At 49.3% G+C, this 48,314-nt stretch carries 47 protein-coding genes, 1 tRNA gene, 1 other RNA gene and 1 riboswitch; of the genes, 13 read left to right on the forward strand and 36 right to left on the reverse strand.

Annotated elements, in window-relative coordinates; translation table 11 throughout:
- Positions 1 to 187, forward strand: a 187-nt coding sequence (locus tag AC1VOR_RS22700) for a hypothetical protein (protein ID WP_482621250.1), incomplete at its 5' end; no start/stop codon positions are given.
- Here the strand turns inward: AC1VOR_RS22700 and AC1VOR_RS22705 are convergent.
- From AC1VOR_RS22705 to ffs, 6 genes are all read right to left on the reverse strand, one after another.
- Positions 173 to 436 carry a pro-sigmaK processing inhibitor BofA family protein gene (locus AC1VOR_RS22705; protein WP_482621252.1) on the reverse strand — a complete coding sequence of 88 codons (264 nt, stop codon included), beginning with the start codon at positions 434 to 436 and terminating at the stop codon, positions 173 to 175. The genes AC1VOR_RS22700 and AC1VOR_RS22705 overlap by 15 nt on opposite strands.
- Before the next feature lie 24 nt (positions 437 to 460).
- Positions 461 to 691 carry a DUF2508 domain-containing protein gene (locus tag AC1VOR_RS22710; RefSeq protein ID WP_482621319.1) on the reverse strand — a complete coding sequence of 77 codons (231 nt, stop codon included), beginning with the start codon at positions 689 to 691 and terminating at the stop codon, positions 461 to 463.
- Between the two features lie 198 nt (positions 692 to 889).
- A complete protein-coding gene (gene recR / locus AC1VOR_RS22715; RefSeq protein ID WP_059048659.1) occupies positions 890 to 1,489 on the reverse strand; it encodes a recombination mediator RecR in 600 nt (199 codons plus the stop codon).
- 26 nt (positions 1,490 to 1,515) lie between these two features.
- Complete coding sequence (locus AC1VOR_RS22720) at positions 1,516 to 1,827, reverse strand: YbaB/EbfC family nucleoid-associated protein (protein WP_482621254.1); 312 nt, start codon at positions 1,825 to 1,827, stop codon at positions 1,516 to 1,518.
- A gap of 56 nt (positions 1,828 to 1,883) precedes the next feature.
- Entirely contained in the window at positions 1,884 to 3,626 is a 1,743-nt protein-coding gene (gene dnaX / locus AC1VOR_RS22725) for a DNA polymerase III subunit gamma/tau (RefSeq protein ID WP_482621255.1), read from the reverse strand.
- A gap of 129 nt (positions 3,627 to 3,755) precedes the next feature.
- Positions 3,756 to 4,023: signal recognition particle sRNA large type (gene ffs, locus AC1VOR_RS22730), an RNA gene on the reverse strand.
- A 158-nt stretch (positions 4,024 to 4,181) separates the two neighbouring features.
- On the opposite strand from ffs, the gene AC1VOR_RS22735 reads away from it, so the two are divergent.
- Positions 4,182 to 5,438, forward strand: a complete 1,257-nt coding sequence (locus AC1VOR_RS22735; RefSeq protein WP_482621256.1) for a stalk domain-containing protein — start codon at positions 4,182 to 4,184, stop codon at positions 5,436 to 5,438.
- An 84-nt stretch (positions 5,439 to 5,522) separates the two neighbouring features.
- Here AC1VOR_RS22735 and rpmE read toward each other — a convergent pair whose 3' ends face one another.
- From rpmE to rpoE, 12 genes are all read right to left on the reverse strand, one after another.
- Entirely contained in the window at positions 5,523 to 5,720 is a 198-nt protein-coding gene (rpmE, locus tag AC1VOR_RS22740; RefSeq protein WP_482621258.1) for a 50S ribosomal protein L31, read from the reverse strand.
- A gap of 101 nt (positions 5,721 to 5,821) precedes the next feature.
- Positions 5,822 to 7,090, reverse strand: a complete 1,269-nt coding sequence (locus tag AC1VOR_RS22745) for a radical SAM protein (RefSeq protein ID WP_482621260.1) — start codon at positions 7,088 to 7,090, stop codon at positions 5,822 to 5,824.
- Between the two features lie 56 nt (positions 7,091 to 7,146).
- Positions 7,147 to 8,505, reverse strand: a complete 1,359-nt coding sequence (rho, locus tag AC1VOR_RS22750) for a transcription termination factor Rho (RefSeq protein ID WP_482621261.1) — start codon at positions 8,503 to 8,505, stop codon at positions 7,147 to 7,149.
- A gap of 111 nt (positions 8,506 to 8,616) precedes the next feature.
- A complete protein-coding gene (locus tag AC1VOR_RS22755) occupies positions 8,617 to 9,870 on the reverse strand; it encodes a UDP-N-acetylglucosamine 1-carboxyvinyltransferase (RefSeq protein ID WP_482621263.1) in 1,254 nt (417 codons plus the stop codon).
- 134 nt (positions 9,871 to 10,004) lie between these two features.
- Positions 10,005 to 10,859: a class II fructose-1,6-bisphosphate aldolase gene (gene fba / locus AC1VOR_RS22760; protein WP_482621264.1), complete on the reverse strand. Its 855-nt coding sequence runs from the start codon at positions 10,857 to 10,859 to the stop codon at positions 10,005 to 10,007.
- Between the two features lie 220 nt (positions 10,860 to 11,079).
- Positions 11,080 to 11,457 (reverse strand): response regulator, encoded by a 378-nt coding sequence (locus AC1VOR_RS22765; RefSeq protein ID WP_059048666.1) that lies wholly within the window; start codon positions 11,455 to 11,457, stop codon positions 11,080 to 11,082.
- A gap of 166 nt (positions 11,458 to 11,623) precedes the next feature.
- On the reverse strand, positions 11,624 to 13,225 hold the full coding sequence (locus tag AC1VOR_RS22770; RefSeq protein ID WP_482621265.1) for a CTP synthase: 1,602 nt from the start codon (positions 13,223 to 13,225) through the stop codon (positions 11,624 to 11,626).
- 371 nt (positions 13,226 to 13,596) lie between these two features.
- Positions 13,597 to 14,412 (reverse strand): ABC transporter ATP-binding protein, encoded by an 816-nt coding sequence (locus AC1VOR_RS22775; protein WP_482621321.1) that lies wholly within the window; start codon positions 14,410 to 14,412, stop codon positions 13,597 to 13,599.
- Positions 14,412 to 15,443, reverse strand: a complete 1,032-nt coding sequence (locus AC1VOR_RS22780; protein ID WP_482621267.1) for a FecCD family ABC transporter permease — start codon at positions 15,441 to 15,443, stop codon at positions 14,412 to 14,414. Before AC1VOR_RS22780 ends, AC1VOR_RS22775 begins: the two co-directional genes overlap by 1 nt.
- Complete coding sequence (locus AC1VOR_RS22785; RefSeq protein ID WP_482621269.1) at positions 15,440 to 16,480, reverse strand: FecCD family ABC transporter permease; 1,041 nt, start codon at positions 16,478 to 16,480, stop codon at positions 15,440 to 15,442. Before AC1VOR_RS22785 ends, AC1VOR_RS22780 begins: the two co-directional genes overlap by 4 nt.
- Positions 16,473 to 17,561 (reverse strand): iron-siderophore ABC transporter substrate-binding protein, encoded by a 1,089-nt coding sequence (locus AC1VOR_RS22790; RefSeq protein ID WP_482621271.1) that lies wholly within the window; start codon positions 17,559 to 17,561, stop codon positions 16,473 to 16,475. The genes AC1VOR_RS22785 and AC1VOR_RS22790 overlap by 8 nt, the downstream gene beginning before the upstream one ends.
- A gap of 190 nt (positions 17,562 to 17,751) precedes the next feature.
- On the reverse strand, positions 17,752 to 18,303 hold the full coding sequence (gene rpoE, locus AC1VOR_RS22795; RefSeq protein ID WP_482621273.1) for a DNA-directed RNA polymerase subunit delta: 552 nt from the start codon (positions 18,301 to 18,303) through the stop codon (positions 17,752 to 17,754).
- 454 nt (positions 18,304 to 18,757) lie between these two features.
- Between rpoE and AC1VOR_RS22800 the strand changes: the two genes are divergently transcribed.
- Positions 18,758 to 19,906, forward strand: a complete 1,149-nt coding sequence (locus AC1VOR_RS22800) for a S8 family peptidase (protein WP_482621275.1) — start codon at positions 18,758 to 18,760, stop codon at positions 19,904 to 19,906.
- 119 nt (positions 19,907 to 20,025) lie between these two features.
- Here AC1VOR_RS22800 and argS read toward each other — a convergent pair whose 3' ends face one another.
- From argS to AC1VOR_RS22815, 3 genes are all read right to left on the reverse strand, one after another.
- The gene (gene argS / locus AC1VOR_RS22805) at positions 20,026 to 21,705 is read right to left on the reverse strand and encodes an arginine--tRNA ligase (RefSeq protein WP_482621277.1); all 1,680 of its coding nucleotides are present in this window, start codon (positions 21,703 to 21,705) and stop codon (positions 20,026 to 20,028) included.
- Position 21,706: 1 nt separating this feature from the next.
- Positions 21,707 to 22,126: a YwiB family protein gene (locus tag AC1VOR_RS22810; protein ID WP_482621279.1), complete on the reverse strand. Its 420-nt coding sequence runs from the start codon at positions 22,124 to 22,126 to the stop codon at positions 21,707 to 21,709.
- 207 nt (positions 22,127 to 22,333) lie between these two features.
- A complete protein-coding gene (locus tag AC1VOR_RS22815; RefSeq protein WP_482621281.1) occupies positions 22,334 to 23,305 on the reverse strand; it encodes a hypothetical protein in 972 nt (323 codons plus the stop codon).
- A 185-nt stretch (positions 23,306 to 23,490) separates the two neighbouring features.
- Here AC1VOR_RS22815 and AC1VOR_RS22820 point away from each other — a divergent pair, with 185 nt between their 5' ends.
- Positions 23,491 to 25,563, forward strand: coding sequence for a transglycosylase domain-containing protein (locus tag AC1VOR_RS22820; protein ID WP_482621283.1), 2,073 nt, complete (start codon positions 23,491 to 23,493; stop codon positions 25,561 to 25,563).
- A 107-nt stretch (positions 25,564 to 25,670) separates the two neighbouring features.
- Complete coding sequence (locus AC1VOR_RS22825; RefSeq protein WP_482621285.1) at positions 25,671 to 26,345, forward strand: DNA-3-methyladenine glycosylase; 675 nt, start codon at positions 25,671 to 25,673, stop codon at positions 26,343 to 26,345.
- A 54-nt stretch (positions 26,346 to 26,399) separates the two neighbouring features.
- Here the strand turns inward: AC1VOR_RS22825 and AC1VOR_RS22830 are convergent, their stop codons facing one another.
- A complete protein-coding gene (locus AC1VOR_RS22830; RefSeq protein ID WP_482621287.1) occupies positions 26,400 to 26,912 on the reverse strand; it encodes a YwhD family protein in 513 nt (170 codons plus the stop codon).
- 155 nt (positions 26,913 to 27,067) lie between these two features.
- Here AC1VOR_RS22830 and AC1VOR_RS22835 point away from each other — a divergent pair, with 155 nt between their 5' ends.
- The 5 genes from AC1VOR_RS22835 (at position 27,068) to AC1VOR_RS22855 (ending at position 32,001) form a co-directional block, all read left to right on the forward strand.
- Positions 27,068 to 29,068, forward strand: coding sequence for a M1 family metallopeptidase (locus AC1VOR_RS22835; protein ID WP_482621288.1), 2,001 nt, complete (start codon positions 27,068 to 27,070; stop codon positions 29,066 to 29,068).
- Positions 29,069 to 29,090: 22 nt separating this feature from the next.
- Entirely contained in the window at positions 29,091 to 29,921 is an 831-nt protein-coding gene (locus tag AC1VOR_RS22840) for a hypothetical protein (protein ID WP_482621289.1), read from the forward strand.
- A gap of 221 nt (positions 29,922 to 30,142) precedes the next feature.
- Positions 30,143 to 30,279: riboswitch (cyclic di-AMP (ydaO/yuaA leader) on the forward strand.
- Positions 30,280 to 30,283: 4 nt separating this feature from the next.
- Positions 30,284 to 30,775 (forward strand): C40 family peptidase, encoded by a 492-nt coding sequence (locus AC1VOR_RS22845; RefSeq protein ID WP_482621290.1) that lies wholly within the window; start codon positions 30,284 to 30,286, stop codon positions 30,773 to 30,775.
- A 194-nt stretch (positions 30,776 to 30,969) separates the two neighbouring features.
- Entirely contained in the window at positions 30,970 to 31,476 is a 507-nt protein-coding gene (locus AC1VOR_RS22850) for a GNAT family N-acetyltransferase (protein ID WP_482621292.1), read from the forward strand.
- Between the two features lie 162 nt (positions 31,477 to 31,638).
- The gene (locus AC1VOR_RS22855) at positions 31,639 to 32,001 is read left to right on the forward strand and encodes a c-type cytochrome (protein ID WP_482621294.1); all 363 of its coding nucleotides are present in this window, start codon (positions 31,639 to 31,641) and stop codon (positions 31,999 to 32,001) included.
- Between the two features lie 94 nt (positions 32,002 to 32,095).
- Here AC1VOR_RS22855 and AC1VOR_RS22860 read toward each other — a convergent pair whose 3' ends face one another.
- The gene (locus AC1VOR_RS22860; protein ID WP_059048685.1) at positions 32,096 to 32,386 is read right to left on the reverse strand and encodes a 4a-hydroxytetrahydrobiopterin dehydratase; all 291 of its coding nucleotides are present in this window, start codon (positions 32,384 to 32,386) and stop codon (positions 32,096 to 32,098) included.
- A 178-nt stretch (positions 32,387 to 32,564) separates the two neighbouring features.
- Complete coding sequence (locus AC1VOR_RS22865; RefSeq protein ID WP_482621296.1) at positions 32,565 to 32,858, reverse strand: hypothetical protein; 294 nt, start codon at positions 32,856 to 32,858, stop codon at positions 32,565 to 32,567.
- Between the two features lie 190 nt (positions 32,859 to 33,048).
- On the opposite strand from AC1VOR_RS22865, the gene motA reads away from it, so the two are divergent.
- Together motA and motB are read left to right on the forward strand one after the other, a co-directional pair.
- Entirely contained in the window at positions 33,049 to 33,852 is an 804-nt protein-coding gene (gene motA / locus AC1VOR_RS22870; protein ID WP_059048687.1) for a flagellar motor stator protein MotA, read from the forward strand.
- Positions 33,836 to 34,636 (forward strand): flagellar motor protein MotB, encoded by an 801-nt coding sequence (gene motB / locus AC1VOR_RS22875; RefSeq protein ID WP_482621298.1) that lies wholly within the window; start codon positions 33,836 to 33,838, stop codon positions 34,634 to 34,636. Before motA ends, motB begins: the two co-directional genes overlap by 17 nt.
- Before the next feature lie 73 nt (positions 34,637 to 34,709).
- Here motB and rluF read toward each other — a convergent pair whose 3' ends face one another.
- Together rluF and AC1VOR_RS22885 are read right to left on the reverse strand one after the other, a co-directional pair.
- Positions 34,710 to 35,417 (reverse strand): 23S rRNA pseudouridine(2604) synthase RluF, encoded by a 708-nt coding sequence (gene rluF / locus AC1VOR_RS22880; RefSeq protein WP_482621299.1) that lies wholly within the window; start codon positions 35,415 to 35,417, stop codon positions 34,710 to 34,712.
- A gap of 43 nt (positions 35,418 to 35,460) precedes the next feature.
- A complete protein-coding gene (locus AC1VOR_RS22885) occupies positions 35,461 to 37,356 on the reverse strand; it encodes an ATP-binding protein (protein ID WP_482621301.1) in 1,896 nt (631 codons plus the stop codon).
- A gap of 332 nt (positions 37,357 to 37,688) precedes the next feature.
- On the opposite strand from AC1VOR_RS22885, the gene tadA reads away from it, so the two are divergent.
- Positions 37,689 to 38,186, forward strand: a complete 498-nt coding sequence (gene tadA / locus AC1VOR_RS22890; protein ID WP_482621302.1) for a tRNA adenosine(34) deaminase TadA — start codon at positions 37,689 to 37,691, stop codon at positions 38,184 to 38,186.
- Positions 38,187 to 38,303: 117 nt separating this feature from the next.
- Here the strand turns inward: tadA and AC1VOR_RS22895 are convergent, their stop codons facing one another.
- The 10 genes from AC1VOR_RS22895 to guaB form a co-directional block, all read right to left on the reverse strand.
- Positions 38,304 to 39,338 carry a hypothetical protein gene (locus AC1VOR_RS22895; RefSeq protein WP_482621304.1) on the reverse strand — a complete coding sequence of 345 codons (1,035 nt, stop codon included), beginning with the start codon at positions 39,336 to 39,338 and terminating at the stop codon, positions 38,304 to 38,306.
- A 68-nt stretch (positions 39,339 to 39,406) separates the two neighbouring features.
- The gene (locus AC1VOR_RS22900) at positions 39,407 to 40,321 is read right to left on the reverse strand and encodes a YitT family protein (RefSeq protein ID WP_482621306.1); all 915 of its coding nucleotides are present in this window, start codon (positions 40,319 to 40,321) and stop codon (positions 39,407 to 39,409) included.
- A gap of 225 nt (positions 40,322 to 40,546) precedes the next feature.
- A complete protein-coding gene (locus tag AC1VOR_RS22905; protein ID WP_482621308.1) occupies positions 40,547 to 40,702 on the reverse strand; it encodes a small acid-soluble spore protein P in 156 nt (51 codons plus the stop codon).
- A 118-nt stretch (positions 40,703 to 40,820) separates the two neighbouring features.
- Positions 40,821 to 41,300 carry a hypothetical protein gene (locus AC1VOR_RS22910; protein WP_482621310.1) on the reverse strand — a complete coding sequence of 160 codons (480 nt, stop codon included), beginning with the start codon at positions 41,298 to 41,300 and terminating at the stop codon, positions 40,821 to 40,823.
- A gap of 187 nt (positions 41,301 to 41,487) precedes the next feature.
- Positions 41,488 to 41,576, reverse strand: a tRNA-Ser gene (locus tag AC1VOR_RS22915).
- Positions 41,577 to 41,638: 62 nt separating this feature from the next.
- The gene (gene serS / locus AC1VOR_RS22920; protein WP_482621311.1) at positions 41,639 to 42,925 is read right to left on the reverse strand and encodes a serine--tRNA ligase; all 1,287 of its coding nucleotides are present in this window, start codon (positions 42,923 to 42,925) and stop codon (positions 41,639 to 41,641) included.
- A gap of 143 nt (positions 42,926 to 43,068) precedes the next feature.
- A complete protein-coding gene (gene pdxT / locus AC1VOR_RS22925) occupies positions 43,069 to 43,647 on the reverse strand; it encodes a pyridoxal 5'-phosphate synthase glutaminase subunit PdxT (protein WP_482621313.1) in 579 nt (192 codons plus the stop codon).
- Between the two features lie 114 nt (positions 43,648 to 43,761).
- The gene (pdxS, locus tag AC1VOR_RS22930) at positions 43,762 to 44,643 is read right to left on the reverse strand and encodes a pyridoxal 5'-phosphate synthase lyase subunit PdxS (RefSeq protein WP_482621315.1); all 882 of its coding nucleotides are present in this window, start codon (positions 44,641 to 44,643) and stop codon (positions 43,762 to 43,764) included.
- Positions 44,644 to 44,881: 238 nt separating this feature from the next.
- Positions 44,882 to 46,294, reverse strand: coding sequence for a D-alanyl-D-alanine carboxypeptidase family protein (locus tag AC1VOR_RS22935; protein ID WP_482621317.1), 1,413 nt, complete (start codon positions 46,292 to 46,294; stop codon positions 44,882 to 44,884).
- Positions 46,295 to 46,420: 126 nt separating this feature from the next.
- Positions 46,421 to 47,878 (reverse strand): IMP dehydrogenase, encoded by a 1,458-nt coding sequence (gene guaB / locus AC1VOR_RS22940; protein WP_482621318.1) that lies wholly within the window; start codon positions 47,876 to 47,878, stop codon positions 46,421 to 46,423.
- Positions 47,879 to 48,314 lie beyond the last annotated feature (436 nt).

The following is a 48,314-nucleotide window of genomic DNA, read 5'->3' on the forward strand; positions in this document are numbered from 1 at the left end:
ACCTTCACTTTTATCATCGCTTCGTTTCAGCAGCGACCTTTATAAGGTATCATATCGAGCTACCGTTAGTCAAGCTTTTTTTCTCGCAAGCCTTGTGCAGCTTCGCGTGCAAGCTTGTCCCAGCGGAGAAGCGATTTATAATGTACCACAGATCACAAACGCCAGTCAACCATTAAATCATGATTAATTTTAAGCCCAGTAACAATGCTACACCTGGCAACCCAAGCACAAGCACTGTACTTACCGTCACCAGGTTTAGGGGAATATAAACTTCGGTGATAAGTCCCGAGAAATTTATGACGTAGATACCTAGAGCAGCAAGTACAAAATGCAGACCCAGTCGTGTAATCCAGGCAAACCCCAGCCTGCGCGAGAACAGAACATACAGTAATAAGATCAACGATACAATAAGAACCCCTGCCAGCACCAGCTTCACCTTTGTTTCCTCCCTTTATTAGGATTACGAACTCTCTCCAAAAAACGAGCCGTACTGAAAAGCATCCCAATCCAGCTTGGCCTGCTTGGCCGCCTTCAAATGAATTTGATATCTTCGCTCTGCCGCCTCCAGAGTATAAATAGCTACATCAACCTCGTCCGGTCCTATTGCCTGCTGAAAAGCAGTGTGGGCTCGTTCCCACTCCTTAAGCGCCTTAATCACCTCGCCGTAAAGCTCACGCTTATGCTCCAGCATTTCTCCCTTGTACAGCATGTCCGTTCGGTTAGCAGCCCACCATTTCCACCTTTTCATCGTTCGTCCCCTCCCTACGGTTTATTCCATATGTATCAAGATGGGGACAAACTTAGAACCTTGTCATCGCAAAAAAAGAACCTCAAACCCCGGCTTGCACCAAAGGTTCAAAGTTCATTTTACAGGCTCTGACTATTCTATTTAATTAATCTCCCGGCGCCCTTCCAGCGCCTTAGACAAGGTCACTTCATCCGCATACTCCAGATCGCCGCCAACAGGCAGACCATGAGCAATACGGGTGACGCGGATATCAAACGGCCTCACCAGCCGGGAAATATACATCGCTGTCGCTTCCCCTTCAATATTGGGATTGGTGGCCAGGATGAGCTCCTTGACCCGCTCATCGCTCAAGCGGTTGAGCAGTTCCTTAAGCCGGATATCCTCCGGACCCAGGCCCTCCATCGGGGAGATGGCTCCCTGCAGCACATGATAATAGCCATTAAATTCTTTCGTTCGCTCCATGGCCACCAGATCTCTGGATTCCTGCACAACACAAATCACCGACGCATCGCGAGTCTTATCCTGGCAAATACGGCAAGGGTCCGTGTCCGTAATGTTGCAGCACACAGAGCAATAATGCAGATTACGCTTAACGCTAACGAGCGCTTTGGCGAAATCAATGACATCATCCTCCTTCATGCGCAGCACATGGAAGGCCAATCTGGCGGCCGTCTTGGGACCAACTCCGGGCAAGTGGGTAAACGCATCGATCAGCTTCGCGATCGGTTCGGGATAATACAATGGGGCCTCTCCTTCAGCTTATAAAATTAGAACAGGCCTGGAATTTTCATTCCGCCCGTAAATTTGCCCATATCTTGGTTAGCCAGTTCTTCGGCCTTAGTCAAAGCATCATTCACAGCAGTAAGCACCAAATCCTGCAGCATTTCCACATCGTCCGGATCCACAGCCTCCGGCTTAATTGTTAAGGCGAGCAGCTTCTTATGACCATTGACTTCTGCAGTCACCACGCCACCTCCGGCAGTGCCCTCCACAGTTTTGGTAGCCAGCTCTTCTTGCGCCTTCAGCATTTGCTCTTGCATTTTCTTTACTTGCTTCATCATTTGGTTCATATTGTTCACGTTGTTCACATCTCCTTTTGAATGATCTGAATAATTCGTACTACTTCTTGTAATGGTTATTCCTTGATGACAACCAGGTCATCACCAAAGATGTTCAGGGCTTCATCAACCCAAGGTTCCTTGCTATCTCCGCCATCTTCAGGGGGAGGCTCCAAGGCAAATGGTTCACCAGGCTGCTCTGTAGTACCCTGAATGGCATCGTTCCAATCCTTGATCATCATCGTGACCAGACGGTACGGGGCTCCAAGCTTGCGCTCCAACACACTCTCGATGAGTTGCTTGTTCGCCGCTTTCTCAGTGGTCTCGCGATGAATATCATTCTTGAAGGCAACCAGCACCGTGTCCTCGGATAACGAAACGGGCTCTCCATTCATGAACCAGGCATGGATGGTTACCCGCTCCTCCTTAACCGCCTGCAATACCTGATTCCACTTGTTCTGAATTTCCATAAATTCAGGACTGTTACGGGCCGCAAGATATTGCTCCATCCCTGAAGGAATTTTGGCCTTGGAAGCCACTCTCGGAGCCGGGCTTCGTGAAGGCCGCTGGGTGGATGCCGAGGTACTCCCTCCTGCTGAGGCGGAGAGTCCCCCTTGAACCGCCCGTTCCAGCTTGGCTTCGAGTTCAGCGAGTTGGCGCTTTAGCTGGTTCATCTCAGACGCATCGACCGACTGAGCGGCGCGGACCTGTGCCGGCTGTTCCGCAACCTCTTCACCATTCAACGTACAGATTTTCAACAACGCCACCTCAAACAACGTTTGCGGCTGAACAGCGTATTTCATTTCTGTCTGGTAATGATTCAAGGTATCAATGATGCGAAATAGCTGAGGTTTGGAGAAGGACTGGGCAATTTCAGCGAAGTCCTTAGGGTCTAATACCCGTTCCGTTAACTTGTCCGCCTTGGGCACCAGCTTGACCATCAACACATCGCGGAAATAGTAGAGGAGGTTCTCCATGCACTTATCTGCGCTTTTGCCCTCCTGCATAAATCCCTCAATCATTTGTAGCATGCCACCAACATCTTCGGCAAGCAAGGTCTTCGCGAGCTCGGCAAATTGTTGCGAAGCAATTCCACCGGTCATATCCAATACTTGCTGATAGGAGACCTGCCGACCGGAGAAGGAAGCAATCTGATCCAGGATGCTTAACGCGTCACGCATCCCCCCATCCGACAGGCGAGCAATGTATTCAATGGCTTCCTCTTCGGCTTCTATGCCTTCTTGCTCACAAATCACCCGTAGCCGAGCACTTTGCTCCTCCAATGAAACCCGGCGAAAGTCAAAGCGTTGACAGCGCGAAATTACTGTAGCCGGAAGCCGGTGAGGTTCCGTTGTCGCCAAGATGAACATCACATGTGGTGGAGGTTCCTCCAGCGTCTTCAGCAACGCATTGAATGCTTCCGTAGTCAGCATATGAACTTCATCGATAATATAAACCTTCTGTCGCACTTCCGTAGGGGCGTATTTCACCTTCTCGCGCAGATCGCGAATCTCTTCCACCCCGCGGTTGGATGCAGCATCGATCTCTAGCACATCCATCACGGCACCAGTAGTAATTCTTCGGCACGCATCGCATTCATTACAAGGCTCCGCCGCCGGTCCCTTCTCACAGTTCACGGCCTTGGCCAAAATTTTGGCTGTTGAGGTCTTACCCGTTCCTCGCGGTCCGCTAAATAAATACGCATGTGACAACCGCTGCTCGCGGATGGCGTTCTGTAGCGTGCGAACGATATGCTGCTGCCCCACCATGTCTTGGAACGACTGTGGCCGCCAAGCACGGTACAGCGCAATATGCTCCATAATGCGGCACCTCTTCCTTTCCTTAAACGACGGATGTCGTTTCCTTATTATACTATAGCCTCTTGGTCTATGTACAAAAAAAACACCCTTGTCCTCAGACAAAGATGTATGCTTATGATCCTAATATTACCGTGCACCCATTATTGATCGTTGCGATCCGAGCGGCACCTTCATGCCATGGCTCAGGACAGGTAACCCTCCGGCACAGGGACAACACTGCTTATGGCTGCTTCCTTCCGGACCTGACCAGGTTCACAGGCGTTCCTTGCGGAGGACCCGTCCATCAACGCCAGTCATAAAGACCAAACCTCACATCGACAAGACCTCTAACAGGAATTCAACCTCGCTATAGCGGATTGCGAGTTACAGGGCACCGCTACCTCCCCGTCTAGCACGGTGAAAATAAGTATATCTCATGCCTGTTTAAATTGCAACCGCCGCTAGGCAGGGTCAGAATCTTCCGATTTCTTACAACTCTACTTAGATTTCGACACCTTATTTTGATATATTAGTAGAATAGGAAACAGATGTCATACCATGAGAGAGGAGAACATCATGAAGAAGATTGGAAAATTATTGTTGGCTGCCACGCTCTTAACTGGAGGCATTGCCGGCATTCAACCATCTTATTCCAGTGCCGCCGCTCCTGTCCAAATCTTACTGGACGGCTATCCGTTGGCCTTTTCCGGAGATCCGTTCATCGTGAATGGCACTACCCTCGTGCCGTTCCGATCTATATCTGAAGCTCTAGGTATTTCCGTAACCTGGAATCAATCGACGAAATCCATCTCAGCCGTCAAGGGAGAAGGGGCCAAGGCGCTACGGGTCGAGTTAACATTAGATAGTAGTACCGCCAAAGTGAACAATAACTCCGTTACACTAGCTGTTGCCCCACGTTCTGTTAACGGAAACACACTGATTCCGCTGAGTTTCTTCAGTCAACAATTTGGAGCCGGGGTTGCCTGGGAGCAAGCTACCCGCACCGTCTCCATTACGTCGCCACAAAAGCGTATGTATACTCTTGGCTTCTATGCTATTTCTTCCTACTCGGAGGTTGCTGTTATTCCAAGCCTGGATGCAGTCGCTTTCGGCTGGAGTCGCATTGACAAGAACGGCCAGTTCACACAAACGGGGGACGATTACAAACTTCCTCAGGCCGCCGGCGATGTTACCCCTGACTCGCTCGTTAAAGAGGCCGCCAATGATCGCACCTTGCCTTATCTGATGGTCTATGCCGGAGATGCCCAAGGTGAATTGACCAAAATCATCGAGGATGCTGCCCTCCGCGAACAAGCCATTAAGGATATGATTAATGCGGCTAAAGACAAATCCTTCCAAGGTATTCTGCTAGACTTTGAAGGTCTGGGGTTAACCACAGACAAAGCAACTACACGGCAAGCCTTCACCTATTTTGTTAAAGACCTTGCCCGGCAAGCCGGGAATTCGGGCCTAAAGCTGGCTTTGGCACTGCATCCACTGAACTCATCATATCAAGGTTATGATTATAAGGCTCTGGGCGTGCTTGCGGATGAATTGGTCATCATGGCCTACGATTATTTGCCAGGCGACAACAGCAACAAGCCACAGCCTGCGGACAAGGTTGACGAAGCGATTCGGCTCGCACTCAAGGAAACCTCCAAGAACAAGCTGATCCTCGGGATGAATTTGAACAGCGAGGATCAGACCTCTGTCAAAACGCTCGTGGGATTGGCCAAACGGCATGATCTTAAGGGAGTCGCCTTATGGCGCCTGGGTATCATCAAGAATGAAGAATGGACCAGCCTCAAGCAAAGCGTGGAGTTCAAGAAATAAATGAAGAGCTATGATTACAAAAAAACGTCCCTTGCCATTTGATGGCAAGGGACGTTCTCGTCCAATAGTTGTTCAACGTAAGTCTTAGATGCCGTATTTCTTTTTGAATCTATCCACACGTCCACCAGCATCCAGGAATTTCTGTTTACCTGTGAAGAATGGATGGCAGTTGGAGCAAATTTCAACGCGCAGGTCTTGCTTCACGGAACCTGTTTCAAAGGTATTTCCGCAAGCACATGTGATCGTAGTTACGTGGTATTTCGGTTGAATTGCTTCGTTCATCACTTTCACCTCTTTCCGCCCTGAGCCTCAATCGTGCACAGAGTTATAATGACACACAAACGAATTATAGCACGGCCTATCTCTTGGCGCAATTGCTTGTTTTACCCACGAATCTTGACCCGAGCTAGTTCAGCCGGAGGAACATGGGTGTAGGAGCCAATTACGACTTCAGGCAATTCATGCTGGAAAATTTCGATAGCTTGTTTCATACCTAATATTTCGCCCTCTGCCTTAGGAATCAGTTCCAGGTAGCTCTCGGGGTCAATGTTAAGGTTGCGAAGCTGGATGAGCTTCACATCTGCGCGTCGAACAAATTCGACCATGGCTTCGACTTCTTCCTCCCGATCAGTAACACCAGGAAAGATTAGATAATTAATAGAAGTATATACACCTTGCTGCGCAGCATAACGCAGTGATTTCTCCACATTAGCAAGCGTATAACCACGTGGCTTGTAGTACGCATTATAATGGCCATCCAGCGCGCTGATGGTACTTACACGCATGAGGTCCAGACCTGCGTCCACGATACCACGGATATGGTCGCTTAAACCCGCATTCGTATTAATGTTGATGTAGCCCATTTCTGTCTGGCGCCGAACCTCCCGAATCGATTCAATAATCAGCTTGGCCTGCGTAGAGGGCTCCCCCTCACAGCCTTGCCCAAAGCTGATAATCGACTCCGGAGTTGTCAGATGTTCCATCATGATCTCCACCAGTTCCTCCACACGCGGACGAAAATTCATGCGCGTCTGCGGCGATACAAAACCGCTATCATCAGGTTGTTCCGAAATACAGCCAAAACAACCTGCATTACAGGAATAGGAGACAGGAACTGCCCCCTCCCAGCGGTTCAAGAACGTATTGGAGGCGGTCAAGCACTCATACCCCAGCGCACAATTGGACAAATGCTCATACAGACGATTCTCCGGGTAACGAGAGATATAAGATTTAACCTGACTTTTGAGTTCAAGTGGATCACAGTTGAGTGGATTCCACTTCTCGGGATCATCCGACATCCGGGCGGTAACGTAAAACTGTCCTTCCTTCCAGACAACCGCGGAATAGCCAAACAAAGGAAGCTTATAGTCCTTATCTGTCTTCACGTACCCCGGCAGGCAAAGACGGGTATAGCCTTGCGGAAGCAGAGCGCCTACTGCCTGCATATTGCCAGGGAGGGGCTTCATCTCACCGGTGCTCGGGTCCATACCAATCGGCCGAGTAGATGGCAACCCCACCAGGGTTGCGCCCTCTGGTAGCGGGATTAATTCGTCCTCCATGATCTCCACAATCATATCCGCACTGCGGGCAAGCCCGTACAGTGAGGGATGATCGTAGACCTGTCCTTGCTCATCTGCATATACTAAGTACATGTTGTTCTCCTCTTGCTTCTATTTGCTAATCAATAAAGGTAGTTTTTGAACTCGCACTATTGGGTGTTATTACCATTTGCGCTGCCCGCACCCGAGGATGTGGAATTCGTTCGTGCGGACACGCCTCCTGTGCGTACCGGACGCCGTGCTCCGCTATTGGAAGACGTATTTCCGGAAGCATCAAACGAAGCAAGAAATTCTGCGTTCGTCTTGCTGTCCCGCAGCTTCTTCAAGAATCCTTCGACAAAATCGTAGGAATCGTTCATATTTTTGCGAATAGCCCAAATGGTATCCAGTTCTTCCTTGTTCAACAGCACTTCTTCGCGGCGTGTACCAGAACGGCGAATATCGATAGCCGGGAATATGCGGCGTTCCGCCAGCTTCCGATCCAGATGCAGCTCCATGTTGCCTGTGCCCTTAAACTCTTCATATATAATGTCATCCATACGCGAACCTGTATCTACCAAAGCAGTAGCCAGAATCGTCAGGCTTCCGCCTTCCTCCACATTCCGCGCAGACCCGAAGAAACGCTTGGGACGATGGAATGCTGCCGGGTCAATCCCCCCGCTCAACGTACGTCCTGAAGGAGGAACAACCAGGTTATATGCCCGTGCCAGACGTGTAATACTGTCGAGCAAAATAACGACATCCTTCTTGTGCTCCACAAGCCGCAATGCACGTTGCAATACCAATTCCGCTACCTTGATGTGATTCTCCGGAAGCTCATCAAACGTAGAGGCAATAACCTCTCCCTTCACTGAACGTTGCATGTCGGTAACTTCCTCAGGCCGCTCATCAATCAACAACACAAACAGTTCAATTTCGGGATTATTGGTAGAAATGCTGTTAGCAATTTCTTTAAGTAGCAAGGTCTTCCCTGCCTTAGGCGGAGCAACAATCAAACCGCGTTGTCCTAACCCAACCGGAGCAAGTACATCCATAATACGGGTAGATAAGTGATTTGGGGAAGTTTCGAGCACCAGCTTAGTCTGTGGGTAAAGTGGAGTTAGTGCCGGGAAATGAAGGCGTTCCGCCGCGACTGCAGGATTCTCTCCGTTCACCGCATTGACCTGAAGCAGGCCGAAGTAACGTTCATTTTCCTTGGGAGTTCTACACTTCCCGGAGACGAGATCTCCGGTACGCAAATCAAATTTACGAATTTGTGAAGCAGATATATAGATGTCTTCGGTGCTTGGCAAGTAATTGATGGGTCTTAGGAAGCCGTAACCTTCAGGCAAAATTTCGAGTACGCCTTCCATAAACATCAATCCGCTTTGTTCAGCCTGCGCCCTAAGAATCGAAAAAATCAATTCCTTCTTCTTCAACTGACCGTAATAAGGAATTTGATATTGCTTGGCGAGCTTGTACAGCTCCGTCAGCTTCATCCCTTCCAAATCGGCAATTTGCAGATCCATAATAAAATACCACCTATTCAATTTTTTTGGAATCTATGAAATACAGCAATATGATAGACTTACTGACACAGTATTCCCTGTTGTGCCAGGCTTATGCGGGAAAGCAGAAAGTTATTCTGCTTCCCGCCAAATATCAGCACCCAGCGCACGCAGGTTAGGAACTAGCTGATCATATCCCCGGTCAATCAACTCTACACCGGTCACTTCAGTAATTCCCTCAGCGACGGTCAGGCCCGCCACAACTAGCGCAGCACCTGCACGCAGATCGGCCGCCTTCACCTTGGCAGCATTCAGCACGCCCCCGTCAATAATCGCCGAACGACCTTCAACACGAATCTTCGCTCCCATACGGATAAGCTCAGGTACATGCTTGAATCGGTTGCTATACACAAAATCGCTGAAAACGCTCACGCCGTCAGCCTGCGTTAACAAGCTGGTCATCGGAGATCCAATATCCGTAGGGAATCCTGGATACACCAAGGCCTTAACATCAACATGCTCATAGGATGGCCGCCCGATTACACGGATGCTCTCATCCAATTCTTCAACGCTGGCACCCATTTCAATCAACTTGGCAGTTAATGCCTCCAAGTGCTTGGGTATAACACCATCGATGATGACATCACCGCGTGTAGCTGCGGCAGCAATCATATATGTACCGGCTTGAATCCGGTCTGGGATAATGGAATGGCGGCATCCCTTCAGTTCGGCAACGCCCTCGATACGAATCGTTTCCGTGCCGGCTCCTTTGATGACCGCACCCATGGAGTTCAACAAAGTAGCTACATCTATAATTTCAGGCTCTTTGGCCGCATTTTCGATAATTGTGGAGCCGTTGGCTCGGGTAGCCGCCAGCATAATGTTAATCGTTGCTCCTACGCTGCTGACATCGAGATAAATCTTTGCGCCGCGCAGTTCCTTGGCATGCAAATGAATCGCCCCATGCTCATTCGTCACGGTGGCTCCTAAAGCTTCAAAACCTTTGATATGCTGATCAATCGGACGGGGTTCAAAATTGCACCCTCCAGGCAAGCCAATCGTAGCTTCCTTAAATCTCCCTAACATGGCTCCCATCATATAATAGGAAGCCCGTAATTTCTTCACCGGTCCATTAGGCATCGGTATTGAGCGAATATCCGCAGGATTGATACGCATTTGGTTACCTTCCCAAAACACCTGCGCACCCAACTCTTCCAAGATTTCCGAGTATACCGCTACATCGCTGAGCACCGGCAAGTTATCCAGTACAACCTCGGATTCTGCCAGGATGGCAGCAGGAATCAGCGCGATCGCGCTATTCTTGGCGCCGCTGATTGAGACGCTGCCGCGTAGCGGACGCCCGCCACGGATCATTAATTTCTCCATAAGTCCAGAATCCCCCTACTTATTTGCATCGGTACACAAGCTCACCCTAATTTAGCGGTAGAAATGGAAAGACACCGTCTAGGCGGTGTGCTCTCCATGTCACCCTATTTAAGTGAAAAAAATCATATCCAAACTTAAGCTTTGTTGTTCGAACCGAATTCGCGGATCTTGCCAACAACGGTAGCTTTGATTGCATCACGGCCAGGAACGATGAACTTACGTGGATCATAAGCATCTGGCTTGGCAGCCAACACTTCACGTACCGCTTTGCTGAAGGAGATTTGGTTCTCGGTGTTCACGTTGATTTTGGAAGTACCCAGCGAGATTGCTTTGGCAATGTCGTGAGTTGGGATGCCTGTCCCGCCATGAAGAACCAATGGCAGTTGAACCGCATCACGAATTTCTTCCATTTCTTTGAAGCCGAGGTTTGGTTCGCCAAGGTAAGGACCATGTACGGAACCCAAAGCTGGAGCCAATGTATCGATACCCGTTTCTCTAACGATACGTACGCACTCAGCAAGGTCAGCATATTGAATGCCGCCGATAACATCGTCTTCTTGACCGCCAACCGTACCAACTTCTGCTTCTACTGATACGCCTTTGGCATGGGCATACTCAACCACTTTTTTCGTCATGGCGATGTTCTCGTCAATCGGATGGTGAGAGCCGTCGATCATTACGGAAGTGAAGCCCGCGTCAATCGCTTCTTTACATTTATCAAAGCTGGAACCATGGTCGAGATGAATCGCAACAGGAACCGTAATTTTCATATCATGCAACAGGCCTTCTACCATTTTAACAACGGTGTAGAAACCGCTCATATGGCGAGCTGCGCCTTCGGAAACACCCAGAATTACTGGGGATTTCTCTTCTTCTGCTGCGGCAAGAATGGCTTGTGTCCATTCCAGGTTATTAATGTTGTATTGACCCACAGCATATTTACCGGCGAGGGCTTTGTTCAACATGTCTGTCATCGATACTAATGGCATTGGTTTCAATCCTCCTAAGGATATGGGATTTATCTTATTTAGCCGACATTCACACACTTTTTTATTATAACACAACCTGTCAAAATTACTATTCAACGTTTATCGGGGATGTGTGAACGGGCTGTGTTTCTTTTCTCTCCAAAAAGACCCCTATGAGAAGGGCGGACGAAGTGCTACGCCTGCTCCTCATAGAGGTCTCTTTTCTGTTGCCGATTATGCCTTAAAGGCGCGCGCCGCCCTTGAGATGCATATTGACTGCTGCGCGCATTTCATCAATGTCAAAGGGTTTCGTAAAGTGCATCAAGGCTCCAAGATCCGTCGCTTCCTTGATCATATCGAGTTCTCCGTAGGCCGTCATCATAATGACCTTGATGTCCGGATTCACCTCTTTGATATGCTTGAGGATTTCCAAACCATCCATTCCCGGAATTTTCATGTCAAGAAGCACCAAGTCAGGCGAGTCGCTCCGGACAATTTCCAACGCCATCTTCCCGTTAGCTGCCTGAAATGTGGTATACCCTTCACTGCTGAACACTTCCATTAACAAAATGCGGATACCGTTCTGATCATCGACAACTAATACCTTCTTCTCCTCCACCGTGATACCCTCCTACAAGACCGCCAGCAATCTCTGGTCATACATACAATTATTCGCTTTCGATTTGTAAATCCCTTCTCTAATGGAAAAAAGAACCTTAATAAATCGTCAGCTCATCTTGCTGAGGAAATCTTGCATAGGTGCGGTCAGACGAGCTTGTCACACCTTAGGACAGATGGGTGAGCGAAGCCTTCACAAACTCACGGAACAACGGTTGTGGACGGTTCGGACGAGAAGTGAATTCCGGATGGAATTGCACTGCCAGGAACCATGGATGATCGGGAAGTTCCACGATTTCCACAAGCCGACCATCGGGGGATGTCCCGGAGATACGCAAACCTTCGCGTTCCAACGTCTCACGATAGGCATTATTGAATTCATACCGATGGCGATGACGCTCATAAACCAACTCATCATCGTAGCATTGCATAGCCAGCGAATCTGGCGTCAGCTTGCATGGATAAAGGCCCAAACGCATCGTTCCACCAAGATCTTCGATATCCTTCTGCTCTGGCAACAAGTCGATAACCGGATACTCCGTACCAGGATTGATCTCCGAGCTATTAGCACCATCAAGTCCTGCCAACGAACGAGCATATTCAATAACAGCCACCTGCATCCCCAGGCAGATACCGAAGAACGGAATTTTCTTCTCCCGAGCATAACGGATCGTCGTGATTTTCCCTTCAATTCCCCGATCACCAAAGCCGCCCGGCACAAGAATTCCGCCGATACCACCAAGGAGTTCATCTACATTCTCATCGGTAACATCCTCGGCATTGACCCAACGAATTTTCACATCCGCATTCGCAGCAAATCCGGCATGTGACAAGGATTCAACCACACTTAAATAAGCATCGTGCAGTGCAACGTATTTACCAACAATGGCAATCTCCACCGTCTTCTCCAGCTTGTTAATGCGCTCTACAAGGCTTTCCCACTCACCCATGTCCGGAGCTGGCGTTGTCAACTTCAGATGATTGACCACAATCTCATCCAAGCCTTCATTGCGAAGATTCAATGGTACTTCATACAAGGTTGCGGCATCCCGGCATTCCACGACAGCATTGGGATCAATGTCGCAGAACAGGGCGATCTTGGCCTTCATATCATCTGACAGTTCATATTCGGTCCGGCAGACGATCACATTCGGCTGAATACCAATACTGCGAAGTTCCTTGACGCTATGCTGAGTCGGCTTGGTCTTCACTTCGCCGGCTGCCTTGATATAAGGAATAAGCGTTACATGAATGTACATCACGTTCTCGCGTCCGATATCACTCTTGATTTGGCGGATGGCCTCTAGGAAAGGCAAGCTCTCGATATCCCCGACCGTACCCCCGATTTCGGTAATAACAACGTCAGAACCCGCTTCCCGGCCTGCGCGGAATACCCGTTCCTTGATCTCGTTGGTGATATGAGGAATAACCTGAACGGTTCCGCCCAGATATTCACCACGGCGTTCTTTGCCGATAACCGAGGAGTAAATTTTGCCCGTCGTCACATTGCTGTTCTTGGAAAGGTTAATATCGATGAAACGCTCATAGTGACCCAGGTCAAGGTCCGTCTCGGCTCCGTCATCCGTCACAAATACCTCGCCATGCTGATAAGGACTCATCGTCCCCGGATCGACATTAATATATGGATCGAATTTCTGGATCGTTACTTTCAAGCCTCTGTTCTTCAGCAATCTCCCGAGCGAAGCCGCTGTAATGCCCTTGCCCAGCGAGGATACAACCCCGCCTGTCACGAAAATATATTTTGCCACAACCAAAAACCCCCTAAAGTAGTACGTGTCGATAAAAACAGCCAACATCCAGAAATTCAGGAAACTTATAGATCATTAGCGTAACCCAATGTTCGTTAAAGCATAGCCAAAAAGGCTATAAAAACAAAAAAAGTGACACCCGAATAGGTCGGGGCACTTTTTCAAAAATTCATATTTTATAGGTTTAAATCATAAGCCCATGCAATAGTTTACCCGTTACCCCTGCCCGTGTCAAGTCAAGTGAAGGCCCATTTGCCGTTCCTTCAAAATACGGTCACATGTCGGATTGTACGAGAAACCAGGCAAACGATAGAAACCAGACTAACCCAGCTCCCGGAGCGGCCCGACACCGCTGTCCAAGAGTCTGTTATTTAAGAGGTTGCATCTTGCTGAACATGGTACCTTCCTCTCGGTACAACGAAAGGCGAGCCTGATACCGGGTCCTTGATGACTGTACAGTTCAGGCCAAAGATCTGATTGACCCTTTCACTGGTGATAACCTCGGACGGCTCACCTTCGACAATCAGCTTGCCCTCATGAAGGGCAAAGATATGGTCTGCATAACGCGCTGACAGGTTAATATCGTGGAGCACCATAACAATAGTAGTTCCGCGCTTGCGATTAAGATCCGTGAGTAGATCGAGAATTTCGACCTGGTAGGTAATATCGAGAAAGGTTGTCGGCTCATCCAGCAATAAAATATCCGTCTGTTGCGCAAGAGCCATAGCGATCCATACACGTTGCCGTTGTCCGCCCGATAGCTCATCGATATGGTGGTTGGCTAGCTCCGTAATGTCCATAATTTCCATCGCCTCGGCGACGGCCTCATAATCCTGTTTTCGCCAGCCGCTAAGCCAGGATTGATGGGGGAATCTCCCCCGTCCAACCAGGTCTGCTACCGAGATTCCTTCAGGAACGATAGGAGATTGCGGAAGCAGGCCCAGTACCCGGGCTAATTGCTTGGGCGGAATCTTATTGACCGGCTTGCCATCCAACGTAATTTCACCTGAGGTAGGCTTGATGAGTCTGGCCATAGCCTTTAACAGGGTTGATTTGCCGCAGCCGTTAGCCCCAATGATAACACTGATCTTATTGTTGGGAATCACCAGGCTGACGCCTTGAATGACCGTCTTATGATCGTACCCCGCTACAGCGGCTTCGGTCTTAAAGGTATGTGTTGGTTTCATCATAAACTTCCCCTTCGATTCATTCGGATAAGCAAGAAGACCAGATAAGGAGCTCCGAGAATTCCGGTAATCACGCCGACGGGAAATCTTGTCTCAAAAGCAAATTGTCCGATGAGATCTGCTCCCAGAACAAGGTTAACCCCAACCAGGCCGGCAGGAATAGCATTCGAGAAGCCTGCTCCAACCAACCGCTTGGCAATAGGTCCCGACAGGAAAGCCACAAAGGCTATGGGTCCCGTGGTAGCCGTAGCCATGGCAATCATGCCCACGGAACTAAGAATAAGCGCCACCCTCGTCTTGTCTGTGTGAACTCCCAGCGAAGACGCTGCCTGCTCTCCCAGTTCAAGAAGATCCAGATGCTTGCCAAGCAGAACTACAACAGGTGTAAGAACCAGAACCGCTATAATCAGTGGTGGCAACTCGTCGAGTTGAGAACCGTTGAGGCTGCCTGTCAGCCATCTGATGGCGGCTGGGATGTCCTGCTGTGCACCCACGAGTAGAAGATAGGAGATGACGGCATCCAGCATGGCCTGAAGGCCAATACCGATCAGAATTAACCGTCCGATCGAGAACGCCCGCCCTCTGGACAGGAAGTAAATTACCGTGACCGTAGCCAACCCCGCTAACACCGAGGCTGCAGACACAACCGCTCCGTTAGCATGAAGGACAGTAATGCAGAAGACAGCCGCAGCACTTGAACCGGAAGTAATTCCAATGACATTCGGGTTCGCCAGGGGGTTACGCAGCATTGTCTGGAAGGTGTGACCTGCGATGCCGAAGGCAAACCCGGCAAATAAGCCAGCCAGCATTCTTGGCAAACGAATCGTATTGACTGCAAAGGACACTCCTTTGATAGATTCCCCGGAAAGTGCTCGAACGACATCTTGAATCGGATAAATGGTGTTGCCCAATAACAACATGGCACAACAAAGGACCACCAATAGCATGACCAGCAGACCCGTCACAAGGCCCCAGCGGCGGCGACGCTTACGTCTACCCGCCATAATAAATTCAATGGATTGATTTCTCATAATGAACGCACTTTCGCTCTCATGGCTAGTATGATTAAGATTGGGGCGCCAACGAATGCGGTGACCACACCGACTTCCAGCTCTCCCGGGTTGCCAAGTAATCGCCCGCATACATCTGATATCGTTAGAATAATCGCCCCGGAAATGGCTGACATCGGAATAACCAACCGTAAATCAGGTCCAAGCATAAGACGCACAACATGGGTCGACAGCAGCCCTATGAAGCCGATGGGTCCTGCGAGTGCCGTAGTGGCACCACACAAAAAAATGCCCCCTGCCGCAGCAACTAGCCTGAGCACTCCGGTTCGCACACCCAGTCCAGTAGCCGCTTCATCTCCCAGCGCCAGCGCATTTAATGCCGGAGCCGTGATTAACGCAATCAGGATACCAACCGCAAGGAATGGAATAAACGTAACGATCGCATTCCAATTTGCCGAGCCAACGCTCCCAACCTGCCAGAACCTGAACTGATCCATCGCGTATGAGCGTGGAATCATAATTGCCGTTACCAGCGAGGACAAGGCCGCGCTGGTGGCTGCCCCCGCGAGAACAAGCTTAATGGGCGTGGCACCGCCACGCCCCATGGAACCTATGCCGAATACGAAGACCGCCGTGATAGCGGCTCCAGCGAGAGCCAGCCAGATATATTGCCCTGCCGTGCTAATGTTGAAGAATGCGATGCCGCAAACCACAAACAAGGATGCCCCTGTGTTCACGCCAAGGATGCTTGGATCAGCAATGGGATTGCGAGTGACCGCTTGCATCAGCGATCCCGCAACCCCAAGTGCCGCCCCGCAAAACAAGGTGAATACGGTTCGGGATATCCTCTTGCGCACGATATTCGCTCCATAGGAGTCAATATCCGAATGGAATAATCCATCCATCAATTCCTGGAACCTCACTAGCCTGGAACCCAGGACTAGCGAGGCAATCACACATACACCAAGCAGTACGATACAAATTATCAGCACCGTCGTAAAATGCTTTGGCAGGTGCATGCGCAGTTCTTTATGCTTGGAGAGGGACGAACTATTCATTGACCTTGTCGGCAGCCTCTCCAATTAATTTCAAGTATTCGTCAATCGTAAATGCGATGGAAAGCGGATTTGGCGTACCAGCCGCCACCAGCGGTGTATCGCTATCGATAAATGCTACCGAACCACGCTCAATCGCAGGAATCTTACCCAAGAGCGGATCTGCTTTGATCGCTTGATACAATTCATCATTACCATAGCCCACCAACAGATCAGCATCGTTCAGCGCTTCAGCATTCTCGGCGCTCAGCTTCAGAGAGTAGCTCGAAGGGTCTGTGATTTGGCTTGTGATGCTCTCAGGGTAAACCATGCCCAGTTCATACAAGAAAGAAACACGAGAATCTACAGGCGTATAGATGTGCAGTTGGGACATGTCCTTAGCGGAGAAGTTAACCCATACGACTTTCTTGCCTTCGATTTGTGGATATTGGCTCAGCTTCTCCTTGACCATATCCTCAGTATCCTTAATCAGTTGCTCACCTTCTGCTGCCATACCCATCCCAGTAGCATTAAGTGTAACTTGCTCGCGCCATGTGGTTGCCCAAGGAGCATTTGGATAAGCTACAACCGGAGCAATCTCGCTCAGCAGATCATAATCTTCTTGCGTAATGCCCGAGTAGGCGGCGAGGATAACGTCTGGATCAGCATCAGAGATCGCTTCAAAATCAAGTCCATCCGTATCTTGGAAGACATTCGGGTCTTTCACACCGAGTTCATCCAGCTTCTGAGCGGTCCAAGGCAACAAACCGCTATCATCCTGTACGCCAAAGTTCGCTGCCGAGAAGCCGACAGGGACAACGCCAAGAGCAAGCACAACGTCATGGTTGGCCCATTGTACGGTAACTACGCGTTCCGGCTTACTTTCAATCACCGTTTCACCAAGCGCATGCTTGATTGTAATTGGATATTGCGACGCTTCACCGGCTGAATCCGTGTTGTCTGTGACCGGAGTTTCTGTATTGGCTGAATTGCCGGCATTAGCAGCAGGAGCATTCGAAGGCTTGCTACCACAACCTACGACAGCCACCATAAGAACTACTAAAATAATGAGAGCGGTAAATGAAAATCTTTTTGTTGCGAACATTTGCATACCTTCCTTATCTTGAATGTATTTTATGTATCAAGTCGCGTTGTCTACTTGATAATGATTATCAGTTTCATCATTATATAATGCTCTTAAGCAAGCTGTCAACGATCTGAACCAAAGGATAATAAAGGCTAAACGCAAAAAGAGACGGCCCGGGGGCCGCCTCTTCATAAACTGCTACTTCGGATTAATCTTCTTCGTTCTCCTCGAAGTTATCCTCATCTTCCTCGTCTTTCTCTTCGTCCTCTTCGTCGATCTCCTCGTCACCGAGCAGTTCTTCGTCTTCTTCTACCTCTTCCTCGTCTTCCTCAGAGAATAATTCGTCTTCGGAATCATCTTCCAAAGCATCATAATCTTCTTCTTCGCCGGAGGTGTAACTATCTTCTTCTTCCACGAAATCGTCGTCTTCGAGATCATCATCTTCATCGTTGATGATACGCGGACGCTTGGAATTCCCGACAGGGTCTTCCGAACGCTCAATCGGATACCAACGCTTCAAGCCCCACAGGTTGGTGCCAACGCAGGCAAACCGACCATCAATATTTATTTCTGTATAAAGCTGTGCAATCGCTTCGTCGATTTCTGCTTCATTCATGCCGCGCAGCTTGGCGACCTCATTCATCAGATCACGATAATAGTGCGGCGTATTGGCCGCCTTCAAGATCATAAAGGCCAGATCCACCATTGGGATTTCCTGAACCTTCTCCGGGTCAATTTTCAAATTAAGCGGGGTACTCACGTTACGGACACTTCCTCTCACGCAAAGTTCACTATTTCATCAGGGAGTAAAGGAGTTTTCCATCCAAAAACGGGTGATTTCCTTCACTAACCTATTCATATCACAACTTAGTAAAACCTATTTGGCACTAAATTGCAAGTTTTAAAAATTCGTCCGGCCCCCACCCTTACTTCCAGCACGTTTTAGAACATGAAAAAGGGACGAAGAACTTGGGTTCTTCGCCCCTCGACTGTATCCTTCACCGAGAAAAGTTACGCTACCCTCCCGGATCTGGTGAAAGCCGAATTGGCCTTCCCTTCATTTTATGTCTGAGCCGCCGCTTTGACACGCTACTTTTGCGCCTAAACTTTGGTTATGGCCCATTTCCTGAAGAACAGGGCCGCTTTCCCATTCAAGGAAAATCGGATCGTCATAATATACTTCAACACGCTTCGTCAGGAGGGGCTACTTATCGATGAACTACTCCGGATTCCTTCGTTATTTGAACGATCAAGTCGACACCTCCGGAAAGAGCGGACGGTCCATTATCCGCTTCGCACATCCGGCCGCCTATGCTGAATGCGCACGACAAATATCCAAGCAGAAGCAGCGGCACCCGGTATTACGGTATGTGCGCACTTCACCGCTGCTGCAAGCGCTAATCTGCCCCCTTGGTACAGGAGGGGACTTTGCCCGTTCTCGGTTCGGCCTACAGGTCGAAGAAGATAGTAAGCTCAGTGTGCATAGTCCGGCCCCCGCAAGTAAGGGGAAGACGCCTACCATTCCGTGGGGCGTCCGGCGAATCGGCGCCCCGGAAACCTGGTCTGCATCTACGGGCTATCGCATCCGAATCGGGGTCATTGACACGGGAGCAGACTTCAATCACCCGGATCTACGCCATTCCCTGGCCCGAGGCATCAACCTGCTCAACCGGGTCAACCTGCCTTTTGATGATAACGGTCACGGCACTCATATTGCCGGAACCATCTCCGCCGCTGGCGGATCGCAAGGGATGATGGGGGTTGCTCCCCGTTCCTTGGTGTTCCCTGTCAAGGCCTTCGACCATAACGGCTCGGCCTATGTCTCTGATATTATTCTGGGCATTGACTGGTGCGTTCGAAATCGAATGCACATCGTAAATATGAGCTTTGGCATGAAGAGCAATAGCCAGGCGCTGCAAAATATTATTCGCAAAGCTTATAATGCAGGTATTATCGTCGTCGCATCCTCCGGTAATGACAAGAAGGGTCGCGGCGCGGATTACCCTGCCCGCTACGCCCAGACCATCTCTGTTGGTGCCACCAACAAGGACGGCAAAATAGCCTCCTTCAGCAACTATGGCCCCTGCATTGATATTTACGCCCCCGGCGAGAAGATTACCTCCGCTTGGCTGGGGGGCGGCTACAAAGAAATGAGTGGCACCTCCATGGCCACTTCACATGTCAGTGGCTCCATCGCCCTGTTGCTCGCGCTTAAGCCTGATCTCAAGCCAGGCGAGATCAAGCGGCGGCTCTGCCGCACCGCCAGGTCGCTACCGGGCGCAACGAGTGCCAGAGCCAAGGGGGCGGCAGGAGAGCTGAGCGCTGCCCGCCTGCTCCGGGCCAGGCCAGCCCGCCGAAGCTAGTTCAGCCTCACGCTTTACAAGATAATAACCCTAGAAACTTGAAAATGGCGAGGCTCAGGATTGCTCCTTTGGCCCCGCCATTTTCTATAAGCTGACTTAGATTCAGTTCAAGCCGCAAGTTACATTTTCTCTGGCGCCGATACTCCAATCAAGGTAAGCACGTTCACCAACGCCACGCGTACGCCTCCTAGCAATACCAGACGCGCTGCCGTTTGTTCGGCATCCTCCGTAATAACCCGCTCGGCGCGGTAATAACTGTGGAGCTGGGCGGCCAATTCATACACATAACGCACCAAACGATGCGGTGCATAGTTGTCGGCGGCCAGACTAATCTCTTCAGGCAACTCGCCAATTTTGAGCAACAGGTCATATTCATGCTCTGCCGTCAGCTTCGTCAAATCCACGTCCTCGGCGGACGGAATCACGATGCCCTGTTCCTCAGCCTGACGGAAGATGCTGCAAATCCGTGCATGTGCATACTGCACATAAAAGACCGGGTTCTCATTGGACGTCGAGATGGCCAGGTCCATGTCGAAATCCAGATGTGAGTCCATACTACGCATCGTGAAGAAATAGCGAATCGGGTCGACGCCCACCTCATCCATCAAATCAACCATCGTAACTGCCTTACCGGTCCGTTTGGACATTTTGACTTTCTCACCATCCTGGAACAGGCTGACCATTTGTGCAATCAATACGGTCAGCTTCTCCGGGTCCTTGCCAATCGCAGTCATCGCTGCCTTCACACGAGGAATATAGCCATGGTGATCCGCACCCCAAATGTTAATCAACCGATCAAATCCACGATCATACTTATTGCGGTGGTAGGCGATATCGGGAGTCAAGTACGTGTAGGTTCCGTCATTCTTCACCAATACCCGATCCTTGTCATCCCCGTATTCTGTCGTCTTCAGCCAGGTCGCTCCATCCAGCTCATAGGTTTGCCCTTTATCCCGCAGCTCGGCAAGTGAAGCCTCTACTTGGCCATCCGCATATAATGAGCTCTCACTGAACCACACGTCAAACCCTACCCGGAAGCGTCCAAGGTCCCGCTTGATCTTATTGAGCTCCTTCTCGAGACCGAACTGGCTAAGAAATGCTGTGCGTTCCGCTTCATTCATGTGCAGCAGCTTGTCCCCCTGCTCTGCTACAAGCTCCTTGGCAAACCCCCTGATGTCCTCACCATGGTAGCCATCCTCCGGCATAGGCACATCTTGGCCAAGCTCCTGCAAATAACGAGCCTCAATGGATTTACCCATATTGTTAATCTGATTCCCGCCATCATTAATATAGTATTCGCGCGTAACCTCATATCCGGCAAAATCGAGCACATTACATAGCGCGTCGCCTACGGCTGCACCGCGGGCATGCCCCAAATGAAGGCTCCCAGTAGGATTCGCGCTGACAAACTCGACCTGCACCTTCTGCCCTTTCCCTTGGTTGGTGCGTCCGTAGTTCTCTCCCTCGCGGTAGACTTGCAACAAGATCGGATAGAGATAACTCTTACCCAGCGTAAAGTTGATAAACCCAGGTCCAGCAATCTCCGCCTTCTCAATTCCAGCGTTCTCATGATTCAAATGGGCCAAAATATCCTCGGCAATTTGACGCGGGTTCTTCTTGGCGATCCGGGATAGCTGCATCGCTGCGTTCGTCGCAAAATCACCGTGAGCCTTATCCTTCGGCACCTCCAGCACGATAGCCGGAATCTCTTCTGGCTGCGCCAGTCCTGCGGCAACAATGGCCTCAATGACCGCTTCCTTTAGCGACTGGTTCATTTGTTCCAACGGATTGTGTGGCATATTAAACGTCCTCCTGTATATGTAAACTGATATCAAAACGTCCTGAACATTCCTCATACACGTACAAATCATACTCCCAATTGACAACGCCAGTTACGCGGGTCAGATGTGAATCTAATTTGACGGTATCTGTAGATAATGGAAAGCGGGTCAAGGCAGAGTGGTAAAATCCCGGCAACCGCCGGCCACTTCGGAAAGTTTGCTCCGATTCGACGCCTCCATGCCGCATAATTTTTAATTCTTCGCCAGTAATCTTAAGCATTGTGCGCGTCTGGGCGCCCTCATGACCAGGCTCGGGCTCGTTATAACGAATATATACGGCTCCACCACGCAAGAGGGCGTTTCCTCGCAGTCGTTGAACCTTCTCATCCTCACCTTGGCGACTGGTCAACAACAATTTCACCGGAATCGTCTCAGACATACGCCATTCTCCATTCCCTCTATTTATTACATGATCCGATTGTCGCAACCTGCCGTAAACCGTGATCCTTACTGTACTACTATATCCAGTTCCTTACTTCAATTCAATACGCCCGGCACACAAAGCCGGAGGATATCTCTTATTGCCATATTAAAAAGCCGCCGAATCGGCGGCTTCGTTCTATTATAATGCAAGATCAAAAAATGCTTAGAGCGGTTGGCTCAGCACTACATACTGTACTTGCCCCTTCTGGAAATATACGTGGAATCGAAAATAGTCTCCGAGCTTATAGCTCCATCGGCTCGTAAGCTTTGAGGCCTCAGAGCCCAGCTTCTGTTCCACCTCGCCAGCGCTGATGCCCGGCTTGATTCCGTCCTTCGTTGCATAATTGGTCTGCGTAAACACGACCATTCGGTTCAGCAACAGCACTCCGTCTTGATATAGCCGTGCCTGCTTCACTTCTCCCGTATTATCATCATAAAATGGCTTCGTCCACTCGACTTCGTCCGTTCCCGCCTGTTCCAGCCGTTGCTCCCAGCCCAGGTAGTCCAACCCTGCCACTTCAGCCCGTTCCGGCGCAAGCGCCTCTGGATCTGCCGGCTCCGCCTGCTCTTGCTCCACTCTGGCCTGCTCCAGCAGCGCATCCAGCGAAGCCAGTTCCTCTCGCTCTCGCAGCAGCCCTTGCAGCAACAGTAATACCTGGTCGTCAGCATAATAATATTGCCCTTCATGTTCAAACGCATTGGCTGTCAGGTCATAAGTGAGGTCAAATGACTTGTCCGGCAAGGCAAATTGCAGCACCACCGGCTGGCGTGAGGCTGCCGGAAGCGGCTCGGCCAGAGCGCTGTCCATATCCGTAAAACGCAAAGAATTCAGCAGTACGGCGCGGCGTTCCTCGGGCACATCATAACTGCTCCCGTTGCCTCCCACCGTAATCGCAGTAACCTCTTCTGCCGCAAAGGGAAGCCGATCTAATAAATACGGCGACTCCTGGCTAGTATGTATATTCGCATCATTTGAAGCTTCATTCTCGGCCTCCGCCTGGCCCGGCAAATCTTCTGCATTGATGCTTCCTGCGGAGTTGCTAGCGTCCTCCAGCCCCTTCCCTTCAGGATTGCTGAAAGGAAGAGCCGATGGTCCATAGAACATCCACCCTACCGCTAGCGCTACCAATATCATCGTTAAACCCGCAAGCAAGCTTCGGGTCGGATTATTTGTTTTAATAAGAATCCCGCCTTATTCCTATAAAATCGTGACATTAATCATACTATCATACTTTCCAACTCAATATGAATGACTCGGCCTAAAAATTCCCATACTAGAAGCTATCATTGGTCCGTCATCTAAAGAAAGGAGTAACCTTCGTGCATAGACTCGTACGCAGCGATCGGCATCACCCTCGTAAATTCCGCTTTCGTTGGCGGTTCTTGTTCAAGTTAATCTTCATCACGGGCTTGTCAGGCTTATGTGCCGCTGGCCTATTGCTACTATATCTATATCAAGCCGAACTGCCACTGGCAGGCTCGGATCGGGATTCACAGCTAATGAATAGCCGTGGTGATACCATTGCCGTCTTCTCCGATGGCGGACGGAACCGGGAGAGCGCCCAGCTTAGTGAAATCTCCCCTTGGCTCATTCAAGCCACTCTCGCTACCGAGGACCGGCATTTTTACGAGCATGTTGGCTTTGACCTGAAAGGCATGGCCCGGGCCGTTCTCGTCAATATCAAAGAGATGGATATGGTCCAGGGTGCAAGCACGCTAACGCAGCAGTTGGCGAGAAATTTGTATCTATCCCATGAACGCACCTGGTCGCGTAAGCTGAAAGAAGCGATGTACACGGCTCAACTGGAAATGAAATATAGCAAAGACGATATTTTAGAAATGTATCTTAATGAAATTTACTATGGTCACGGTGCTTATGGTATCGAGGCAGCCGCACAAATGTACTTTGGCAAATCCGCCAAGGAGCTTGATTTGGCCGAGAGCGCTATGCTGGCCGGGGTACCCAAGGGGCCTACCTACTATTCGCCGTTCAATCATATGAAGAATGCCAAGGATCGTCAGCGTACGGTATTGTCTGCACTGACTGCCACGGGCGGCATCACACAGCAAGAAGCGGAGGATGCCTATGAGGTTATGCTCAGTTTCCAGTCGCCCAAGCAGCCAAGTCCCGTGAACAAAGCTCCTTATTTCCGCGATTACATCCGTAATGTGGTGGTCACCGAACTAGGCTTCGATGAAGCGCTGTTGGAGCACGGAGGCCTTCAGATATACACCACCCTTGATCCAGAAGCCCAGCAAGCAGCCGAAGCAGCGGTAACCGCCGAATTAAGCGGCAGTCCGGAGCTGGAGGTGGCTTTGATCTCGATCGATCCACGAAACGGTCACGTTAAAGCCATGGTTGGTGGGGCTAATTATAAGCAAAGCCAATATAATCACGTATTTGCATCAACCCGGCAGCCCGGCTCCAGCTTCAAGCCCATTATGTACCTAGCCGCACTATCCAGTGGGAAAATGACCAGTGCCAGCAAATTCAGCAGCCAGCCCACCCTGTTCCATTACGATGACAATCGCAAGACGTATAGCCCGAAAAATTTTGGCGACAAGTATTTGGGTGAAATCGACATGAGACAAGCCATTGCGGCCTCAGACAATATCTATGCAGTCAACACGATCTTAACGGTAGGGGCCGAGCAAGTCGTAGAAATGAGCCGGAAAATGGGGATTACCAGCCCGATGCAAGCCGTACCTTCCTTGGCACTCGGGACATCTCCGGTCAGTCCGTTTGAGATGGCTGCCGCCTTTGCAGTGATCAGCAATCAGGGACGCAGTGTCGACCCGATAGCGGTGCTGAAGATTACCGATAGTCAGGGACGTATATTATATGAGGCGAAACCTCCCGTAACTCAGCAAGTTGTGGAACCCGCCGCCGCTTACGTACTTACCCATCTGATGGAGAGTGTCTTTGAGAGCGGGGGTACAGGCAGCCGTGTGTCCGGCGAGATCAAGCGTCCTGTTGCAGGCAAGACGGGAACGACAGGGACCGATGCCTGGCTCGTAGGCTTTACGCCAGAGCTATCGACCGCCGTTTGGGTCGGTTACGACAAGGGCAAGCATCTGGGTACGGCCGAATCACGGAAAGCCGCTCCCATCTTCGCCAAATACACTAGTGAGGCTTTGAAAAAAGTGCCCCCGAAAATTTTCCCCATCCCCGATGGGGTTGTCAGCGTGTATATTGACCCGGACACAGGCCTTCTGGCCACGCAGGATTGCCCGGAACGCAAGCTAGAAGTGTTCATTCAGGGCAGTGAGCCCACCGAATTCTGTATGGAGCATGGCGAAGCCGAACCCCAGCCGCTGCCTCCACCGACGGAGAAGGAGCGGCCGGAAAGCCACTCATGGTGGAGCGATTTGAAGCGCTGGTGGATGGACTAACCGAGACAGAAGGGTGCAGGCAAGCTGAAATCTAAACCACGAAATTGGACAAAGGGCAGCGGGACCCTTTACGATAGGTTATAAAAACGAAAAGGAGATGGCTCTATATGGACGCTGTTCGTGGCAGCTTCCTTCCGGGTTGCCCCCTTCCTGCGGAATTTTATCAGCTTTCAGCACTAGAGGCCGCACCGCTGCTGGTAGGCCAGATTCTTATCCGCCAGACCCCCGAAGGAAATATCCGTTGTCGCATTGTCGAGACGGAAAGCTATGGCGGTGTTGAGGACAAGGGCAGTCATGCTTATGGCGGACGCCGTACGGCGAGAACCGAAATTATGTTCGGTGAGGGTGGCACCGCATATATTTATTTAATCTATGGCATGTACCACTGCCTGAATGTTGTTACCGGCCCTGCCGGGAACCCGCAAGCGGTGCTCATCCGGGCCGTAGAGCCATTGACCACAGCAGACGAGACGTTGATGCGCCGCTATCGCGGTACGGTAGCCAAGCGGCCGGTCGACTTGTCCGGTGGCCCCGGCAAGTTGTGCCGGGCGCTGCAAATCGACAAGACGTTGAACGGACTGCCGCTGACACAGCCCGCAGGGCTGCTCTGGCTGGAAGGCGGGGCACCCGTAGCAGAAGACTTGGTACAAGCCCCGCGAATTAATATTGCTTATGCTGAGGAGTACGCCGCGAAGCCATGGCGCTTTTACCTTCAAGGCAACCCGTACGTGTCTGTGGCAGACCCGAGGGGCAATATATGGCCCGGGGTAGCCGAGAAATAACAAAAACAGCGATCATGTCGGGGGAGATCCCCTTGAATGATCGCTGTTTCTATTTTACCCTTCCAAAGCCGCTCGCAGTTCGTCTGGTGTACGTTCCCACCATTCCGCATTAGTGTCAATCAACAGCTTCTTAAGCGCGGCCTTGTGCTCCGCGGTCAAGCCGTCCAGAATCACTCTGCGCTTCAGGGCGTAATCCATCTTGTTGACATGCTCGGCTAATAATTTCCAACCCCGGCGCGCCTCGGTATCAATCCACATCTCACAGGCTGTCATCCCGCCGTAAAATTGTCCTTCAGGACCGCGGTCCACAGCGACCCAGACAATCCATACCTGACGTCCCGCCGGTACGGTCTCCCGTTCCGCCGAGAATTTGATACCCTTCTCGACCTTGCTCTTGGCATGCATCGCGCCGATATCAATGTAGACCTCATCGCCGTCAATAATGACCGGGGACAAGCTGTTCAAGTCAATGGAACCGGCACCGAAACCTTTATGCTTGCTTTTCTCTTCATTACTAATAATATTCAGGGCGAAGATTTTCTTGCCCGCCTTAGGTGACTGCTCCATAGTTCTCCTCCATTTTCCACATTACCGACCGTGAATCACGATCTGCCTCGTACTCGACTTTTTGAACACACACATTAATTCAATTTTAGCTAATAATCTTCCAAAAGCAAACATATACATGCTGTAGATGCTTGTCAACGGGAGGTATCCATTGTATGACCCGACGTACTATAATCTATAGCCTATCCATGATCGCCTTGCTTTTGACCCTCGGGGTCGGCCTGCTGGCTTTCCCCGGCTTCAGAGAGGGACTAGCTTCACTTGCGCTTAAGTCGGGCAAGCCTCAGGCTGTCCTGACGGCCCCGCAACCTCCTGCCCCGACCCAGGCTGAGACCATTCAGCAGCCTACCGCTGAAGTACTGAGCCACCGAGTGGTCGAGTACCACATCAATACCACGCTCAATGAACAAGAGGGGACGCTATCCGGATCACAGACGGTGACTTGGACGCATCCCGGTAAGAAGACTATTAATGAAATTTATCTACATCTATATCCCAATGCCTTTGCTTCGGAGAATTCTACCTTTATGAAGGAATCCGGTGGTAAGCTGCGCAACGATACGATGCCGAAGGATGGCTGGGGCTCCATGGAGATTACTGAACTACGAACTACAGACGGTATCTCGCTGTTGCATCGAATCCAGTATGTACAACCTGATGATGGCAATGCCGAAGATCAGACTTTGGCCAAGGTGCGCTTGCCTGTGTCCGTGCAAGGAGGAGAAAGCTTGACGCTTCGCCTCAAATTTACCGTCAAGCTGCCAAAAATCTTTGCCCGCATGGGCGTTTCCGATGACTTTGTCATGGCTGGCCAGTGGTTCCCCAAGATTAGCGTATATGAACCCGTAGGAACAAGGGGGCGAGACAGCGAAGGCTGGAACCTTCATCAGTATCATGGCAACTCCGAGTTCTATTCCGATTTCGGGATTTATAGTGTGAAAATTAATGTGCCTGAGCATTACACTGTAGCCGCTACCGGATTTCAGACGAAGAAAGCCACTGTCAAAGAGGGACGGAAGACCGTACAGTTCTATGCCGACGATGTCCATGATTTCGCTTGGTCGGCGTCGCCTGACTTTATTTATGCGGAAGAGCCCTTCTCTTCTACCGAAGTGCCAGGTGTTCGGGTCAAGCTCTATCTGGATCCAGCGCATGAGGACCTGAAAGAACGCTACTTCTACGCCGCCAAGGTGGCTCTGGCTAATTTCAGTGAGTGGTACGGGCGTTATCCGTACTCCACCTTGTCGATCGTGGTTCCCCCGGCGGGGGGCAATGGTGCCGGCGGTATGGAATACCCCACCTTGGTCACAGCCTTCGGCGCTCGCGGCGATTCCCCGGATTATGATGAGCTTGAACGCACCGTCATTCATGAAATTGCTCACCAGTTTTTTTACGGAATGATCGCTAGCAACGAATTTGAAGAAGCTTGGCTGGACGAAGCCTTCGCTTCCTATGCCGAAGATAAATTAATGGAACAAGAATTTGGCATTGCCCCGAACCTGCCTATACAATCAACGTTGATCTCTGCTCCCGAGTCCCTGACGCAGCCTGCTTGGGAGTATGCACCAGGAGATGGTTACGCCCGCAATGTCTACTACCGGGGCAAATTGATTCTGCTGGATATTGAACGCCAGGTGGGTAGCAAGACCATGAAGCGTATTCTCAATACCTACAGCTACAAGTACCGATTCAAGCACCCGACCACAGCCGATTTCCAGCGGATTGTCGAACAAGTAACGGGACGAAGCTGGAAGACTTATTTTAACCAATATGTATTTGATGATAAAATGGCCGACTTCTCCGTGGACGACATTCGCGTAACATCGATCCAGCAAGACAAGGGTACTTTGTATGAGTCAGCCGTAACGTTCTCACGCAAAGGAGCCACACATCCGAAGGTGCCCTTATTATTCACCTTCACGGATGGTCATACCGTACGCAAAGAGTGGAATGGTGAAGATCATCGACTAGAGCTTAAGCTCCAGTATAAGGCTCCCATCGACTGGGTCCAAATTGACCCCGAATATACGCTGGTAGTAGAGAATAAGCGAATTAACAACTACCTGAAAGCAGACATTCCGAAGCCGCTTCTCTCCCGCTCCAATATGAGCGTCACCAAGTTGCTGGAGGCAGTCCTAGGTCTATTCATTTGGTAGGCATCTATAAAGGAGGGATGAAATGAGTTATGTCCGTCAGGGTTTTACCGCTCTCAAGAGTCAATTCCTCTCAGTGATTGTTCTATTTCTCTACCAGTTGCTATGGGGACTGCTTATATATCGGCTTGCTGATACCGCCATTACCTCTCTGTTACAGAGGTACCCTAATCCGCCACCCACACCTCTTGCGAAAATATTGTTCCTGCTGGAGGGGCAAGTCAATCTGTGGAGTCATCCCGATGTACAACGGTACCTCTGGCTGCTGGCCGGCATGATTGTACTACGACTTCTTCTCACCCCTTTTATTCAAGCCGGTATCCTGTATGGGCTTACCCCGTCTGAGGAGCGCGCATCTGGCTTCCCGTTGTTTCGGGGAATGAAAGAGTTTGGTAAGCCGGTCTTGCTATTCTATATCTTGGAGCTGACTCTGGTTCTGCTGCCGGCCTTGTGGATCATCCCCAAGTTATGGTCCCTATGGCCAGGTCTGCTGAGTGCCGCAGATCATTTGCCTATTTGGCTCACCGGACTAGGTCTCCTGCTGGGCTGGTTCCTGTACGGCTGGGTCGTTCGGCAATGCTTGTTATTTATTCAGTTCGGCTATCTATTTAAATCCGGAGCATGGAGCTCCCTGCTGGTGGGCATTCGCCACCTCTTGCAAGGCTTAGGCATAGCTCTGATTCTTGGCTTCTCCGCGCTCGTGGTATTCCTGCTCATGGGCACCGTATCCTGGATCTGGACCGGTCTGCTCGCATTAATCGTGCAGCAAACCTATCCTTTCTTTCGCTGCACTTTTAGAGTTTGGCAGGTTACCTCTCAATTTCAACTTTGGAGAGCAAAAACACAAAAAAGTTAAAATTTCTTTACCTTCTCCAAACCCATAGGGCACAAGGACTTTGCAAGCTGGCAAAGTCCTTTGTGCTCTATTTGTTCTCTTAATCTTGTGAATTAAGCATTGCCAAAATATACTACCCTCTGCTACAATAACAGCAGGCAATTTAAGTAACAGTTTTGTAATTACTTTTGTCATCTTTGGTAGCATCACGTTGCCATCTGCCATTAAGGCAAATTTAGGTGTGAAATCAAAAGCCGAGTTCCCTTCACCGGGGAAACGGGGGAACCACTTTGGGTGAATTGATCTCGCAATAGAGGGATCATAGGGGACCTTCAACCGAATCCTTAAGCTAACCTCGTAGGCACTGGAAGGAGCATAACTTCTTGAAGAAGCGTTTAACCGTAGCAGCAGTAAGTTTTGCATTGCTTTTCACCCTCGGAACAGGTAGCGCTTTCGCGGATTCCAAACTGAACACCGCGATTGATGGAGCTCTTGGTACCGACTATGTTGCCGGCGGAACCTCAACATCTGGTTTCGACTGCTCAGGATTTACTATGTATGTGTTCTCTAAAATTGGCATCAAACTTCCTCATCAATCCGGATCACAATATAAGATGGGAACGGCCGTAAAGAAAAGTGAACTCATTGCTGGCGATTTGGTATTCTTCAACACTTCTGGTAAGGGAGTCTCCCACGTAGGTGTCTACGTAGGCGACGGCGAATTTGCTCATGCTTCTACTTCTAAAGGAGTTATCATTAGCAAATTGAGCCAGAAATATTATGCAGAACGCTATATCGGTGCTAAGCGTATCATGAGCACTGACAAGTATGAAGAAGTGACCGGCGATGCTGCCGAGCACGATGATGTTGAATAGGTACTAACATTCAAACCCGTGGAGATGTTGATTACAACATTCTCGCGGGTTTTTTATTTGCTACACTTCCCAGTCAGAAAACGCTAACCCACTCCGGTAAACCTTTACAAGCCCGACAAATCCCGTTATTGTGAGGGTACGAGAATATTCACGGTCCTGTCACCTCATACATGCCGGATTAAAGGAGAGGCAAAATGGATAAACCAATCATTCAATTTCAGATTGCACCGATGGAAGAAGCTCATGGAGCCGAGATTTGTACCTGGCATTACGATTCTCCTTATGATATCTATAGCTGGCTGCCGTGGGAACAAATGAAAGCGCTCGATGTAGAGTTCGGGAATCCTGTGATACGAACTGAACAGTATATATCCGTTCTGGACCAAGACGGAAGCCTCGTCGGGTTCGCCCAATATTTCCCCTTACAAGGTGTTACCCGTCTGGGTATAGGTTTGAAACCCGAATTATGCGGAAATGGCTTGGGTAAGTCTTTTGTGGAGGCTATTGTCGCAGAAGCTCGAAGACGCAAGCCCGACAACGAAATCGATTTGGAAGTGCTCACCTGGAACACTCGAGCGATCCGGGCTTACCAGAAGGTAGGCTTTACCATTACCGATTTGTACGAGAAGATGACTCCGGGTGGGGTATCTAAGCCATTCTATTGCATGGTGTACAAAGGCGATTCCACTTCAGCTCAGTAACTCAAGCTAACATGATCATCTCGACCGATGATTCGCTATGAACTAAAGCACATTCCAACACGAATTTAAAATTCATTCGTTTCCAAATTTGTCACAAAGGCTATGAACGGGCAGTTTGTTCCGTTATAATAATAGGTAGCTGACATAGGAGGGACGATTGAAATGCAAAAGTGGATCATGAGCGGTTTGTTCATTATAGCAGGCGCTTTTGCCCTTGTACTCATGTTTACCTTACCTAGCCGAGAACAAACTGAAGAAGAAGCCAAGCCCCCGCAATTGCCCGAAATTACGATGAACGCGGAACAAGCCGAAACTCTGGTCCGGGCTAACTGTATTAGCTGTCATGGCGACCAGCTTCAGGGTGGAGCGGGCCCGGCTCTGGACAAAATCGGGGCCCAACTGACAACAGAAGAGCTATATTCCATCATTGCCAAGGGAAAAGGCGGCATGATGCCTGCGTTCAAGGATCGCTTGCAGGATGAAGAGATTGCGAACGTAGCCATGTGGCTTGCGGAGAAGAAATAACGGATAGACAAAACACCCCCACCAAGGTGTAATGCCATTAAGTGAAGTTCATCTTAATGACATTTTCACCAAGGTGGGGGTGTTTGCTTTGGAATCAGGACATCTTCTCGAAGGCCTCATTGTATTGCTGTGCCTCTTTGATATCAACGGCTGTAATGCCCCCATCTTCCCATGAGGTTAATCGAAGAGTGACTGTCTTGTAATCAATTGTGATAAAAGGATGGTGATTGAAAGCCTCGGAAATTGCCGCGACCTCATCCACAAAGGCAATCCCCTTCATAAAGCTGGAAAATGTATATTTACGGAAGATCCATCTTCCTTCCTCAAGCTCCCAGCCTTCCAGCTTCTCCAAATGCGCTTCTACTTCTTGCGGTGTAAACGGCATATTTCTTCCTCCCCGTTCTCTTCAAGAACTCCTGTATGTAAGCCTGTTTCCTGCGCACCAGGATTCCCTCTTGGTCTGTCCCGGCTTCGCTCTCCATCTATTGTATTCCCAACCTCACAGCTTCATGCGTACCCACATAGACAGTACGAAGGCTTGTCCACGGATTTGAACCATTGCTTCAAATTAACGTAACTGAGGTCAACTCGGCTTCTCCTATCAAGAAGTTGATCCGATGGCCTTCTGGATCATAAATAACGATGGCACTGCCAACCTCAATCATCGGCTCAGTTCCCAAGGCGAAGAACAGGTCTTCCGCCAGCGCTTCTTGTACTTCTTCCCGATCCGCCTCAGACAAGTTATCCCACTCGGAGGGCTCCATTTCAAAAAAAAGATAGCTATCACTAATCTGGCTAACCGCTTTCATCAAATCAGCCAAAATATATTCATAATCTCTGCCATGCTTTACGCCCACTGCTATATCCTCCCTTCCAACCTCTCTATTTAGACTGTATTCCTATTATACCGGAAAAAACCACTTAAAAAAAAAGGGAATTCTGTCGATAAAGTAGATACATCGTTTCAAGTGGCGTGACCCGCCTATTCCGCAAGGATGCGGGAGGGGCAAGGAAAGGAATCAATTTATCTCAAGGACGAGGTGTACAATGGAAATTTCAACAATTATTGGTCTTATTCTCGGATTCGTCGCTCTTATTTTGGGGATGTTTCTAAAAGGCGCGCCTGTCGAATCCCTGGTTCAAAATCCCGCGGCTTTTGTCATTATATTTGTCGGGACGGCGGCAACCCTGTTCGTGGGCTTCCCCATGTCGGAGTTGAAGAAATTCCCGAAGCTGATTAAGCTGACGGTTGTCAAACCTAAAATGATTAGCAAAGGCGAGTTAATTACCCTATTCATGGAATGGGCTACAATCACCCGCCGCGAGGGTCTGCTTGCTCTGGAAGCTAAAGTAGATGAAATTAATGACGACTTCCTGCGCGGTGGCATGCGGATGATCATTGACGGTAATGATCAGGAATTCGTTCAGGACGTCTTGACCGAGGATATTGCCGCTACAGAAGAACGCCATAAGGCGGGTGCCTTGATGTTCTCCCAAGCAGGGATGTATGCACCAACCCTTGGGGTACTCGGGGCCGTAGTTGGTTTGATTGCCGCTTTGGCTGATATGAGTGATATCGATAAATTGTCCCATGCCATCGCGGGTGCATTTATCGCTACCGTCTTCGGTATCTTTACCGGTTATGTATTGTGGCATCCTATTTCCAACAAATTAAAACGTCTCTCCAAACAAGAGATGGAAGTAAAGCTAATGATGGTAGAAGGTCTGCTATCCATTCAATCCGGCGTATCCACCATTGCGATCCAGCAGAAGCTGGCCGTGTTCTTAACCCCTTCCGAACGTGCAAAAATCCTAGAAAAGGGGGCGGGTGAAGGTGAGCAAAAAGAATAAGCATCAAGACCATGAAGAGCATGCCGACGAAAGCTGGCTGCTGCCCTATTCTGACTTGATGACGTTATTGTTGGCCCTCTTTATCGTTCTGTTTGGCATGAGTAATATCGATGCCCAGAAGTTCCAGGAGATGAGCGAGGCGTTTAATGGGGTGTTCACCGGTGGAGTAGGCATCCTGAATGAGAACGCGATGATTAGCAATTCAAATACCTCAAACAGTGAGAGCGACTTGCCTAAGTCCTCGTCTGACTTGATTGCCAGACAAGACGAACTGAAACGCCAGGAACAGCAAAATCTGGAGGAGCTCAAGCAACAACTGGACAATTATATTCAGCAAAATGGATTGACGGAGGATTTGGATACAAATCTCAATCAGTCTCAGCTTATGATTACGATCAGTGATAATGCCCTGTTCCCCTCCGGAGAAGCGGAAGTGAAGCCCGAAGCCCGGATGTTGGCCAAGGCGATCTCTGTCATGCTACAGGAATTCCCCGATTATGAGGTTATCGTCTCGGGGCACACCGATAATGTACCCATTAACACGTATCAGTTCCCCTCCAACTGGGATTTGAGCTCAGTCCGTGCCTTGAATTTCATGAAAATCCTGCTGTTCAATGAACATCTGGATCCGAAGAAATTCAGTGCCATCGGTTATGGCGAATATCATCCTGTGGCCGAGAACGATACGGCGGTTGGACGGGCGCAGAACCGTCGGGTGGAAGTATCCATCATCCGGAAGTATTCGGACAACAGCCAACAGTTAGGCGTAACTGCAGCTCATTAATGAATGAAACCAAAGAGATCATATGAAAAGGGAACCTGCCATCCACTGTAACGTGGTTATGACAGGTTCCTTCTTAGTTTAGGCTGTAGTTCAGGGCATCCCCGAGTTCCTGCTTCTCTTGTTCCGTTAGTTCCCGCCAACTACCAATCTTTTGTTGACCCAAGCGGATATTCATAATACGCACGCGTTGCAGCTTGCGAACTCCGTATCCCAAGGCGCTGCACATCCGGCGGATTTGCCGATTCTTCCCCTCGGTAAGTACAATGCGGAACGTTCGCTCGGTCACCCGTATTACTTGACAAGGCAAGGTCTTCTCCCCAAGGATTTTTACACCTTCACTCATAGCTCGGGTAAAGCTGGGGGTAATCGGCTTATCCACCGTCACAATATACTCCTTCTCGTGCTTGCCCTCCGAACGCAGGATCTTGTTCACGATATCCCCGTCGCTAGTCAGCAAGATCAGACCCTCAGAATCCTTATCTAGCCGCCCAATGGGGAAGATACGCTCTTCATGCCCTACAAAATCTACAATATTGCCCTTGATATGCCGTTCTGTGGTACTTGTGATGCCGACTGGCTTGTTTAGCGCGATATAGACATGCCGCCGGGTACGTTGCGACTGGATGGGCCGGCCGTTAACCCGTACATCGTCTCCTGGCTCCGCTTGGCTACCGAGCAAGGCCTGAACCCCATTAATCGTTACCTGGCCGGACTCCACAAGCTTGTCGGCCTCCCTGCGGGAGCAAAATCCCGTCTCACTGATAAATTTATTAATTCGCATATGTAACCTCTCTTAGTCCTTCCTCATGAAGCCAACCACCTGATTAGGCGAGATCAGCCTGCACTTCATTTTCCTCCCGCCCCGCTTGCTGTGCCAGCGGCAACGTAATCGTTACGACGGTCCCTTCACCTAGCTCACTCTCAATCACCATCGTTCCACGATGACCCTCTATGATGCGATGACTGATCATAAGTCCAAGACCAGTCCCTTTTTCCTTATTCGTATAGAAAGGTTCGCCCAGCTTATGGAGCCGCTCCTTGGCAATTCCCTCGCCCTCATCGATCACCCGCAGTAGGGCATGATGCCCCTCAACCTCCAGATGAAGCATAATCTTACCGCCTTTGGGCATAGCCTCCATCGCATTCTTCAGGATATTGATAAATACCTGCTTCAATTGATTCTCTTCACAGTGTACCAGAATTGGACTCGGAGAGAAAAGTACATCGAATTCAATATTGCGCAAATGAGCTTCACTATCGAGCAAGGAGGTGACATCGGCCACGGTAAAACGGACATCCTTGATTTGAAATTGCACAGCCTGCGGTTTGGCCAGAATAAGAAATTCACTAACGATTAAATTGATACGATCGAGTTCAGATAACATCACGTCGGTATGCATGACATTAATTGACTTTGTCCGTTGTTGCATCTGCAGAAAGCCACGCAGCGTGGTTAGAGGATTACGGATTTCATGGGCAACTCCGGCCGCAAGCTGTCCTACGGTTGTAAGCTTCTCCGAGCGCCGCAGCAATTCATCCATCCTATTGTGCTCCGTCATATCACGGGAAATGGTGATTAATGCCGTGATCTCCCCCTCCTGGTCGAAGACAGGCGACACACTGATGCTCACCTCTACCAAGCTGCCATCCTTACGTAGGCGTACCGTCTCTGCCAGAACAGAAGCCGACCGGCTGATCACTTCCGCCTCATGCTGCCAGACTGGACGGCCATCCTGTTCTGAGGATGGGATAAAGTTCAGTACAGAACCGACGATTTCCTCGCTGGTCCAACCATACAAGCTCTCAAAGGCAGAGTTAACTTGCAGCACTCTCCCCTTTACATCTGTAACGTGAATCGCATCAGCCGTCTGACTGATGATGGATTCCAAGTATTCTTTCATGGAACGGTTCTCTTCGTTCTTCCGCTTCAGCTCTGCCGTATACTCCCCCAGATTGTCGGCCATGGCATTGATCTTGTGTGCCAACAAACCAAGTTCATCACGACGACCAACCTTTAAGCGATTTTCAAATTGCCCAGCGGAAAGGACATTCACCTGATCAAGAATATGTCGGATTGGGCGAATCAACCCGCCGGACAGCCAATAACTTGCCAAAATCAACAACCCCAGTAACCCAAGGGAAACGAGAATCTGGCTTACAATTTGTTCCGTAATCACCGCTGCGATAGGGTCGTAGCTGGACACAACCCGAATGACGTAAGGTTGCTGCATGCTTGCCATAATAGGAACATAGCTCTCCAATACATGCTTTCCGTCTATCCAGGTGCTATAGAGCAGACTCCGATTCTGGGCAATCGACTCTTTGACCCCTTCTTCCACTACCTGATCATTCTTATAGTTGTATGTACCGAACAGCCAGCGTCTATCATCCGTGTATCCCGGGTCAATTCCGGTAATCTCCAGCAGATCCTTATTTCGCGTGAGCGATCTCTCCCAAATACGCTCCGGGCTGGTCATTTGCAGGACGGGCTCAATCATATCCTCACTCATCTTGTCACCGAGCGTCAATTTCACATAATTGTAAACCGAACGGCTCTGCTCGACAGCAATCGCTATATGATTAGCCGTAAGCATCATATTGTCCTCACTATCTTTATGCAGATTATCACGGGTCAACAAGAAGCTAAGTACAATATTTAAAGACAAGATAATCAGGGAAAAACAAGATATAATTAAAGCGAGCTTAGTCTTAATCGTCATGTGGCTTCCCACCTCCAAGATAATGTGGATATATATGGGAATCCAGGGCTGTCTACTCTCATCATACCTGTTATGTAATGTTTTGCAAAGACATTGAAATCCCCAGATTACTTTCTTACAATAAGTAAAAGTTAATCATTGTATAGATCAGAGCAGGTTGGTTTATCCACAAAGTATTAACATATTAACAACCCCTTTGAATAATATGTGAGTAAAATTGGGGATATTGCAGCACTTATGCACAATGTTATTAACAACATGTTAACAACGAATATTTGTTCGTTGGACAAAATACGAGGATATCACCGAATTTGAAGGAGTTGAATTAGAGCATGCCATTCTCATCCCCCCTCATTCCCGAGCCTCCCGCCTCCATTCACTCTCATGAGTATTGGATGGCAGAAGCCATAGAGGAAGCTCGTCAGGCTGAAGCTATCGGGGAAGTCCCCATCGGCGCCATTGTTGTCTGGGGAGACGAGATTGTGGGACGCGGGCATAATCTACGGGAAAGTTCCCGGGACGGCACCGCCCACGCAGAAATGATTGCGATTCGCGAAGCCAGTAATCACTTTGGGGCTTGGCGACTGCTCCACTGCCGTCTTTATGTTACGCTAGAACCCTGCCCTATGTGTGCAGGAGCCATAGTCCAGTGCCGTGTTCCCCATATCATCTATGGAGCACCTGACCCCAAGGCAGGGTGCGCGGGGACATTGATGAATCTGTTGCAGGAACCACGCTTCAACCATCGTACCGAAGTCACTCACGGCATTTTGCAGGAGGAGTGCGCTTCCTTGCTGACAACCTTCTTCCGCAAGCTGCGCAGCAAATAAACCCTCTACTAAAACATATAAACCTCCAGCCCTATGGAAAAACATAAGGCTGGAGGTTTTATATTGTTAACGTACTTACTTTAAGCTATATCCAATAGCTGCAACGGCCGATTGTGACTAATAGCCGAAGCTACGCATGGCTTCCTCCCATTCTGCTGTGCCGATCGTATTCGTGGGAATACCAGTTACAAATGCTGGCTGCTCGTTAATTTCACTATACTGTCGTGTCATTCTTAAGGTGATCCGTGCGCTCTCCTGGGCGTTTGAAATGCTTGGAATGTCCAGGGTAAGGTCTGCATCCATCGTAGTATAGATAGGATAATTCTGCTCGTCTATGACGGTCTGAGCGGTTAGTTGATGAATTACCATCCCCTCTGCCAAATTCTCAGGCAAGAAGGAGTAGCCCTGCTGTTCCCAACTGCTCCGTACTTCCGGCAAGACTTGTCCCTTAAGGGCCTCGCGCGCTTGCTGCACCTGATCATTGGAGACGGCAAACTGTACTACTTGCTTCGCCAGCACCCCTTCCGGTAGCGCAGCTTGCTCTACCTCGGCGTACTTAAAATAGGTGTCCCCATCAAAGCCGGCTAACAAGGACATCATAAATGTAGCACCAAGCTGTTGTACTTCCCCACCGCTCACTTTCGGTAAATCTGTGACAGCTTGGCCACTTTGCTGGGTAAGCTCCTTAAAATCAAGGACCACAAACTGCCCGACCAGTTCTTCCGGCATCGGAACTAGCGGTGTGTTCGGCAACTGCACGTACAGCTTGTCCGGGGTGATTACCAAAGGCAGCGTCACCGTAGTAGCCATTTTGCCCTGAAGCTTAATCTCCAGCACGGCTTCAGATTGGGTCGGCTCCTTATGATAAACCTGACGAATATGAATGTCTGCGTTCTTTAGCCAGGGCAGCAAGGCACTCATGGCTGACGATTCTGATGGTTCTGAAATATCCTCTTCATCAGCAGTCTCCGAGCCTAGCTCCATGCCCAATACTTGAATTCGGCTCTCCACCACATATGAATCCGCCTCCAGCATCTTGCTGACAGCCAAGCTAAGAGTATCCTTGGGCGCCTTTTGACCGGTACAGCCAGATACAATCAATACCAGCGCGGACATAAATAACAAAGTAATCATTACGCTTCTCTTGAACATAAAACATAAACCCTCCTACGGGCTTCTTTTCTATAGTTACATGTCATTTGGGATTGCGTTTCAATTTGTCAATGAATTGCTTTTTTCTTGAAACGCCCACCCTTAACATCATGGATATTTCCGACTGCCATAAATGCATGCTCGTCATAGTGATTAACGATTTCCTTGAGCTTGGCTTCCTCCAAGCGGGTAATCACGCAGAAGATGACTCTCTTCGGGTCTCCCGAGAAGCCCCCTTCGCCTGATAAATAAGTAACTCCACGGCCCAAACGACTCAGAATCGCATCCCCGATTTCGTCAATTTGGTCGCTGATAATCCAGACTGACTTGGATTCATCCAATCCGTCTACGACGATATCAATCGTCTTATATGCAATAAAATAAGCGAGTAGCGAGAACAAGGCTCGTTCCCAGCCAAATACAAAACCGGCACTTAGCAGTATGAAAAAGTTGAAAAACATAATCACTTCGCCCACGGAGAAGGGCGTTTTTCGGGAAATGAGGATAGCCACAATCTCTGTCCCATCAAGCGATCCGCCAAATCGAATCACCAGCCCTGTCCCCAAGCCCAGCAAAATACCACCAAAGACAAAAGCCAATAACGTATCCGTCACAAAGGGCTCCACGGGATGCAATAACGCCGTGCCTAAAGACATAATCGTAATACCTATCAACGTGGATATGGCAAACGTCTTGCCGATTTGCTTATAGCCGACTATTAAGAAGGGAAGGTTGAATAGAAAGAGAAAAATCCCGAGTGGCAATTCTAATAAATAGGAGGTCATGACGGACACACCAGTTATACCGCCGTCGGTAATTTTGTTAGGGACCAGAAATAACTCCAACGCAACCGAAACAATCACAGCTCCGATGACAATAAACAACGTTCTGAACATGACACTCCGCACGGAGCGTTGTTTATGTTGACGAACCTGCGTTGCGGTGTCGTAGTCCGTAACATGGCTTGGATTCACTACGTTCATAAGCATCACGATCCTTTCACTTTCTTCTGCCTTATTGCTGCCTCTTGTGTTCTCATGCTCTGCATGCCTACGGCTCAAGACACCTACCTTTATTATGACATTTTATCCGCTTCCTGTCTTGTGAATTCTATATTAAACGCGATGAGCAACGCATAGTGCGGTGGGCAGCGCAATCACACCAAAACCCCCAGCCAGGGGCTGAGGGTTGCGGGACGAGACACCAGATTATCCTTGCGGATTATGATGGTCAACATGATTTTTATTTTTTACTTTCTTGGAGCCTGACAACGGTTCTTGCCCATTCTTCTCCTCGTGCCGCTCACGCTTACGATTTGATTCGTTCTCGGAGCCGGCTGTCTGATACGTCTGAGGCTTGGTCATAGCAGATTCATCCTCTCTTCTTATACAAATGATGTACATCTCAGTGATCGTTCATACGCAGGCTTAATGTGTGATGGAATAGCTGTCATTATGCATAAAAAAGAGAGCCTTAAAATTATTAAACCGATACGGAAATGATTACATTTTTTGCTAAAGTATTAATTTCCCCAGTTTTTGTATAAATTATGGGCTTCTCATTAGTTTTATCAATCCGTTTTGGTGTAGATGCGCTTTGACCGATTTGATCTTCAAGCATAGCCCTACCTTCTACACTTAAATTCAGAACATCCTTATCTGTCTCGGGGACTCTTGCTTCCTCTTTCTGGTCTAAGTTTGTTTGATTAATGTTCTCAACTTCGTTCTCACGCTCTAGTCTCTTTTCTTCGATCGCTTTCTCTACTTCTTCTTTCATGCCAATATCTGCTTTTTTTGAATATTCATTTACCTTTTGAATGGATTTTCCGAAATACTCCATTGCTCTTCCCATTACATCAACATCACCTCTGGAACGAGCTTCATTGTAAACTCTCATAGGTACACTGGATAAACTTATATTATTATTTGCACCTACTAGTCCCTCAATTATTTTTGTATTCACATAATTCTCCCTTCTTAAAATACTCTTAATGCACCTACAATAAATATCGGCTTATGTTAAGAAAAATAAAGTTAACTTGGTAATATTATGTAAATATTTAAAATTGCAAACAAAAAACACACTCGACCTTAGCCAAGTGTGTTTATATTATTAACGCTATATTACCTTATGCAAAAAATTAGTTATATGGCGGAGAGGGTGGGATTCGAACCCACGTGGGCTTGCACCCTAACGGTTTTCAAGACCGCCCCGTTATGACCACTTCGGTACCTCTCCAAAGGTGAATCCGATTAGCGTAACAAATCAGATTCTACCACACAAAGCACTAATTGTGCAAGTTATTTTCTCTTTGTGATCTTATCAATATTACCCATGTACGGCCGTAGCAGTTCCGGGATTTCCACGCTGCCATCTTCTTGCTGGTAGTTCTCCAAAATAGCAGCTACAGTTCGTCCTACGGCCAATCCTGAGCCGTTGAGTGTGTGCACAAATTCTGGCTTAGCCTTCGGCTCTGGACGGAAACGGATATTAGCCCGGCGTGCTTGGAAGTCCTCAACATTAGAGCACGAAGAAATTTCACGGTAAACTCCACTTTCCGGTAGCCATACTTCCAGATCATAGGTTTTAGCTGATGTAAAGCTCATATCACCAGTGCACAAGGCCAGAACCCGATACGGCAGATTAAGCAATTGCAGTACTCGTTCGGCGTTGGCCGTCATCATCTCCAGTTCTTCATAGGAATGATCCGGGTGGACGATTTTGATCATTTCTACCTTATTGAATTGATGCTGACGAATCAGCCCGCGAGTATCACGTCCAGCGGCTCCGGCTTCCGACCGGAAGCAAGAACTATAGGCCACATATTTGCGCGGCAAATCTTCCGCGTTCAGAATCTCGTCACGGTGATAGTTGGTCACTGGCACCTCAGCCGTCGGAATGAGATAATAATCGCTGCCGCCAGATAGCTTGAACAAATCTTCCTCGAATTTAGGAAGCTGCCCTGTTCCATACAGGCTGTCGCGATTGACGATATATGGTGGCAACATCTCTTCATAACCGTGCTCATTGCTGTGCAAGTCCATCATAAAGTTAATGAGCGCACGCTCCAAGCGGGCCCCTAATCCTTTGTAAAAGGTGAATCTGGACCCGGTTACCTTGGCAGCCGCTTCAAAATCCAAAATGCCCAGATCAGCCGCTACATCCCAGTGAGCCTTAGGAGCAAATGCATAGGATTTCGGCTCACTCCACCGGCGTACTTCCACGTTCTCTTCCTCAGAGGCGCCTACAGGCACACTTTCATGCGGGATATTCGGAATCGACATCATCAGTTCCTCAATATCCACTTCCAATGCCCGAACTTCCTCATCCAGCTCTTTAATGCGGTCACCGACTTGACGCATCTCCAAGATCAGTTCGTCCGCGTCCTCCTTGTTCTTCTTCCGCTGGGCCACTTCCGCCGATACTGTATTCCGGCGGTTCTTCAAAGCCTCGTTCTCTTGAAGCAGCTCCCGGCGTTTCTCATCCAACCGCGGAAAACCTTCGATCAAATCCAGCGATTTCCCCCGGCGCCTCAGCGCATCTTCCACTCTGGCATAATCATTTCTCATTACTTTCACATCTAACATGAGTAGTCCCTCCTAGAATCATCCCTGCACAGACCTGCCGACCTTCTCTTTGGAAGACTCTCCGGACGGAAAGGCTGCTATGGAATATAGAAACGCCGTATAAACAGATAAAACCTTAACCCATCAAAGGAGTCAAGGTCTGCTTACGGCTGCTTGGCTTGCTTGACCATCTCTACAAAATACGCATGCAGTGAATAATCATCCGTCAGCTCCGGATGGAACGACGACACTAGCAAATGCCCCTGACGGGCCGTAACGATCTCATCCTTGTAAACGGACAATACCTCTACCCCTTCTCCCACAGCCGTAATTAACGGCGCACGGATGAATACGGCGCGAAGCGGGGCTTCCAGTCCTTTTACCTCAAGATCCGTCTCAAAGCTCTCCTTCTGGCGTCCAAAGGCATTACGCGATACCTTGATATCCATCAATCCGAGATGAGCTTCCTCGCCGCTCTCAATCTCCTTCGCCATCACAATCAGACCTGCACAGGTACCAAATACCGGCTTACCCTGCCCGGAAAAAGTTTGGATGGCCTGAATAAAATCATACTTACGCATCAGTTTGCCGATGGTGGTGCTCTCTCCGCCAGGAATGATCAAGCCATCCAATTCGGCCAGTTCCTGCGTATGCTTGACCGCGATACCTTCCACCCCGGCCTTCTCCAAGCTACGCACATGCTCGGCAACAGCGCCTTGCAGCGCCAACACTCCTACTCTCATGACAAACCTTCTTTCTCTCGCAGCCTAAACTATATGTACCCCGGCCATGGGTCAACAATAGCCGGGGTGAGCATCCTAATTAGATATGGATAACTAATTAAAGCTATTCAGGAATTACCAGCCACGATCCGACATACGCTCTGCCGGAGACAGCTTGGAAATCTCAATGCCCTTCATCGGAGTACCCAAGTTCTTGGACACTTCCGCAATCAGCTTATAATCGGTGTAATGAGTTGTCGCTTCCACAATAGCACGAGCAAACTTCTCGGGGCTATCCGATTTGAAGATACCCGAACCCACGAATACACCATCAGCTCCCAAATGCATCATCAGAGCAGCATCAGCCGGCGTAGCTACACCACCTGCAGCAAAGTTAACCACTGGCAGCTTGCCATTCTCATGCACCTCAAGCAACAGATCATAGGCTACGCCCAGATTCTTCGCTTCGGCATACAATTCATCCTTGGACAAGTTTTGCACTTTGCGGATTTGGCCGTTAATCAAGCGCATATGACGTACCGCTTCAACAATATTTCCGGTTCCCGGTTCACCCTTCGTACGAAGCATAGAAGCCCCTTCGCCAATACGGCGGAGAGCCTCGCCCAAATCCTTCGCTCCGCAGACAAACGGTACCGTAAATTCACGTTTATCAATATGGAAGACTTCATCTGCCGGAGTTAGCACTTCACTTTCATCCAGATAGTCTACCCCAAGCGATTCCAGAACTTTCGCTTCCACGTAATGACCGATCCGTGCCTTAGCCATGACCGGAATGGAGACGACCTTCATTACCTCTTCGACGATTGTAGGGTCTGCCATACGAGCCACGCCACCGGCTGCCCGAATATCGGAAGGAACGCGCTCCAGTGCCATAACGGCGGTAGCTCCAGCCGCTTCAGCAATCTTAGCCTGTTCGGCATTCATGACGTCCATAATAACGCCGCCCTTTTGCATTTCAGCCATACCTCTTTTTACACGCGATGTTCCTGTTTCCATGTCCAATCCCCCCGATAATAATCTAACTTATTATTTTACAATATTCGCCCTTAAAATACAACTCTTTCACTCGGGATTCGCTCCTAGTTCAATGAGGATCTAAAATACAGGTTACTAGCACCGAGAAGGTTGGACGATACCAGGAACTGAGCAGCGCAGCGTAGGTGAATCCTACGTTCCGAATTCACTCCCTTGAATCCCTTCGTGATTGGACGCTGTATTTTAGATTTCCTTTTCATTAGAACAAATTCTTAATCCCATTGAACATATCACTGAAAAATTCGCCGATGGCCCGCATCATCAATTTAAACCAGCCAGCCTTCTGAGCGTCTTCCACCGTAATCAGATTGACCGTCTTCTCCAGCTCCTGTTCCATGCCTGGGGCTTTGAAGGTGTACTTTACAGTCCCTACCTTCGTACCTTGCTGTAAGGGAGCTACAAGTTCGCCTTCATCCACCAGCGTAACCTGAGCTTCCACTGCGCTGGTATCCACACCCTTCGGCACAACAAAGCTAATCGCCTGATCGGTTACAACCGGAATCGCCGTATTCTTAGCTTTCTTAACGGTTACGGTCTCCGTGCCCACTACCGTTGTCTTGGCTGCTACAATTTGCTTGGTTTCAAAATGATTGAAGCCATAATCAAGCACTTTACGGGTTTCGACAAAACGGGCTTTATCCGTAGCTGTCCCCATCACAACGCTAATCATCCGCACTCCATCACGTAATGCTGTACCCGTAAAGTTATTGCCTGCATTGCTGGTATGGCCTGTCTTCAAGCCATCCAAACCTTCATAAGCGAACTGCTTGAAGTTTGTTACATTCTTGTTCGCTTCCAGCATCCAGTTATAATTGATAATCGGTGATTTGTCACGCGGCCGGAATTGATAGCTCGGAAGTGCTGTAAACTCGGCAAAATCAGGATGATCGGTTACAATATAACGTGCCAAAATTGCTGCATCCAGCGCAGACAACACCGTCTCCTGATCTCCAGGGGTACGGAACTTCTCCGGCATATCCGCAATATCAAGGCCTGTGGAGTTGGCAAAATGAGCCGTCTTCATCCCCATGCGCTTAGCCTCATCGTTCATCATCTTAATAAATGCTTGCTCAGAGCCAGCGACATACTCAGCCAATGCTACCGTGGCATCATTCGCTGATCCCACCGCCATGGCAATATATAGCTCTCTTATCGTATGTTGGTCTCCCTCAGCCAGGAAAATCCGGGAACCGATAGTCTTGGCTGCATTTTCGCCCACCGTAACTACATCGTCCCAACTGAATTTGCCTTGCTTGACGAGATCGGCAACAATATATTCGGTCATCATTTTGGTCATGCTTGCCGGAGGAAACGGCTGATCCGCATTCACGTTTAACAATACTTGTCCAGAGGAGACCTCCATCAAGATGGCAGATTTCACTTCCAGACCCAGTGACTCCACCGAAGGAATGGCTGCTGCATTCTGCGTCGAAGCCTGCTCCGTGGTTGTCGCTTGGTTCGTTCCAGTTTCGGTCTGCTCGCCTTCCGCCAGCGCCAGCGCCGGTACGAGAGAAGAACATAGCAAGTTCAGCAGCAGTACGGAAGCCACGCTCTTGCGTAGGAAACGCTGCTTGGTCTTAATAGGTTTGGATTTCAATAATTTGAGTTTCAATGCCCTTAAAGCTCCCCTCGTATTCTTTCATTTGCTTTATCTATTCTATCACAGGGGTATCTGCAAAAAAAGACAAGCAGGGTGAAAATCACCCTGCTCTATGTGGAAAATTATGGTTCGCTGTAATTATAGCGAGTAGTTTGGCGCTTCCTTCGTGATTTGCACGTCATGTGGATGGCTTTCACGCAAGCCAGCCCCGGTGATACGGATGAACTGGGTATCATTGCGAAGCTCGTCCAATGTCCCGGTTCCGCAATATCCCATACCTGCACGCAAGCCGCCAATCATCTGATGAATGGTATCAGCAATAGGACCTTTGTAAGCAACGCGTCCTTCAATGCCTTCGGGAACCAGCTTCTTATCATCATCCTGGAAGTATCGGTCCTTACTGCCTTGTTTCATAGCCCCCATGGAGCCCATGCCTCTGTAGACTTTGTAACGACGCCCTTGGTAGATTTCCGTCTCCCCTGGGCTTTCTTCTGTACCGGCAAATAAGCTGCCCAGCATGACCGCATGTGCCCCGGCAGCAACCGCTTTGGCAATCTCACCGGAATACTTGATACCTCCATCCGCAATAATGGGGATACCGTACTCCCGGGCTACAGTCGCACAATCATACACTGCCGTAATTTGCGGTACGCCGATTCCGGCAATAACCCGCGTGGTACAAATCGAACCTGGTCCGATACCAACCTTGACTACCGATGCGCCAGCTTCAATCAATGCTCTCGTAGCCTCACCTGTGGCCACATTACCCGCAATGATAGTCAATTCAGGATACCGTTTGCGAAGTTCAGCTACTGCTTCAAGAATGTTGATGTGATGGCCATGCGCGGAATCAACAGTGATCACGTCTACGCCCGCCTTGACAAGAGCATCGGTACGATCAAACGTATCCTTGGAAATCCCCACCGCAGCTCCCACCAGTAGGCGACCTTGTGCATCCTTAGCTGCATTCGGGAATTGAATGGCTTTCTCAATATCCTTGATAGTGATAAGGCCCTTCAGAATGCCTTGTTGATCGACCAGCGGAAGCTTCTCAATCTTATGCTTCTGCAAAATGCCTTCCGCTTCCTGCAAAGTTGTTCCTACCGGAGCAGTAACCAGATCATCACGCGTCATCACTTCACTGATTTTAATACTATAGTCATGCACAAACCGCAAATCACGATTTGTCAAAATACCTACAAGCTTATGAGCTTCATTCACAATGGGAACCCCGGAAATACGGAATTTACTCATTACTTCCTCTGCATCCGAGACCAATTGGTCCGGTGTCAGAGAGAAAGGATTGGTAATTACACCGCTCTCCGAACGTTTGACACGATCCACTTCCTCAGCCTGTTGTTCGATGGGCATGTTTTTATGAATGATGCCAAGACCACCTTCGCGAGCGATGGCAATAGCCAAAGCCGACTCGGTTACCGTATCCATCCCCGCACTAATCAACGGAATATTAAGCTTCACTTGATCGCTCAAGCGAGTGGACACACTTACCTCTTTAGGTAGCACCTCCGATTTACGGGGAACCAGAAGCACATCATCAAACGTTAAGCCCTCTTTGTCAAATTTTCTTTCCCACACCGTGAATTGTCCTCCTTTAGTCTAATGGATTGTCGGGCCATATCCCGGCCGTTTCTCTTGCAATATCAGGAGCCCCTGAATGAAGTGGTTTGTCCCGAATCCAAAGAAAAAACGTCTGCGACGTAATAGCACGAAAAGCAGCTCCGTCAAAGCAACCTTTGGCGCTTTAGAGCCACTTACGAAAATATATTATGCCAAGTTTAGCAAAGGCCCTATAGGCTGTCAAGGACAACCGCAAGCAAATCCGCTGGCGACTCCCCAGCGCACACCCCTGTCTATTCAACGCGCACAAACCAATCATTTTAGCCGTTTTTGGAGATAATTTCATCCTTCTCCAAGCGCTCGCCTATACTCTTCACAGCACCTCGTATCTAAATTCGTATTTATAATTATATAGAAAAAAGCACCACCGATTTGTGATCGGTAGTGCTTCTTA

The sequence above is a fragment of the Paenibacillus sp. 1SOY10 genome (assembly GCF_056836745.1).

What these genes read in the sequence shown, in the direction of transcription:
- AC1VOR_RS22710 (WP_482621319.1), bottom strand. Translation starts at nt 691, where the DNA reads ATGCTGGAGCATAAGCGTGAGCTTTACGGCGAGGTGATTAAGGCGCTT.
- dnaX (WP_482621255.1), bottom strand. Translation starts at nt 3,626, where the DNA reads ATGGAGCATATTGCGCTGTACCGTGCTTGGCGGCCACAGTCGTTCCAA.
- AC1VOR_RS22735 (WP_482621256.1), top strand. Translation starts at nt 4,182, where the DNA reads ATGAAGAAGATTGGAAAATTATTGTTGGCTGCCACGCTCTTAACTGGA.
- rpmE (WP_482621258.1), bottom strand. Translation starts at nt 5,720, where the DNA reads ATGAACGAAGCAATTCAACCGAAATACCACGTAACTACGATCACATGT.
- AC1VOR_RS22745 (WP_482621260.1), bottom strand. Translation starts at nt 7,090, where the DNA reads ATGTACTTAGTATATGCAGATGAGCAAGGACAGGTCTACGATCATCCC.
- rho (WP_482621261.1), bottom strand. Translation starts at nt 8,505, where the DNA reads ATGGATCTGCAAATTGCCGATTTGGAAGGGATGAAGCTGACGGAGCTG.
- AC1VOR_RS22755 (WP_482621263.1), bottom strand. Translation starts at nt 9,870, where the DNA reads ATGGAGAAATTAATGATCCGTGGCGGGCGTCCGCTACGCGGCAGCGTC.
- fba (WP_482621264.1), bottom strand. Translation starts at nt 10,859, where the DNA reads ATGCCATTAGTATCGATGACAGACATGTTGAACAAAGCCCTCGCCGGT.
- AC1VOR_RS22775 (WP_482621321.1), bottom strand. Translation starts at nt 14,412, where the DNA reads ATGAAACCAACACATACCTTTAAGACCGAAGCCGCTGTAGCGGGGTAC.
- AC1VOR_RS22780 (WP_482621267.1), bottom strand. Translation starts at nt 15,443, where the DNA reads ATGAGAAATCAATCCATTGAATTTATTATGGCGGGTAGACGTAAGCGT.
- AC1VOR_RS22785 (WP_482621269.1), bottom strand. Translation starts at nt 16,480, where the DNA reads ATGAATAGTTCGTCCCTCTCCAAGCATAAAGAACTGCGCATGCACCTG.
- AC1VOR_RS22790 (WP_482621271.1), bottom strand. Translation starts at nt 17,561, where the DNA reads ATGTTCGCAACAAAAAGATTTTCATTTACCGCTCTCATTATTTTAGTA.
- AC1VOR_RS22800 (WP_482621275.1), top strand. Translation starts at nt 18,758, where the DNA reads ATGAACTACTCCGGATTCCTTCGTTATTTGAACGATCAAGTCGACACC.
- argS (WP_482621277.1), bottom strand. Translation starts at nt 21,705, where the DNA reads ATGCCACACAATCCGTTGGAACAAATGAACCAGTCGCTAAAGGAAGCG.
- AC1VOR_RS22810 (WP_482621279.1), bottom strand. Translation starts at nt 22,126, where the DNA reads ATGTCTGAGACGATTCCGGTGAAATTGTTGTTGACCAGTCGCCAAGGT.
- AC1VOR_RS22815 (WP_482621281.1), bottom strand. Translation starts at nt 23,305, where the DNA reads ATGATATTGGTAGCGCTAGCGGTAGGGTGGATGTTCTATGGACCATCG.
- AC1VOR_RS22825 (WP_482621285.1), top strand. Translation starts at nt 25,671, where the DNA reads ATGGACGCTGTTCGTGGCAGCTTCCTTCCGGGTTGCCCCCTTCCTGCG.
- AC1VOR_RS22830 (WP_482621287.1), bottom strand. Translation starts at nt 26,912, where the DNA reads ATGGAGCAGTCACCTAAGGCGGGCAAGAAAATCTTCGCCCTGAATATT.
- AC1VOR_RS22835 (WP_482621288.1), top strand. Translation starts at nt 27,068, where the DNA reads ATGACCCGACGTACTATAATCTATAGCCTATCCATGATCGCCTTGCTT.
- AC1VOR_RS22840 (WP_482621289.1), top strand. Translation starts at nt 29,091, where the DNA reads ATGAGTTATGTCCGTCAGGGTTTTACCGCTCTCAAGAGTCAATTCCTC.
- AC1VOR_RS22850 (WP_482621292.1), top strand. Translation starts at nt 30,970, where the DNA reads ATGGATAAACCAATCATTCAATTTCAGATTGCACCGATGGAAGAAGCT.
- AC1VOR_RS22855 (WP_482621294.1), top strand. Translation starts at nt 31,639, where the DNA reads ATGCAAAAGTGGATCATGAGCGGTTTGTTCATTATAGCAGGCGCTTTT.
- AC1VOR_RS22860 (WP_059048685.1), bottom strand. Translation starts at nt 32,386, where the DNA reads ATGCCGTTTACACCGCAAGAAGTAGAAGCGCATTTGGAGAAGCTGGAA.
- motA (WP_059048687.1), top strand. Translation starts at nt 33,049, where the DNA reads ATGGAAATTTCAACAATTATTGGTCTTATTCTCGGATTCGTCGCTCTT.
- rluF (WP_482621299.1), bottom strand. Translation starts at nt 35,417, where the DNA reads ATGCGAATTAATAAATTTATCAGTGAGACGGGATTTTGCTCCCGCAGG.
- AC1VOR_RS22885 (WP_482621301.1), bottom strand. Translation starts at nt 37,356, where the DNA reads ATGACGATTAAGACTAAGCTCGCTTTAATTATATCTTGTTTTTCCCTG.
- tadA (WP_482621302.1), top strand. Translation starts at nt 37,689, where the DNA reads ATGCCATTCTCATCCCCCCTCATTCCCGAGCCTCCCGCCTCCATTCAC.
- AC1VOR_RS22895 (WP_482621304.1), bottom strand. Translation starts at nt 39,338, where the DNA reads ATGTTCAAGAGAAGCGTAATGATTACTTTGTTATTTATGTCCGCGCTG.
- AC1VOR_RS22900 (WP_482621306.1), bottom strand. Translation starts at nt 40,321, where the DNA reads ATGAACGTAGTGAATCCAAGCCATGTTACGGACTACGACACCGCAACG.
- AC1VOR_RS22905 (WP_482621308.1), bottom strand. Translation starts at nt 40,702, where the DNA reads ATGACCAAGCCTCAGACGTATCAGACAGCCGGCTCCGAGAACGAATCA.
- serS (WP_482621311.1), bottom strand. Translation starts at nt 42,925, where the DNA reads ATGTTAGATGTGAAAGTAATGAGAAATGATTATGCCAGAGTGGAAGAT.
- pdxT (WP_482621313.1), bottom strand. Translation starts at nt 43,647, where the DNA reads ATGAGAGTAGGAGTGTTGGCGCTGCAAGGCGCTGTTGCCGAGCATGTG.
- pdxS (WP_482621315.1), bottom strand. Translation starts at nt 44,643, where the DNA reads ATGGAAACAGGAACATCGCGTGTAAAAAGAGGTATGGCTGAAATGCAA.